General features: G+C 35.5%; 43 protein-coding genes, 1 pseudogene and 1 riboswitch. Of the genes and pseudogenes, 32 read left to right on the top strand and 12 right to left on the bottom strand.

Going from position 1 to position 48,591, the window contains the following annotated elements; translation table 11 throughout:
* Positions 1 to 213 precede the first annotated feature (213 nt).
* Entirely contained in the window at positions 214 to 1,596 is a 1,383-nt protein-coding gene (locus FYJ79_RS07810) for an ROK family protein (RefSeq protein WP_195837041.1), read from the bottom strand.
* A gap of 244 nt (positions 1,597 to 1,840) precedes the next feature.
* Between FYJ79_RS07810 and FYJ79_RS07805 the strand changes: the two genes are divergently transcribed.
* Positions 1,841 to 3,160 carry an ATP-binding protein gene (locus FYJ79_RS07805; protein WP_154516450.1) on the top strand — a complete coding sequence of 440 codons (1,320 nt, stop codon included), beginning with the start codon at positions 1,841 to 1,843 and terminating at the stop codon, positions 3,158 to 3,160.
* A gap of 23 nt (positions 3,161 to 3,183) precedes the next feature.
* Here the strand turns inward: FYJ79_RS07805 and sstT are convergent, their stop codons facing one another.
* The gene (sstT, locus tag FYJ79_RS07800; RefSeq protein ID WP_154516447.1) at positions 3,184 to 4,458 is read right to left on the bottom strand and encodes a serine/threonine transporter SstT; all 1,275 of its coding nucleotides are present in this window, start codon (positions 4,456 to 4,458) and stop codon (positions 3,184 to 3,186) included.
* A gap of 350 nt (positions 4,459 to 4,808) precedes the next feature.
* Entirely contained in the window at positions 4,809 to 5,087 is a 279-nt protein-coding gene (locus FYJ79_RS07795; RefSeq protein ID WP_154516444.1) for a type II toxin-antitoxin system RelB/DinJ family antitoxin, read from the bottom strand.
* A 243-nt stretch (positions 5,088 to 5,330) separates the two neighbouring features.
* Here FYJ79_RS07795 and FYJ79_RS07790 point away from each other — a divergent pair, with 243 nt between their 5' ends.
* On the top strand, positions 5,331 to 5,915 hold the full coding sequence (locus tag FYJ79_RS07790) for a type IV toxin-antitoxin system AbiEi family antitoxin domain-containing protein (protein WP_154516441.1): 585 nt from the start codon (positions 5,331 to 5,333) through the stop codon (positions 5,913 to 5,915).
* Positions 5,912 to 6,826, top strand: a complete 915-nt coding sequence (locus FYJ79_RS07785) for a nucleotidyl transferase AbiEii/AbiGii toxin family protein (RefSeq protein ID WP_154516438.1) — start codon at positions 5,912 to 5,914, stop codon at positions 6,824 to 6,826. Before FYJ79_RS07790 ends, FYJ79_RS07785 begins: the two co-directional genes overlap by 4 nt.
* Before the next feature lie 114 nt (positions 6,827 to 6,940).
* Here FYJ79_RS07785 and FYJ79_RS07780 read toward each other — a convergent pair whose 3' ends face one another.
* The 3 genes from FYJ79_RS07780 to FYJ79_RS07770 all read right to left on the bottom strand — a co-directional run bounded on the left by FYJ79_RS07780 (position 6,941) and on the right by FYJ79_RS07770 (position 9,634).
* A complete protein-coding gene (locus FYJ79_RS07780; protein ID WP_154516435.1) occupies positions 6,941 to 7,903 on the bottom strand; it encodes a TIGR03943 family putative permease subunit in 963 nt (320 codons plus the stop codon).
* Between the two features lie 3 nt (positions 7,904 to 7,906).
* The gene (locus FYJ79_RS07775; RefSeq protein ID WP_154516432.1) at positions 7,907 to 9,058 is read right to left on the bottom strand and encodes a CobW family GTP-binding protein; all 1,152 of its coding nucleotides are present in this window, start codon (positions 9,056 to 9,058) and stop codon (positions 7,907 to 7,909) included.
* A gap of 81 nt (positions 9,059 to 9,139) precedes the next feature.
* Positions 9,140 to 9,634, bottom strand: coding sequence for a nitroreductase family protein (locus FYJ79_RS07770; RefSeq protein WP_154516429.1), 495 nt, complete (start codon positions 9,632 to 9,634; stop codon positions 9,140 to 9,142).
* 880 nt (positions 9,635 to 10,514) lie between these two features.
* Between FYJ79_RS07770 and FYJ79_RS07765 the strand changes: the two genes are divergently transcribed.
* The 11 genes from FYJ79_RS07765 to msrB all read left to right on the top strand — a co-directional run bounded on the left by FYJ79_RS07765 (position 10,515) and on the right by msrB (position 25,351).
* Positions 10,515 to 11,099, top strand: a complete 585-nt coding sequence (locus tag FYJ79_RS07765; protein WP_154516426.1) for an ATP-dependent Clp protease proteolytic subunit — start codon at positions 10,515 to 10,517, stop codon at positions 11,097 to 11,099.
* Positions 11,100 to 11,161: 62 nt separating this feature from the next.
* The gene (gene tnpA, locus FYJ79_RS07760; RefSeq protein WP_154516423.1) at positions 11,162 to 11,590 is read left to right on the top strand and encodes an IS200/IS605 family transposase; all 429 of its coding nucleotides are present in this window, start codon (positions 11,162 to 11,164) and stop codon (positions 11,588 to 11,590) included.
* A gap of 16 nt (positions 11,591 to 11,606) precedes the next feature.
* On the top strand, positions 11,607 to 12,932 hold the full coding sequence (locus FYJ79_RS07755; protein WP_154516420.1) for a transposase: 1,326 nt from the start codon (positions 11,607 to 11,609) through the stop codon (positions 12,930 to 12,932).
* Between the two features lie 274 nt (positions 12,933 to 13,206).
* Positions 13,207 to 14,481: a type IV secretory system conjugative DNA transfer family protein gene (locus tag FYJ79_RS07750; RefSeq protein WP_154516417.1), complete on the top strand. Its 1,275-nt coding sequence runs from the start codon at positions 13,207 to 13,209 to the stop codon at positions 14,479 to 14,481.
* A 307-nt stretch (positions 14,482 to 14,788) separates the two neighbouring features.
* Positions 14,789 to 16,534, top strand: a complete 1,746-nt coding sequence (locus tag FYJ79_RS07745; protein WP_195837040.1) for an N-6 DNA methylase — start codon at positions 14,789 to 14,791, stop codon at positions 16,532 to 16,534.
* A gap of 85 nt (positions 16,535 to 16,619) precedes the next feature.
* Positions 16,620 to 17,057 (top strand): hypothetical protein, encoded by a 438-nt coding sequence (locus FYJ79_RS07740; RefSeq protein WP_195837039.1) that lies wholly within the window; start codon positions 16,620 to 16,622, stop codon positions 17,055 to 17,057.
* 58 nt (positions 17,058 to 17,115) lie between these two features.
* Positions 17,116 to 18,873 carry a type I restriction-modification system subunit M gene (locus FYJ79_RS07735; protein ID WP_154516408.1) on the top strand — a complete coding sequence of 586 codons (1,758 nt, stop codon included), beginning with the start codon at positions 17,116 to 17,118 and terminating at the stop codon, positions 18,871 to 18,873.
* Entirely contained in the window at positions 18,874 to 20,202 is a 1,329-nt protein-coding gene (locus FYJ79_RS07730; protein ID WP_154516405.1) for a restriction endonuclease subunit S, read from the top strand. It abuts the gene before it with no gap.
* 4 nt (positions 20,203 to 20,206) lie between these two features.
* Positions 20,207 to 20,782 carry a hypothetical protein gene (locus tag FYJ79_RS07725; RefSeq protein WP_154516402.1) on the top strand — a complete coding sequence of 192 codons (576 nt, stop codon included), beginning with the start codon at positions 20,207 to 20,209 and terminating at the stop codon, positions 20,780 to 20,782.
* 12 nt (positions 20,783 to 20,794) lie between these two features.
* Positions 20,795 to 23,839: a type I restriction endonuclease subunit R gene (locus FYJ79_RS07720; RefSeq protein ID WP_154516399.1), complete on the top strand. Its 3,045-nt coding sequence runs from the start codon at positions 20,795 to 20,797 to the stop codon at positions 23,837 to 23,839.
* Positions 23,840 to 24,415: 576 nt separating this feature from the next.
* Complete coding sequence (gene msrB / locus FYJ79_RS07715) at positions 24,416 to 25,351, top strand: peptide-methionine (R)-S-oxide reductase MsrB (RefSeq protein WP_154516396.1); 936 nt, start codon at positions 24,416 to 24,418, stop codon at positions 25,349 to 25,351.
* Between the two features lie 405 nt (positions 25,352 to 25,756).
* On the opposite strand, the gene FYJ79_RS07710 is transcribed toward msrB, so the two are convergent.
* Entirely contained in the window at positions 25,757 to 26,947 is a 1,191-nt protein-coding gene (locus FYJ79_RS07710; RefSeq protein WP_154516393.1) for a cation:proton antiporter, read from the bottom strand.
* Between the two features lie 48 nt (positions 26,948 to 26,995).
* A riboswitch (Fluoride riboswitch) is annotated at positions 26,996 to 27,066 on the bottom strand.
* Between the two features lie 122 nt (positions 27,067 to 27,188).
* Here FYJ79_RS07710 and FYJ79_RS07705 point away from each other — a divergent pair.
* A complete protein-coding gene (locus FYJ79_RS07705; protein WP_154516390.1) occupies positions 27,189 to 28,442 on the top strand; it encodes a DUF1015 domain-containing protein in 1,254 nt (417 codons plus the stop codon).
* A gap of 104 nt (positions 28,443 to 28,546) precedes the next feature.
* Here FYJ79_RS07705 and FYJ79_RS07700 read toward each other — a convergent pair whose 3' ends face one another.
* Entirely contained in the window at positions 28,547 to 29,560 is a 1,014-nt protein-coding gene (locus FYJ79_RS07700; protein ID WP_154516387.1) for a YeiH family protein, read from the bottom strand.
* A gap of 110 nt (positions 29,561 to 29,670) precedes the next feature.
* Between FYJ79_RS07700 and FYJ79_RS07695 the strand changes: the two genes are divergently transcribed.
* Both FYJ79_RS07695 and FYJ79_RS07690 read left to right on the top strand, forming a co-directional pair.
* Positions 29,671 to 30,522 carry a LysR family transcriptional regulator gene (locus FYJ79_RS07695; protein ID WP_195837038.1) on the top strand — a complete coding sequence of 284 codons (852 nt, stop codon included), beginning with the start codon at positions 29,671 to 29,673 and terminating at the stop codon, positions 30,520 to 30,522.
* Positions 30,523 to 30,549: 27 nt separating this feature from the next.
* The gene (locus tag FYJ79_RS07690) at positions 30,550 to 30,687 is read left to right on the top strand and encodes a hypothetical protein (protein ID WP_154516381.1); all 138 of its coding nucleotides are present in this window, start codon (positions 30,550 to 30,552) and stop codon (positions 30,685 to 30,687) included.
* Positions 30,688 to 31,194: 507 nt separating this feature from the next.
* On the opposite strand, the gene FYJ79_RS07685 is transcribed toward FYJ79_RS07690, so the two are convergent.
* Positions 31,195 to 32,535, bottom strand: coding sequence for an ATP-binding protein (locus tag FYJ79_RS07685; protein ID WP_154516378.1), 1,341 nt, complete (start codon positions 32,533 to 32,535; stop codon positions 31,195 to 31,197).
* Between the two features lie 242 nt (positions 32,536 to 32,777).
* Here FYJ79_RS07685 and FYJ79_RS07680 point away from each other — a divergent pair, with 242 nt between their 5' ends.
* Positions 32,778 to 33,167 (top strand): LysR substrate-binding domain-containing protein, encoded by a 390-nt coding sequence (locus FYJ79_RS07680; protein WP_154516375.1) that lies wholly within the window; start codon positions 32,778 to 32,780, stop codon positions 33,165 to 33,167.
* Positions 33,168 to 33,202: 35 nt separating this feature from the next.
* Here FYJ79_RS07680 and FYJ79_RS07675 read toward each other — a convergent pair whose 3' ends face one another.
* The gene (locus FYJ79_RS07675) at positions 33,203 to 33,787 is read right to left on the bottom strand and encodes a hypothetical protein (protein ID WP_154516372.1); all 585 of its coding nucleotides are present in this window, start codon (positions 33,785 to 33,787) and stop codon (positions 33,203 to 33,205) included.
* A 13-nt stretch (positions 33,788 to 33,800) separates the two neighbouring features.
* On the bottom strand, positions 33,801 to 35,096 hold the full coding sequence (locus FYJ79_RS07670; protein ID WP_154516369.1) for a M48 family metallopeptidase: 1,296 nt from the start codon (positions 35,094 to 35,096) through the stop codon (positions 33,801 to 33,803).
* Between the two features lie 252 nt (positions 35,097 to 35,348).
* On the opposite strand from FYJ79_RS07670, the gene serC reads away from it, so the two are divergent.
* The 3 genes from serC (at position 35,349) to FYJ79_RS07655 (ending at position 38,056) form a co-directional block, all read left to right on the top strand.
* Positions 35,349 to 36,437 carry a 3-phosphoserine/phosphohydroxythreonine transaminase gene (serC, locus tag FYJ79_RS07665; RefSeq protein ID WP_154516366.1) on the top strand — a complete coding sequence of 363 codons (1,089 nt, stop codon included), beginning with the start codon at positions 35,349 to 35,351 and terminating at the stop codon, positions 36,435 to 36,437.
* A 2-nt stretch (positions 36,438 to 36,439) separates the two neighbouring features.
* A complete protein-coding gene (locus FYJ79_RS07660) occupies positions 36,440 to 37,606 on the top strand; it encodes a phosphoglycerate dehydrogenase (protein WP_154516363.1) in 1,167 nt (388 codons plus the stop codon).
* A 117-nt stretch (positions 37,607 to 37,723) separates the two neighbouring features.
* A complete protein-coding gene (locus tag FYJ79_RS07655; protein ID WP_154516360.1) occupies positions 37,724 to 38,056 on the top strand; it encodes a hypothetical protein in 333 nt (110 codons plus the stop codon).
* 37 nt (positions 38,057 to 38,093) lie between these two features.
* On the opposite strand, the gene FYJ79_RS07650 is transcribed toward FYJ79_RS07655, so the two are convergent.
* Complete coding sequence (locus FYJ79_RS07650) at positions 38,094 to 38,987, bottom strand: YitT family protein (protein WP_154516357.1); 894 nt, start codon at positions 38,985 to 38,987, stop codon at positions 38,094 to 38,096.
* A gap of 662 nt (positions 38,988 to 39,649) precedes the next feature.
* Between FYJ79_RS07650 and FYJ79_RS07645 the strand changes: the two genes are divergently transcribed.
* The 11 genes and pseudogenes from FYJ79_RS07645 to FYJ79_RS07595 all read left to right on the top strand — a co-directional run bounded on the left by FYJ79_RS07645 (position 39,650) and on the right by FYJ79_RS07595 (position 47,982).
* On the top strand, positions 39,650 to 39,952 hold the full coding sequence (locus FYJ79_RS07645; protein ID WP_154516354.1) for a type II toxin-antitoxin system RelB/DinJ family antitoxin: 303 nt from the start codon (positions 39,650 to 39,652) through the stop codon (positions 39,950 to 39,952).
* Between the two features lie 42 nt (positions 39,953 to 39,994).
* On the top strand, positions 39,995 to 40,195 hold the full coding sequence (locus FYJ79_RS12585; protein ID WP_229771389.1) for a hypothetical protein: 201 nt from the start codon (positions 39,995 to 39,997) through the stop codon (positions 40,193 to 40,195).
* 360 nt (positions 40,196 to 40,555) lie between these two features.
* Positions 40,556 to 41,392: a phosphate ABC transporter substrate-binding protein gene (locus FYJ79_RS07635; protein WP_154516351.1), complete on the top strand. Its 837-nt coding sequence runs from the start codon at positions 40,556 to 40,558 to the stop codon at positions 41,390 to 41,392.
* 2 nt (positions 41,393 to 41,394) lie between these two features.
* Positions 41,395 to 42,312: a phosphate ABC transporter permease subunit PstC gene (pstC, locus tag FYJ79_RS07630; RefSeq protein ID WP_154516348.1), complete on the top strand. Its 918-nt coding sequence runs from the start codon at positions 41,395 to 41,397 to the stop codon at positions 42,310 to 42,312.
* Positions 42,305 to 43,165, top strand: coding sequence for a phosphate ABC transporter permease PstA (pstA, locus tag FYJ79_RS07625; protein ID WP_154516345.1), 861 nt, complete (start codon positions 42,305 to 42,307; stop codon positions 43,163 to 43,165). Before pstC ends, pstA begins: the two co-directional genes overlap by 8 nt.
* A gap of 7 nt (positions 43,166 to 43,172) precedes the next feature.
* Complete coding sequence (gene pstB, locus FYJ79_RS07620; RefSeq protein ID WP_229771386.1) at positions 43,173 to 43,925, top strand: phosphate ABC transporter ATP-binding protein PstB; 753 nt, start codon at positions 43,173 to 43,175, stop codon at positions 43,923 to 43,925.
* A 3-nt stretch (positions 43,926 to 43,928) separates the two neighbouring features.
* Positions 43,929 to 44,579, top strand: coding sequence for a phosphate signaling complex protein PhoU (gene phoU / locus FYJ79_RS07615; RefSeq protein ID WP_154516339.1), 651 nt, complete (start codon positions 43,929 to 43,931; stop codon positions 44,577 to 44,579).
* Between the two features lie 83 nt (positions 44,580 to 44,662).
* The gene (locus FYJ79_RS07610) at positions 44,663 to 45,343 is read left to right on the top strand and encodes a response regulator transcription factor (protein WP_154516336.1); all 681 of its coding nucleotides are present in this window, start codon (positions 44,663 to 44,665) and stop codon (positions 45,341 to 45,343) included.
* Positions 45,336 to 47,024 (top strand): ATP-binding protein, encoded by a 1,689-nt coding sequence (locus tag FYJ79_RS07605; protein ID WP_154516333.1) that lies wholly within the window; start codon positions 45,336 to 45,338, stop codon positions 47,022 to 47,024. Before FYJ79_RS07610 ends, FYJ79_RS07605 begins: the two co-directional genes overlap by 8 nt.
* A 100-nt stretch (positions 47,025 to 47,124) precedes the next feature.
* The gene (locus FYJ79_RS07600; protein WP_154516330.1) at positions 47,125 to 47,415 is read left to right on the top strand and encodes a DUF6809 family protein; all 291 of its coding nucleotides are present in this window, start codon (positions 47,125 to 47,127) and stop codon (positions 47,413 to 47,415) included.
* A gap of 295 nt (positions 47,416 to 47,710) precedes the next feature.
* Positions 47,711 to 47,982 (top strand): annotated as a pseudogene (locus FYJ79_RS07595) (TnpV protein).
* Positions 47,983 to 48,591 lie beyond the last annotated feature (609 nt).

Raw genomic sequence — 48,591 nt, 5'->3', positions numbered from 1 at the left:
TGGTGGATGACCGTACAGAGGATCGCCAAAATCACAATTGCACAGTCACCCGCCAAAGCATAATTGCATTACATGCATAATTATTCTATATCATATAGGTCCACTGTGCAAATGGGGATTTTTATTTATAAATTCCATCTTTGATTGGGGAATATGAAAGTTAATGAAAAGCTATTGTAACAACTGTGGATAGAATGTGGTTAGAAAGTGCTTCTAAAGATGTTCATGGTAGTACTGAGCAGCAAGATAGAGTTCACCAAGCAACATATAGTCCTTAATATGTATCGTTTTCTCAATGACAGGCATGACATTTTTAGGTATATCAACAGTTAATGCATCAATGAGTTTCTTGGTATCTGGAATCTGTTCGCAATAATAGATAATCTTGTCAGGAGCAACCATGGCAATCAGGGCATTTAATGCACAAGCAACCATCTTGATTTCTCCCTCTTCAGTTGTATATAAGTCTTGAGGAGAACAGTTGTTATGTTTCATAACTAAAAAGGATTCACCAGAGACATGGGCATGACCGGTATGAAGTTTACCGTCGATAATATTGCCAATACCTGAGTAGATTGCTCCTCTAGGCTGGAAGAGGAAAGAGAGGTTCTCAGTTTCATCCTGGGTAAGATACTGTCCTACTGCCATGGCATTGACATCGTTGTTTAAGACAATAGGGATATCAAACTGATTCTTAAAATATTCATACACATTCTCATAATCAAAAGTATCACTTTCAGAATACGGTGTACCATTATTGATAATACCAGGCATGGCAATACCAACCATCTTTATATCATACAAAGTTAGAATCATTGTAATAATATCACGCATATCTTCTAGACGAAGATGGGATTTGATGACTTCATTCGTGAGTAAAATTTGATTATGATCATAAATACGATAAACAATACGTGTTTTATCCATGTGTCTGATATATCCCAAGACAAGGATTGTTGTTGTGTTGTGGATATCTTTTTTTATAGGTAAATCAATAGGGGAAGTGTCTCTTTTCTTGTAGGTTTCTAGACTTGAAGCGATGTGATGGAACATAGCACCATCATCATAACGGGCAAAGATAGAAGCTGGAATGTCGATAATAAGTTTATGGCGCAGGGCACTTTCTGCTTCTTTGTGTTTATAGCTGATTTGTGGGGCAAGCAGAATAACATCATAGTCACTACCTTTATGATAAAGCCGATCAAAACTCATCGCATCAAAGTGATAATCAAGAGAGATAGCCTGTGCTCCCTCATTCAATAACATCGCAAAATAACTTGTCGTAAGTCCTCCACTGCAACAAAGAAGGACATTAAGCGTATGTTTCTCTTTCGTCTGAATAAGCGCATCCTCGAATTCTTGATAGAGTGATAATGCATGGGCATTGTTGTTGTACTGGAAGTGAATATAGAATTCAGAGGTTGCATTTTTCTTATTGATGACTTCCATTTCAATAATATGATAATCGTTAAAGCTAATGATTCCAGTAGCATAACTTGATTCAAATGTAAGTTTGTTTTCATTAATCGATTTCGTAAATTCTTTGATTGTTTTATTTTCAAGTTGTTCTCTAAAAGTATGATAGTCCTCTTCCATATATGTGGCCTCCATAACACTATTTTATCAAACCTTAAGCATAACGCATGTTTTTTACATAACTTGTAAAAATATTATGTTCTACAAAACTCCCTTGAAAAAGTTGCGTGTAATCTCAAAAAGTCACTTGAAAAAGTTGTATGTAGTCTCAAAAAGTCCATTAAAAAAGTTGCATGTGACATTGAAAAGTCCCTTGAAAAATATTTTGCTTACATTATACTAGAAGTAGAGGAGGGTGATTTCTATGCTTAAGAGAAAGATTGACAGATGCTTAGAGGAATGGAAGGAAGACAAGAATCATAAACCGCTTATTATTAAGGGATGTAGACAGTGTGGGAAAACATCCTCTGTTTTAGCTTTCGCAAAGAAGCATTATCAATATGTTGTTTATTTAAATTTCTTTGAAAATCCTCGCTTTCAAAGCATTTTCCAAGATTCGTTGGAAATTGATTACCTTACAATGATAATGAGTGCCTTACTTGGTGATAAAGCTATATTTAAGCCAGGCGAAACCATTATTATTTTTGATGAGATTCAGGAGTGTCCGCAAGCACGTACTTCATTGAAATTCTTTAAGGTTGATGGACGCTATGATGTTATTGGAACAGGGTCTTTGTTGGGAATTAAAGGATATCGTGAAATGCCCTCATCAATACCTGTTGGCTATGAAACAGTGATAGAAATGTATCCTATGGATTTTGAAGAGTTCTTATGGGCTAATGGGATTACGGATAATATGATTGATATGCTTAGAATTTCTTTAAAGAATGAAACACCAGTTGTTGATGCATTACATCATAGATTCCAACAACTCTTATTACAATATACTGTAGTAGGCGGTATGCCTGATGCTGTACAGACATTTGTGTCTACAAAACAAATGGATGCAGTTCTACAGATACAACGTGATATCGTTGCATCTTATAAAGATGATATGATGAAATATGCATCGAATGGTGATAAAGCCCATATTAGGGAATGTTTTGAGTCCATTCCTAAACAATTAAGTAAAGAGAATAAAAAATTCCAATATTCTGTTATAAAAAAGGGATCGACTGCGGCAAGATATTTGGGTAGTCTTCAATGGATTGAAGATGCAGGTATTATTACAAGATGTTATAATTTGTCAATACCTGAATTACCTTTGGATGGTAATGCCATTCAGGATGTTTTTAAGGTGTATATGTGTGATACAGGATTATTTATTAGTATGTTGGAAGATGGGACGCAGTTTGATGTATTAAATGGTCATCTTTATGGATATAAGGGCGCTATTTTTGAAAATCTTATCGCTGATATATTTCATAAGATGGGTAGAAAGCTTTACTATTATCATAAAGATAGTGGGTTGGAGATTGATTTTGTCATGAGATATCATGGAGAAGCTATACTTGTCGAAGTAAAAGCAACAACAGGTAATACAAAAAGCACAAAAACTATTCTCAATCACCCTGAGAAATATCATATCCAACAAGCTATTAAATTAGGACAATATAATGTAGGAAGAGAGGGTAAGATTCTAACCCTACCTACATATATGGCTTTCTTGCTGACAGACTACTAAAAAAGAGTGAGAATGATCTCACTCTAAGCGTTGTCTGTATTGTTGAATTTTGCTTTTTCTCTTTTAGAATACATGAAGTCTGGGAGGCGTTTGCCTCTTTTTTGCCATTCTCTAAATTCTGCTGTTGCTGCAAACATAACATCACCAGATGAATTCAATGCTGTTTCAACAGAATCCTGGACAACACCTAAGATAATACCTACACCCACAACCTGCATCGCAATACTATTAGGAATATTAAAGAGAGAACATGCCATTGGAATCAACAACAATGATCCCCCAGTTACGCCCGAAGAACCACATGCCGCTAATGTAGAAAGAATAGAAAGCATCAATGCTGATACTAAATCAGGATGAATACCTAATGTATTAGCGGTAGCTAGAGTCATAACAGTAATAGTAATAGCCGCACCATCCATATTAATCGTTGCCCCTAAGGGAATAGAAATAGAATACATATCTCTATCTAAACCAAGCTTCTCACAAAAAGCCATATTAACAGGAATATTGGCAGCTGAACTTCTTGTAAAGAATGCTGTCACGCCTGATTCTTTTAAACATCTAAAGACTAATGGGTAAGGATTACGTCTTAAAACAATAAAGGCAATCAATGGATCAACAACTAATGCCACTAAAAGCATACATCCAACTAATAATCCCAGTAATGAACCATATTTCACAAAGACACCAAGTCCATTAGCTGAAACAGTCTGATAAACAAGCCCCATTACCCCAAAAGGAGCCATATTAATAATCCACTTTACAATCTTCGTAAGAGCATCTGAGATATTACCAATAAATGCTTTAGTACTTTCAGAAGCAAATGACTTTAAGGCAAAAGCAAAGATAATTGCCCAGAAGAGAATGCCAATATAGTTAGCCTGTGCTAGGGCATTAATAGGATTATCCACAAGCTTGAGGAGAAGGTTACTGATGACTTCAAAGATACCACTAGGGACACTTTCTGCCTTATAGGCTGTTCCTAGGGCGATAGTTTGTGGAAAGAGAAAACTTCCTGCAACGGCTACAAAGGCAGCTAGGAAGGTTGAAAGCATATATAAGAAGATAACGGACCCAAAACGACGATCCATCTTGCCAGAGCCATTTACTAATGCCGATGTAACTAAGGCAAAGACAAGGATAGGTGCAATACCTCTTAATGCACCAATAAAGATATTACCAATAATTTCTAACTTAAGAATCTTCGGTACAATAAGTGCTAAAAGTAAGCCGATAGCTAAACCACAAATGATTCTCGCTACAAGACTTGTTTCATTGTATTTCTTAATAATTTTCATTCATATCCCCCTTATTTTGAATGTAGCCACATACTAACATATATCATATTAACTGACTAGTTCTATTTCGCTATTTTAGACATCAATGATATAGACTTGTAAATAAGACAAATATGCATGTGAATGATTTTATACATCAGAGTCATACTACTCACTACAACTGAAAAAAACGGTTGCCTAGATATCAACAATTTAATAAATATCAATGATTTTACTAATACAAAAGAAAACACTATCTCCACTCTTTAAAGAGAAGATAGTGTTTTGTGCTTTAGAATAAATCTGTATGAGATACAGCATTCACATATTTAATATGATTACTGATTAATGCATGATAATAACATGTAAGCTTATTCAAGAGCATCATTAATCATTTCAGCAGCAGAAGAATATTTCTTTGACGGGATAAGACCATTGGCAATCGCACGAGCTTCTCTCATAGCAGATTCTGTTTCTGTGTTGTATCTCTGTTGAATAACTTCAAATGGAAGACAACCTTCTATAAGGAATACATGTAGAAAAATATTAATAGCTTCAGTAATAGACAAGCCATATTGACCATAAAGTTTTTCAAGTTCAGACATAAATTCGGAATCAATTTGAATATTGATATTTGTAGTTTTAGACATTGAGATCACCTCTATTAGTAAATGTAATGTAATTGTACGATAAATGCAATCATTGAAGCTATATAGTAAAAAGAATGCTGAAGATCAAGTCTTTTTCAATAAAGAATGGCATTTAATTAATATAAACTGAAGGAAATATTGATTTTGTTCTGATTGACGATTAATGAGTTCTTATGTATAATTTGATTGAAATACGGCAATTAAATAATATGCCGAAAATAAATAGAAAAGAGGTGTTGATTAATGGAAACAGTTGTACTTCCTGAAGACCAAAAAATTTTTTCCATGCAAGAACTTAAAGGAAGAGGTTTATCACAGTATAAGATTAGTAAGTTAGTTAATATGGGAAAATTGATTAAACTGAATAAGAGTTATTTTGAAAATGTAAATTATTGTGGTGAGGAATCTGACTTCTATTATGTGGAGGCATATGCACCTAAGGGAGTTATATGTCTGCTAAGTGCTGCATCATACTATAATCTAACGACATATATTCCAGATGCTGTTGATATTGCAATACCCAGAAAGGCGAAGATGTCCACTATTCCCGATTGGCCACCAATGAAAGTTCATTATTATACAAATGATAGGCATGATATCGGTGTTATTACGGTTAAAGAAGGAAAAAATGAATTTCAAATTTATAATATAGAAAAGACTGTGGTAGATATAGTGTATTATAGAGAAAATGTTGGAATAGAAGAAACGAAAGAAATCCTTATAACTTATCTACGAAAGAATAATCGCAATTTGAATCGCTTGATTAAGTACGCTGAACTAATGAAATGTGAAAAAGTTATGAGGCAATATCTTGAGGTGCTTGTATGATTAATGCAATGTCAGTAAAAGATAGGTTGAAGAAGCAGGCAAAAGAAAGCGGAAAAGCATTTCAAGAAATATTGATAGCATATGGATTGGAAAGGAGTATATACAGGCTATCGGTTTCAGAATATGTAGAACGATTTACACTTAAGGGAGGCATATTCCTGTATGCGCTCTTTGAAGGTGAATTTGCAAGAGCAACTAAAGATATAGACCTCCTAGCAAAAAATATACCTAATAATTTAGACTATATGAAAAAAGTGTTCGCAAATATATTCTCTATAGATTGTGATGATGCTTTAAAATATGATTTGGATACTCTCGATGTGATGAAAATTACAGAATTTAAAGAGTATCACGGAGTAAATGTTTCTATCATAGCATATTTAGATAGAACAAAGATACCAGTGTCGGTTGATGTTGGATTTGGGGATGTCATTTATCCTCATAAAATAAAAATGGAATTTCCTGTTCTTCTTGATATGGAAGAACCTTATATCTATGCATATTCAATTCCTTCGGTAATATCCGAAAAATTTGAGGCGATTGTTTCTCTAGGGAATGCTAATAGTAGGTATAAAGATTTCTATGATATTTATATTCTTGCCAATCAATATGATCTTGATGGAAAAGAATTAAAAGAAGCTATTAAGAGAACATTTGCACATAGAGGGACTGGATTTGATGATATGTTTGCATTAACAAATGATTTTTTAGTTAATGAAATTCACCAGACTAGATGGAAGATGTTTTTAAAAAAGAAGAAAGTATTGGTTAATGTGAAACTAGAAGATGTTTTAGAGATGATTAAAATGCTGTTGCTTCCTATTGTAGACAGTATAATTAATGCTACAGATTATTCTTCATATTGGGATCACGTTACCCGCTGTTGGAGAGATGTTAACGGAAAATTTTGAAATATCAAATACAATAGAAAAGCGAAGATGTCCTTAGAATATACTTCATCAAAGATCAAAAAATATTTCACTATATAACTAATAAGGGATGCCGAGGCATCCCTTTCATGTTAATTAGTCAAATGTGACATATTCATAATCAAGTGGTTTTGTGACTTCAATGTTGTCTGCATGTAAAGTAATGACAGGCATCTGTAATTCAGGATCATAATCACTTGTTGTATGACCTTCAATAATGAGCCATTCATTAGGAATGAACTGGTCAATGATTTCAGGTTCACTTTCTACAAGCATACCAATTAATGACGTATCCTGTTCACAACATACCATGGCATAACGACCTAAGATAAAGCCATTCTTTCTGACTTTATCTTTACCGATGAACTTACCTTTAATACGTACTTTCTTATTGGCATAGCGTTCTGGATGTTCCATGACATCATAGCAGAAGATACCAAAATCATGATCAGCTACATCAAATTCATCTACGTTGTAATCATATGGTAATTCATCCTGCATACTATTATCAATAGAACCATCAGACTTCTCATAGATAATCTGTGCTTGTTGGTTCATAGCTTTGATATTGTTTCTCATGAATGATTTCTTCACGCCTTCAATACGATTGAAGATGATGAGGTCTGATTGAGAACAGTGCTGGAAGAGGTAAGAACGCATATTTGTATTATTGACAAAGTATGTGAACTTACTTGCATCAATAGTTGTAAGAATCTGGACGATATCCCATCCTTTAGGGAATGGGGCATTCATGAATGTAGGAACATCCCACATACCATTATATTCTACTAAGACCTGAGTAGGCTGATATTTTGTCTTAAGATCATGCCAAAAGGCTGTATCTTTGAGTGTTTCAATATCTTCGACTTCAACATAGTCTGTATTGTGTTCTTTAAGCTGTTTAACGTCGTATTCAACTTCACCTTCTTCTGTAACGATAAGCACTGTTCTTTCGTCTTCACAGAAGTTAGTATTGACAATTGTATCATTCGCAAATGTTGTTTTGCCGCTTTCTAAGAAACCAGTAAACAAATAGATTCTTGTTTCAATATTATCCATAGACTAACCTTTCATTAAATCATAGAGCTTCTTGGCATCTAAGTTTTCACCAATAACTACTAATCTACCACCAACATCAGGTGTAGTTTCTCTAATTTCACTATCACCAGCAACATAGTCAAATTCATACCACTTATTCTCAGTACCTCTGACAATACCCTTAGCTCTTAAAATATTACCTACAGAATCATCATTTGTAAGTACATCAAGCTTTTCCTTAATTTCTTCAGGTGTGAATGTATGTGCTGTCTCTACACCGATTGACTGGAAGACTTCATCAGCATCATGAGCATCTTCTTCATTGTAATAGAGTTTTGTATCGCCATCATCTGTATGTGGATGTGCTTCGCCATCATGGTGATGGTGGTGATGATGATGTTCATGCTCATGTTCATCGTGGTCATGATGATGTTCATGATCGTGTTCATCATGATGATGACATTCACAATGTTCATCTTCACATTCGTGATCATGATCATGATGGTGGTGGTGATGATGATGATGTCCTTCTACTGAATGTTCATGTTCTTTAGCAGCTGCAACTAAAGCTTTTTCAAGGGCTTCTTTATTGTTGGCAGCTTCAAGAATCTGATCACCAGTAATTTCATCCCATGGTGTAGTAATAACAGGTGCATGTTCATTTAATTCTCTAATGATATCAAGATCAGTTGCTAATTTAGCTTCATCAACATCCTGTGTTCTACTTAATACAACAATAGATGCAGAAGCAATCTGGTTATTAAAGAATTCACCAAAATTCTTATGATACATCTTACATTTCTTAGCATCAACAACAGCCAAGAAACTATTCAATTCAAGTCTTTCATCATTAACCTTTTCCACAGCATCAATAATATCAGATAACTTACCAACCCCACTAGGTTCAATAACAATACGATCAGGATTATACTGATCCAATACCTGCTTTAATGATGCTTCAAAATCACCCACCAAAGAACAACAAATACATCCCTGTGATAATTCATTAACCTGAATTCCTGCATTTCTCATGAAACCACCATCAATAGAGATTTCACCAAATTCATTTTCAATTAAAACAACTTTTTCATTACCTAAAGATTCTTTAACTAACTTTTTAATTAATGTTGTTTTTCCAGCTCCTAAGAAACCAGAAATAATATCTACTTTTGCCATAAAATTCACTCCTTTAAGTTTTGCACTCTTAATAGATCAGTGCTAATTATAAATCTTTATAATTAATATGCAAGTCTTCTACTACTTATACCAAGTGATTCTCTCTTCATCATATTTATCATTTGAATCAAGTGTCATATCACTGTAACCAAATGGAATAATAGCGAAAGCATGCTTGTTTTCTAGATGCAAGATCTTCTCAACTTTCTCCATCCTTTCCTCTTCTGGTGCAATCCCTAGCCATACACCACCTAGTCCTAGATCAGTAATAGCCAACAAGATATTCTCTGCAGCTATCGCACTATCAATTTGTGCATAGCTTGGAAATCTTAAGCCATCAGTTCGATAAACTACAACAATAGCAACTGGTGCATGCGCAACACATTTGGCATAGGGTGATGAGTTGGAAAGCTCTTCAAGCATTGCCTGATCTTCCACAACAACAAACTCCCATGGCATTTGATTGCCAGCACTAGGGGCATTCATCGCAGCTTTGAGAATGGTTTTAATCTTCTCTTCTTCAACAGATTGATTAAGCCATTTTCTAACACTGCGTCTTTTTAATATTGTATCCATTTCTATTCCTCACTTACGCTTCTATTTTAAAGGAAATAGCTAAAAATGCAAATGATTTGCATATTAATCAATAGAATAGTGCCCAATATATCCACCACTTCACTACTCCCCGTAAAAAGTTTATAAACCAAAATCGAAGTGCTATAATAGAATTCCCGAACGAAAAAACTATCTCTCCAACACTTATAAAGTAGTCCTATCTAATTTTCTCCTCTCATGGTTCCTCAATTATTGATTAAGATTTATAATAGTTTGTTACATTAACGTACAGATAGTCTCATGAGGTGAACATGTATATATAATATAAGGATAAAGAGTTTTCTTCTCATGGTTAAGCAATAATTTGTTGAGTGTTATGATAGCATGAAATTTTAAATGTTTTCAGTTAATAAGGAGGGTGGCTCATGCATTTTTCTTCTGACGGTTAAGCAAGAAGCGAACTTGGGTTATGATGAATATCCAAGGTTCATGTGTTTGCCCTTAAAGAAGTAGGTTTGAATCAGAATTTTCTTCTCACGGTTAAGCAAGAAGCGAACTTGGGTTATGATGAATATCCAAAGTTCAGGTGTTTGTCCTTGAAGAAGTAGGTCTGAAATTAGAATTTCCTTCTCACGGTTAAGCAAGAAGCGAACTTGGGTTATGATGAATATCCAAAGTTCAGGTGTTTGCCTTAAAGAAGTAGGTCTGAAATCAGAATTTCCTTCTGACGGTTAAGCAAGAAGCGAACTTAGGTTATGATGAATATCCAAGGTTCAGGTGTTTGTCCTTGAAGAAAGAAGTCTGAAATCAGAATTTCCTTCTCACGGTTAAGCAAGAATTGAACTTGGGTTATGATGAAACAGTAGTTATTAGTAAGTAGAAAAGAAAGGAAGAGTACATTATGAATTCACAAACAAATCAAGTGTTCGTTTCACAGAGTGTAAACGGACCATTCGCAATCGATGCAAAGGCTTATCTTACTTCTAAGATGAGAAAAGTCACTTTGAGTGATGAGATTACATCGGAATCTATTGAATCCCTTATCACTATTTGCGAGCTTTTTATTCAAGAAAGCGAAAGTAGTCCAATTACTCTTTATTTCAATACGCCAGGTGGTAGTGTAAATGCTGCTTATCATCTTATTGATTTCATTGAAGGAGCACCAGTGAAGTTCTTTGGTGTTGTCAGTGAAATCTGTGCAAGTGCAGGATCTCTTGTATTTGCATCCCTACCTGAAGGTCATCGCTTCATCATGCCTCATGGTAAAGTTATGATTCATCAGCCTGCTATCACACCTTATTCAATGATTAATTCAACAAGCATCAAGAGTCTCTCGGAGATGATAGGTGACAGTGAACGTATGATTTATCAAGATCTTGCGAAATGGACAAAGCATACGGTTACTGAAATAGAACAAGACTGTGAAAAAGAAACATGGTTGAAAGGACAAGAAGCTATTGACGATTTTGCTGCCGCACGCTCGTGACTTTAGTCATGAGCGTGCGGCATTTCCTTGAAATTTTAGTGCACATATGTTGTAATATTTATATGGATAAAGTTACTATATTTTCAATACCTAAAGATGTTACTCATGGCAGAGGTTATGCATATTCCCTGCAATATCATATCGTATGGGCTACAAAGTACAGGAAGTCCATATTCATAGGTGAAATAGAGACGGACATTAGAAATTATCTCCTCGAAACACTTAAGTCTTTATACATGAATATCATTGCCGTTGAAATTATGCCTGTCCATATACACCTGCTTGTGGATTGTAAATCGCAACTTCGGCTATCGGATGCCGTTAAAGTGCTTAAAGGCAATACAGCAAGGTGGTTATTTTTAAACCAGCCTGAAATCAAGAAAAAGCTTTGGGGCGATCATTTATGGAATCCATCATACTTTGTTGCTGCAGTGAGTGATAGAAGTCTAAAACAGGTTACAGACTACATCAATTCTCAGAAGATCAAATAGGAAGGAGGTCTGCGGCATGCGGATATACACAACCTACAGCGTTAAGATCAAGCATTACAGCCATATATTCAAAGATACTGTTGCTATATACAGGCGTGTCGTAGATTATCTTATTGCTGTCTGTATTGATAAATGGGATACCGTTGTTACTTTCAAAGGACAGAGCAGACTTACGTATATCGAAAGTCTTGTTCATGCCACGAAGGATAATCCAAGTCCTGAATACGATTTTGATTTAAGATTCTATAAAATGCCAAGTTATATGCGCCGTGGTGCAATTAACGAAGCCATCGGAAAAGTATCCTCTTATAAAAGCAATATGGCTAATTGGAAGGGAAAACCTTCTGGCAAGGAGCCGTCATATCCAAGAGCAGGATATGTATTTCCATCAATGTACCGAACTGTAATGTACAACCAGACAGATGACTATGCTGCACAGATTAAAGTCTATGTCCGTAATACATGGGACTGGATTACTGTAGACCTTCGTAAAACAGACATGGATTATATATACAGATATTGCAAAAACAGGAGACAGTGCGCTCCTACTCTCCAAAGACGTGGCAAGGAGTGGTTTTTGGATTTCCCATTTGAAGAAAGCACTACGCTTAAAGAAGCATCCATATATGACAAGACCATTGTTTCCGTAGACCTAGGCATAAATACAGCCGCTACTATTTCTGTAATGCGTTCGGATGGCACTATTCTCGGGAGACATTTTTGTAAGCTCCCTAAAGAAACAGACTCTCTGATGCATAGCATCAATCGTATCAAAAAGGCACAGCAGCATGGAAACTACAAAACACCGAGATTATGGGCTAAAGCAAAAGGTATTAACCACGGCATTGCATCAAGGACCGCTAATTATATTATGGATATAGCAGTTCTCTATAATGCAGATACCATAGTATTTGAACACCTGGACAAAAATGGCAGAGTCCGTGGCTCCAAGAAACAGAAGCTCAAAATGTGGCGAAGTCAGGAAGTTCAATCCATTGTTACAAATAAAGCCCACAGATTAGGAATGAGAATCAGTCATATCTGTGCATGGGGAACAAGTAAATATGCATATGATGGAAGCGGCATGGTTCTTCGTGGAAAGGCTGGTGGATTTAATACCTATGAACTTTGTAAGTTCCAAAGCGGTAAAATCTACAACAGTGACTTATCTGCATCCTATAATATCGGAGCAAGATATTTTATACGTGAAATATTAAAATCCCTGGATGAGAGTTCAAGGTTGGCAATTGAGGCAAAAGTTCCTCAGTCTGCCAAGAGAAGCACCTGCACATTCTCTACTTTAATTAGCTTGAATGCGGAGCTTATGTCTTTAGCGGCATAAGTATCTGAGTTTTAGCTGTATGGTAGAAATGCAGTCCATCTGCTTAAAGCAGATGCAGCCTTAAGGCTGCTATAGGAAGCACGCGACTTTAGTCGTGTGGGGCTTCACTACGGTATTGCAGATTATCTCTTTAGCCATCGTGCATTAAACGAAGCGATTTCTTTTGAAGAAGACATCATGTTCTAGGAGGAAAAGAGAATATGGAAAAGATGAGAGTTGGTAAGGATGCTTATATGGGTTTACCTGACAATTTTGGTGGTGTAAATCATAGATAGTGGGAGCACCAGGTTCTGGCAATACAAGATACTTGTTGGAACCAATGCTTCTTCAAATGAATACATGTAGTCATTTGATTGTTGATATCAAGGGCTCACTCTATCCAAGACTTCATAAGTCACTTGAGGACATGGGCTATGAGACTGAAATCTATGACTTCATTCATATGACAGGTAGTCACTATAACCCGCTAGAATTCATCAATAGTGAAGAGGATGCTCTTGAACTAGCCATGGCAATCATTGGCCGACCAACAAATCGTGAAGATCCTTTCTGGAAACAGAATGCCATCAGCTTAATTACAGGTATGATAGGTTATGGTGTTTACTTTAAACGCCATAAATCCATCTATCTTGACAATGAAGATGCACTTTACAGAAATAGCTATAAGTCTGTTGCGAATCGCAGTATGCTACTTCCAGTATTAAAGAGCACTTCCAACAACAATACACTGAATTTAGGATTTCTTCTTGATATGCTTGCAGAAGCACCTGTTGATTCTGAAAACAGCATTAATCAAACATTCATTGAAAGATTCGAACTCCTCAACAAAGAATTCGGCGGTAACTGGTGGCCTTACAAGCGCATTGTTTCATCAATCGGAGGAGGCATGTCAGGAAGAACAGCATCATTCATTGTTGTCACATTGATGAGTGCGACGAATGCATATAGATCTGAGGGAATTAAAAAAATCATGAAGAAAAATGATTTTCATCCTGAAGAACTTGGCTATAAAAAGAAAGCACTCTTCATCCAACTCAAAGACTATGATGCTAGCTTACATGCTGTTGCAGCCTTAATGATTAATCAAGCTGTCAATCGACTTATTGAAGAAGCTGGTACTGGTCATCTTGACATTCCTGTACAGATTTGGATGGATGATTGCGGTAGCTATGTCATTCCAAGCTTAACACGGTATATGAGCTGTTGTAGAAGCAGGGGAATTGGCTTTAGCTTGCTTTGTCAATCCGAACATCAGCTAAGACAGGCATATGGTGATTCTGAAGCAGAAACCATCATTCAGTGCTGCCATGCCTATTTCTATCTCGGTGGAGAAGACCGAAATAGCTCTTTACGCATCTCAACACGTGCTAATGTAATGCAGTCTGACGTACTATCGATGAATAGCACTTCCATGTATCTCATCCAACAAGGTCATAAAGCAAGACGTATCGCTAAGTTCAATGAGGACGAAAAGAATGCCTATGAACGTAACCTTGTTGCCATGCATACCATTCCTAAACAACAAAAAGTTATTCTAAGCAACCCATAGAAACATTAAAATATTCCTAGGTATCATACTGAATGACACCTAGGAATATTTTTATTGGAATAATGATCTTGAGTTTCCTCTCTCTTGATCAATCAATGAATATTTTAAAAGACGTCACATATAATTAGCTGACGTTATTTTATATAAAGGTTCTTATAATTGGCATTTGGTATTCTAAATTTAATTATATACAAATAAAACGGATATTAATATCCAAAAATATTATTATTGACATTCTTTGAATGAGTTGTATAATTAAATTGCAAGAAACGGATATCGAAATCCAAAATGTATGGAGGTAACAAAGATGTTAACTGATAAAAAAACAATAGAGCTTGAATGGAGAATAACAGATATATCAAGAGGTAATGTTAGACCTGAACAGATTAAGACATTTGTTATTGTTACTGCATATATGCTTAAAGTGAATAATAAAATTTCAATTGGTAATAAAAAGGCTTCATATACAGAGACTCTTGATGCGATTGATAATGTTGATAAGAATATTAGAAATAAAGCTATGGAATTCTATAATCAGGTGCTTTGGGATAATGTTATAAAAATTGATGCAGATGATCAGGTATTGAATGATTTAATACTCAATGAAAGTGAAGAGTTTGATAGAAGCAGGGTTGAGTCATCTACACCATCATCTATTGCAAAGCTTGCATCTAAGTTGCTTGAGACAAAAGATGGCTGTATTGCTGATCTTTGCTCTGGACAAATTAATTTCTTCAAAGAATATATCTTGAATAATAGAAATTCAAAATCAAATAAATACTATGGATATGAGCTTAATGCTTCTGTTTATGTCATTTCTAAGATAAAAGCTATTGTATTAAATGAACTATATAGTGTGGATATTAATTTGACGTTGACAAATGTACTTGATGATGATTTTGCTTCAAATACAGAATCATTAAAATTCGATAGATTATTTATGGACCCGCCAGCAGGTCAGAGAATTTCAAGACTTAATATAGATTCATCTTTATACAGTGCTTATGGGCTAAAAAGACCTGATTTAGCTTCTTGGCTTTATGCCTTTGTTGGATTTTCTAAGCTAGGCGAAAGTGGAGAGATGGCTATAGTTATGGAAGATGCTTCAGCATATAACATGATGAGTAGAACTGCAAGAATGAGTATTGTTGATTCAAGAAACGTGAAAGCAGTTATTGATTTACCAGGTTCACTCTATCAGACAACGTTTATTCCTTTTACAATGTACATACTCACAAAGAAATCATGTGATCAGGTTAAGATGATTGATGCGACATCTCTTTATAAAAAAGGAAGAAGAATCAATATTATATCGGATGCAAATGTAGAAAAGATTTTGAGCTTTATGCATAAAGATGTAACAGGTTATGCAAAAACAGTTACATCGGAAGAAATAAAAAACAATGATTATAATTTAAGCCCATCAGCATATGTATCTCCAATTGAACTCCCAGTATTTGATAATGAAATCAGACTGGCGGAAATTGTAGATATCGTAAGAGGTGCAAACTTGCATGCAAATAAGCTTGATGCTATTACGACAGAAAAAGAAACTAACATACAGTTCCTTATGCTTTCAGATATAAAAGACGGAGTCATTGATAACAAACTTGCTTATCTAAAAAATACCGAACCCGTTGATTTGCGTTGCCAAGTAGAGAATCATGATTTGATCATTTCAAAGAATGGATTACCTATTAAGACAGCAGTTGCTGAAATAGAAAAAGGCAAAACAGTCATAGCAAATGGTAATCTCTATATTCTTAAAATCAAGGATGGGAAGGCAAATCCTTATTACCTCCAGTCTTTCCTAGCAAGTAGATATGGACAGGTAGTTCTTGGTAGAATATCAAAAGGATCAGTTATTAAGAATATTTCACTCAAAGATCTCAGAGAAATCAAGGTTCCTCTGCCTGATATGAAGGTACAAGATAAAATTGGACAAAAATACAAAGCACTTCTAGATGAAACCATTATTTATGAAATGAAAAAGAAAGAAGCAACTGAAAAATCTGTTCGTTTGTTCGAAGAGGAGATGAAGAAGGATGCTTAATCAATACGAATTAATGGATCTGGAAACAGTATTGAGATCGGTATTTAATGATAATCTTACAAACATTCTTACGAGACTTAATAGTATGGATAGATTAGGTGAATTTCTAGATATGATTGGGCTTGGTGATCTATTACCTGGTAAGAAGGTCTATGAGTCGTTTAAGAATGGGAAGATTCTTATTATAGGATATACCTCTATAAAGCCAAAAGAGATTGAAGGAGTTGTTAAGGCAGTAGGCATTGACAAAAGAAGAATCGAATTATGCATTGATTACAAAGAAGCTGAGAAGTATGACATAAAGAAAAAGCTTCAGTACAATACGGACTACAGCCTTGTACTTGCAGGACCTATGGGACATTCAGGAAAAGGCAAAGGTGAATATAGCAGCAAGATTACTGCTATGGAAAAAGAAGATGGATATCCACGTGTTATCAGACTAGGCTGCAATGAGTTGAAAATAACTAAAGATGGAATCAAGAAAAGCTTGAAGGAAGCACTAGCTAAAGGGTGGATTATTTAATATAAGAGATGGTTATATATTTACATAAACAATCTAAATCAAAGGGGATTATTAAAATATGGATTTAAACCAGCAGACAACAGCAAATATCAGCAGACTTTCTAGCACGTTCTGGAATGTAGCTGACCTTATTAGAGATATCTATAAGAGACATGAGTACGGTAATGTTATTTTACCCATGACTGTAATCAAGAGATTCAATGATGTGCTTGCGCCAACCAAGGAAAAAGTGCTTGAAACATATGAGAATGTAAAGAATCTTGAGGTTCATGACGCATTCTTAAGAAAGGCATCAGGATATTCATTCTATAATGTCAGTAAATTTGATTTCGATAAGCTTTTAGCAGATGCAGACCATATTGAACAGAATTTCAGGGACTATTTGAATGGATTCTCAGATAATGTGCAGGATATCTTCAATAACTTCAGATTTTGGCAAGAAATTAGTGTACTGGCTGATCACAATGCCTTGTATGAAGTCATAAAAGAATTCAACAAGCCTGAAGCTTATCTCGGAGCTGACAAGGTGACAACTGCAGATATGGGATATGTTTTTGAAGACCTTGTAAGACAGTTCTCAGAAAGCACGAACGAGGAAGCCGGAGCACACTTCACAAGCCGAGATATTGTTTATTTAATGTGTGATTTGCTTGTGGCTGAGGATGCAGATGTCCTCAAAAGCAACGGTGTCGTGAAGACGGTCTATGACCAGACAATGGGAACTTCACAGATGCTAACATGTTGTGAAGAACGTCTTCAAATGTTAGACAAAGATGCAAAGGTAAAGTTATTTGGTCAGGAACTCAACTCACAAACTTATGCAATCGCAAAGGCTGATGCTCTAATCAGAGGAGCAGATGCCAACAACATGCAGCTAGGTGATACACTTTCTGATGACAAGTTCAAGGGATATAAGTTTGACTACTGCATTTCGAACCCGCCTTTTGGCGTCAACTACAAGATAGAGAAGGACGCCGTAGACAAGGAAGCCAAACAATCTGACGGACGTTTTACAGTCGGAACACCTAGAGTTTCTGATGGACAGATGCTCTTCGACTTGAACGGATTGTCAAAGCTGAAGGAAGACGGACGCATGGTCATAGTACATAACGGATCATCGCTGTTCACTGGTGCGGCTGGACAGGGAGAATCGGAAATCAGACGCTATATCATTGAAAACGACTGGCTTGAAGCAATCATCCAGCTTCCAGAATCAGTCTTCTATAATACAGGCATCACAACTTATTTATGGGTTATGTCTAAAAACAAGTCAGAATTAAGACGGGGAAAGGTTCAGCTGATTGATGCATCAGGCATGAAGGTGTCAAGACGCAAGAATATCGGCAACAAGCGCTATGACCTGACTCCTGAAGTGCGTGATGTCATCACGAAGATGTACGGCAATTTCAAGGAGGATGAATACAGCAGCAACAGCCTTCACTGCGAGTCAAAGATCTTCGATAACGATTACTTTGGATACACAAGAATCACAGTTGAATCCCCACTTAAGGATGAAGATGGAAACATAATTACCGATAAAAAAGGTAAACCAAAAGCTGACTCTAAGAAACGTGATTATGAAAATGTGCCTCTTAACGAAGATATTCATGAATATTTCAATCGTGAAGTAAAGCCTTATAACTCTGACGCCTGGATTGATGAAAAGAAGTCAGTCGTAGGGTATGAGATCCCATTTACGCGAGTTTTCTATAAGTTCGTTGAGCCTGAAAGCACAGAAGATATCGCAAAAGAGATCAAAGCAGCTGAAAAGGACATCATGGAATCGCTGAATAAGCTGTTTGGCGAGGTGAAGTAAATGGCAAGAGAAATGAAAGATACCGGAACTTGGGCTCATAAAATACCTTTAAAGTGGAAAACAATGAATTTTTCTTTAGCTACTCAAAAAATCACAACTGGATTGAATCCAAGAAATAACTTTAAATTAAATGAATGTTCAGCTAAAAACTATTATGTAACAATTCGTAATTTTAAAAATGGTAAATTATTTTTAGACGACAACTGTGACAAAATTACTGATGATGCATTATATTTGATTCAAAAGCGATCTAATTTAAAAAAGAATGATATTTTATTTGCATCTATTTCGAAGGAAGGACAAGCCTATCTGATTTCAAATAATCCTCAAAATTGGAATATTAATGAATCTGTTTTCTCGATTAGAGTAAATGAGACATTCTTTTGTGCTAAATATTTCTATTATCAAATTACCAATCCAGCGTATTATGAGAGCTTAAAGACTGATGCTACAGGCTCTACATTCAAGAGCATAAAACAAGAAAAACTAAAACAATCAACTGTAGTTAGACCTCCTCTTTCTGAGCAACAGAAGATTGCCGACTTTCTAGATGAAAAGGTAAAGGAAATTGACAATGCTATTGAAAAGACAAAGGAAACGATAGAGCTGTATAAAAAATATAAACAGGCAATTATTACTGAAGCGGTGACAAAAGGATTGGATTCTAATACAGAGTTGAATGTCATAAACGTCAAAGGAATAAATAAAATTCCTAAAACGTGGTCGGTTGCTGATTTTACAAAAATAAACTATATTAGGGGAAGGCTAGGATGGAAAGGACTTAAGGCTGATGAGTACGTTGACCAAGGGTACCCATTTCTGTCCGCTTTCAATATTATAAACGACAAACTAAGTTGGAATAACTTGAATTTTATAACAAAGGAAAGATACGATGAATCACCAGAGATTAAATTGAAAGAAAATGATTTACTTCTCGTGAAAGACGGAAACGGTATTGGCAAGTGTGCTTTTATTGATTCTTTACCATTAGGTGAGGCGACAGTTAATAGTTCGCTTGCTGTTATTACACCAATAGACTTAGTTCATTATAAATATGAGTATTACTTTTTTCTTAGTACTATTTTTCAAAATGTTATTTGGCACTTGAAAAATGGCATGGGAGTTCCACATTTGACTCAAGAATCGATGAAAAATATAAAAATGCCATTACCACCAATTAAGGAACAAATTGAAATTGCATTATATTTAGATAATAAATGTAATTACATTGATAAAGTAATTAGTAAAGAAGAATCAATAATCCTTATGCTTGAAAATTATAAAAAATCTCTTATTTACGAATGTGTAACAGGAAAGAGGCGTTGTTAGCGTTATGATGTCAGCAGTATTTGGCTTAATTGGAGCTGTTATGGGTGCAGCAATATCAGTGATGGGGCAATTTGTTCCATATTTACTTAACAGAAAAGGTAAAGTAATGATTTTTATGAGATTTGTATATTTTGAGGCAAATGGTAAACCATGGGGAATACAAAAGAATGAAGAACACAATACACTTAGTTTTCGAGTTCCACTCTGGATAGAAATCATAAATACCAAAGGAATACCAAAAATTATTAGAAACGTAAGCTTATATGCATATTATAAAGGAAAGCTAGTTACTGAATTTACGCAAGTACAAAGAGTAAACTCAGATACTAATGGAAACGGGATCAAAGGAAACAATGAAAAATACACTTTTGTTATATCAGCTTATAATTCGGAAAGGTATAGATTGTTGTATTCTGCAAGTCAAGAAAAGCTAGAAAGCAAAGCAATAGATGAAATTCGTGTTTCTTATTATGATGATAAAAACAAACTTCATGAAAATCATCTTGTAAATGTTCCACAACCATTTGAATGGAAGGTAAAAGATTTGAATAAACCAGACGGATGGATTGAGATAAAGTAAGAGGTGAAGTAGATGGATAAGAAAGAAAAACGCTTTGAAGAAGACATAGAGTCTGCTCTTCTTAAGTCAGGTTACGAAAAAGGTGATTTGAAGACATATAACCGTGAAAGAGCCATTGACATGCCTAAGCTTGTAGCTTTCATTGAAAAGACTCAACCTAAGCAATGGATAAGATATAAGAAAATTTATGGTGAAAATTCAGAAGAAAAGCTCTATCGTCGTTTTCAGGATTCGGTTGAAATGCATGGCTTGTTATATGTATTAAGACATGGATTTAAAGATAGAGGTGTTTCACTTAAGGTGTGTGCATTTAAGCCTAATAGCACGCTTTCTGATAAGGTCATGTTTGATTATGATGCTAACATCCTTACTGAGACAAGACAGTTTAGATATTCAAATGAAAATGAGAACTCCATTGATATTGTACTTTCACTTAACGGCATTCCTATCGTTGCACTTGAACTTAAGGATCAGCTGACAGGACAGAGTGTTGTCAATGCGATGCGCCAGTGGGAAGAGGATCGCAATCCAAAGGAATTTTGTTTCCATCGTGATACACGCTTTTTGGTCTACTTTGCTGTTGATCTTTATGAAGTGAAAATGGCAACGGAACTGAAGGGAAAGGATACATACTTCCTTCCATTCAATCAAGGATCAAATGGAGCAGGAAAAGTTGGTGGTGCTGGTAATCCTGAGAATCCTAATGGATATGCAACATCATATCTTTGGGAGCATGTTCTTCAAAAAGACACGCTGATGACAATCATTCAAAAGTACATGCTGCATGAATGCAAGGAAACAATAGATAAGAACGGTAAGAAATGTTTTAAAGAACGTATGATATTCCCACGATATCACCAGCTTGATGCTGTATCGAAGATGCTTGCTGATGCCAAGGAAAACGGTGCAGGAAAGAACTATCTTATTCAACATTCAGCCGGATCAGGAAAGTCAAATTCCATTGCATGGTTGGCATATGGTCTATCTAATCTGTTTGATAGATACGATGAGCCAATTTTCCGTAGTGTAATTGTCGTTACTGACCGTCGCGTGCTTGATTCACAGCTACAGGATACGATATACCAATTTGATCATGTCAAAGGAACAGTTGTTAAGATTGATAAAAACAAAACCTCAAAAGATCTTCGTGATGCCATTAATGCTGGCTCTAAGATTATCATTACAACACTTCAGAAGTTCCCTGTTATTTTTGATCAGGTGGAAGGTACGGAAGGAAAGAACTTTGCCGTAATCGTAGATGAAGCACATTCTTCACAGACCGGTAATTCTGCTAAAAAGTTAAAGGCGGCATTGGCTGACAAGGAAGCATCATTGCGAGAATTTGCTGAAATGGAAGCAAAAAGCGAAGAGGAAATTAAGGATGAGGAAGATATCATTGTTGAACAGATGCTTGCTCATGGCCAGCATAAGAATTTAAGCTTCTTTGCATTTACAGCTACTCCTAAGCGACAGACGTTAGAAACTTTTGGCGAAAAGGATACTGAAGGGCATTTCCATCCATATCATATTTACAGTATGAAACAAGCAATTGATGAGGGCTTTATCCTAAATGTCCTCGACCATTACATGACATACCAAGACTGCTACAAGCTTGTTAATGAAACGCCAGAAAATCCAGAAGTACCTGTATCAAAGGCTGTTCAAGTCATCAAGAAGTATGAAACACTTCATCCATATGTGTTAACCCAAAAGGTTGCTATTATCGTTGAAACATACAGATCTATCACTGCTCATAAGATTAATGGACGTGCTAAGGCGATGGTTGTCACAGCATCACGGCTTCATGCTGTTAGATACTATCAGGAAATAAAGAAATACATAGAAGATAAAAATTACAATGATATTAATATCCTTGTGGCGTTTTCAGGAGAGGTAGAAGTCAAAGGGGAGAAACCGTATACTGAAACAGGCATGAATGAACGCAAGGATGGAACACATATCAAGGAAAACCAGCTACCTAAGGAGTTTGCTGGTGATGAATACCAAATACTTGTTGTGGCTGAAAAATATCAAACTGGATTCGATGAGCCTTTACTTCATACAATGTTCGTAGATAAGAAACTAAAAGGCGTAAAGGCGGTGCAGACACTTTCTCGCCTCAACAGAACATGTCCTGGCAAGAATGATACACTGATTATTGATTTTGCTAATACAAGTGAAGAAATAAAAAATGCATTCCAGCCTTACTATGAAGAGACAACACTTGATAAGAGTGTTAATGTTAATCTTATTTATGAGACTCAGGCTAAGCTTAGAAAATATATGCTTTATGATGATGAAATGGTTCAGAAATTCATTGAAGTTTATAAGAAGAGCAGCTCCAAGCAGTCTGATAAAGATTTAGGTATTATCACTGGTATACTAAAGCCTGTCATAAGTGCATATGAGGATTTTAATGACGATAAACGCTTCATGTTTAAGAAGACTGTAAGAAACTTCTGTAAATGGTATAGCTATATTACTACTATTACTCGTATGTTCGATAGAGAGCTTGAAGAAGAATATATTTTCTGTCAGTTCCTCGACAAGCTACTTCCAGGCATTCATGATCCGGACATGAAAGATATTGAAGACAAACTCAAGTTGGATTACTTTAAACTTAAAGATACCTTTGATGGTGAAATCAAGCTGGAGGAATCTTCAAAAGATAGCGAACTTAAAAATTCAAAAAATGTAGATATGGGCAGACGTGTTGATAACTATGAAGAACTGAATGAAATCCTAAAAGAAATCAATGATCAATTCAACGGTGTCTTAACTGAATCAGATCGAGTTATGATGACTACACTTGTCGTAAAAACTATGTCAGAAGATGAACTCAAAGAATATGCACGAAAGAATGATCGACAGGTCTATGTACGCTCTATCTTCCCTGAATTCTTTGAAAAAATTGCCATGGACTGCTATTTGAGTCAAATGGATGCTTTTAAGAAACTTTATGAAAATAAGGATCTTTATAATGTTATCATGAATACAATTGCGAATGAATCATTCAAAGATTTCAATAGAAGTATCAGTGGCACAAATGTAGGATAAGCTAATGTGATAAATCTTTGTACTGATATTGGTGTTCAGATGATCTTTATGAATAAGTCAAATGAAAACATCATTATTCACTTTTCTCAATGGTATTAGGATTAAGCACTGATAAAAAATACAATAACAATTAGTTTTAAAGAATATTAGACTTAAAAATAGCAACATCAGATGAATTATGAAAGATGTTGCTATTTTTACATGAGGATATACCTGTGACAAAATCTAAATTATCAATAACAATCCAAGATAATAAATAAAACAGTTGATTAAAGAACTTTCATATCTTTGAAAAAAGCCAGATTAGAGTGGCCATTAGGAAACATGGAGTGTTGTTCACTTTTTATTGTATTGTAATTATAAATTTAGTGGTCAAGTGGATTTATGAATAATATCTAGTAGAACAGTGAAAATAATCATATAGGATTTTTCGTAATAGATTGCGATTTCTTTTTGATAGTACTTTATTTTGGAAAAGTTTCTGGTGACTGGAGAAAGCATTTTCGTTCATTTCTTTATTTTTAGGTGATATGATTTCTAAAGGAGACACAAACAATGTTGAAAGAGGTGAATACAATGAAGACAATTTATCTTGCTGGAGGATGCTTTTGGGGCGTACAAAAATACTTTGCTCAATTTGATGGCGTTATGTCAACTGAAGTAGGTTATGCGAATGGTCCAGAAAAGGCTCCAAGCTATGAAGAAGTATGCCAAAGTAGTGGACATGCTGAGACGGTAAAGGTTGAATATGATGAAACGAAGATTACATTGACTGAGCTTTTGAAATACTATTTCTTAGTCATTGATCCAACTTCGGTTAATAAGCAGGGCAATGATGTAGGCGTTCAATACCGTACAGGAATCTACTATACGACTGAGGACCAGCTTTTAGAAGCGCAAAAAGCATATGCAGCAGAAGAACAAAAGGTTGGCCAAAAACTCAAAGTAGAGCTTGAACCACTTAGAAATTTCTATTCAGCAGAGCAATATCATCAAAAATATCTAGAAAAGAATCCATCCGGCTATTGCCATATTCCTCAAAAAATGTTTAATCTAGAAAAAAACAACAGTAAGTCTAAAAAGGAATCACCAGAAGAATTAGAAGAAAGAATTGGCAAGCTTGCCTATGAAGTCACACAACATTCAGCAACCGAAAGAGCGTTTACAGGAAAATATGATCATTTCTTTGAAAAGGGATTATATGTTGATGTAGTAAGTGGAGAACCTCTTTTTACATCTTTAGATAAATATGATTCTGGTTGTGGCTGGCCAGCTTTTACCAAGCCTATTAAAGAAGATGCTTTAAAAAACAAGATGGATTATTCCCATCACATGAAGCGCATTGAAGTAAGAAGTGCACATGCAGATTCTCATCTTGGACATGTGTTCAATGATGGTCCAAAAGATAAAGGTGGACTTAGATACTGCATTAATTCAGCAGCACTTCGCTTCATCCCCTATGATGATTTAGAAAAAGAAGGTTATGGGGAATACAAGAAATACATAGATTAAAACAAATATCACACATAGACGGTCACCGTACCGTCTTTTTTAGTCGTTCATGCTATTTTATAAAAGTGGTTAAATGACCGTTTTCCTAAAATAGAGTGTCAGTTGAAAAGAAATTGCGCATGAATTGATATTTTGGTAGGAAATCAAAAAAGTACGAAATAAAAATAATGTTTGAAGATACGAAAAATATTGATTATATCGATATTTTTCACTCTTGTTGTTTTGGCAACTGTAAAATACATTGGTTTGCTTTCATAAGATATAAAATCATCGTGAATGCAAAAAAGTACGAAATAGAAATAATGTTTAAAAAGACGAAATGTATTGATTATATCAACATATTTCGTCTTTATGATCTTTAAAACTGTAAAATGTGAATGAGTTATTGAAGAAAGAAGTCATCAATTAAGCATGTTCTAAATCTCTTGTCAGTAATTTCTTATAACTTGCATCAATAGCCTTTGCGCCTAGTGGGGCGGTAATTAAAATGGCGATGACGGAGAAAGAAAGCACAAGTTTACCACATGGTAAGCCCATGGAAAGTGGAACACCACCAATGGCTGCCTGAACAGTGGCTTTTGGAAGTTCGGCAAGCAAGCAGAATAAGCGTTCTTTCTTTGTAAGTGTTGTGCCGAGAATACTGATATAGACACCAAGCATTCTAAATGCCAAGCCAATAAATAACATCACAATCATCATAATACCTGCTTGTGAAGCATACTTGATATCAACACTTGCACCAACAAGGACGAAGAGGAAGATTTCAGCAGCTACCCATAAGCGTGAGAATTTGCCTGTTAGTCTTTTGGCGACTTCTGCATTACGATTATTGATGGTAAGCCCCATAGCCATGACGGCTAATAAACCAGATATCGCAATCATACCTGTCAGAATACCTTCTAAATAATAAAGTGCCATACCAATAGCCATGATAATTGTTACTTTTAAGGAATCACGAATATGGAAAGTCTTAAAATACCAGCTTAAGACAAGTCCAATCAATGCGCCAAGTAGTGCTCCAAGAATAATGGATTCAGGTACTTTTAAGAAATTTATTAGGGAAATATGACCACCTTTCTCCATTCCTATAAGCATCGTAAAGATAACAATATTATAGACATCATCAGCACTCGCACCAGCTAGAATCATTTGGGGAATACCTTTCTTTGTGCCCCAATGTTCTTCAATAAGATAGGACAATCTTGGCACAACAATCGCTGGCGAGACAGCGCCCATGACAGCACCTAAAATACCTGCTTCAACTAAGCTTAAACCTAGTAGTTTTGGGGCAAAAATCAAGAAACCAAGGATCTCAAAGGAAGCAGGGACAAAACAAAGAAGTACAGCCGGACGTCCTATACGTTTTAAATCACCAATATCCAAAGAAAGACCGGCTTTGGCTAGAATAATGATTAAAGCAATCTTTCTAAGATCACTGGAAATAGCTAAGATGGACTGATCCAATACGTTTAGTCCATGTGGCCCTAAGACAATACCAGCGACCAACATACCAACAATGGCCGGCAATCTGATCTTATTCGATAGATAACCTAGAATAAGACCGGCAAAAATAATAATAGATAAACTCAACAACATAAATATTTCCTCCGTTCATGGGGCAAGAAAAAAGCTAATGCCCCTATCAATAAGATAGAAGTCATCAGCTTAATAGCGGTTTCGATTACTCGCGGGAGACATTCATTCCCTTGGGCATATTTATATCATATATGATATGATAAGGCAATGAGAATGATAAGATTTTAATAATGAATATAATGTTGTACATATCATAAAATATCAGTATAATATTTGTCAAAAGAACGAAAGAAGGATGATTATGGCAATAGTAAAACCATTTAAAGCATTAAGACCGGCTGTACAGTATGCAAAGGATGTAGCAGCACTCCCTTATGATGTATATGATCGTGAAGAGGCAAAAGCATATGTAAAGGATAAGCCTTTATCCTTCTTGAATATTGATCGACCTGAAACACAGTTTGATGATGATCATGATATGTATGGGGATGATGTTTATGATAAGGCTAATGAGATGCTTATTGAAGAAGAAAAGAAAGGTATCTTTGTTCAGGATGATCAGCCTTATTATTATCTCTATGAACTGACAATGGGTGAGCATACACAGACGGGTATTGTGGCCTTAAGTGCTGTTGATGATTATCTGAATGATGTATGTAAGAAGCATGAATTAACTGTAGCGAAGAAAGAAGCTGATCGTATTCATCATGTGGATACAACATCAGCACAAACAGGACCTATTTTTTTGACATATCGTAGTCAGAAGAGCATTAAAGAAGTTGTCAATAAAGTCAAAACAAATACACCGCTCTATGACTTTGTCAGTGATGATGGCATTCATAATCGTGTATGGATTGTCAGTGATGAAAAAGATATAAAAATGTTGGAAAATGATTTCAATCAAGTTCCTTGTACTTATATAGCCGATGGTCATCATCGTGCTGCAAGTGCTGTTAAAGTTGCTTTAAAGCGAAGAGAAGAGCATCCAGACTATCATGGTGATGAAGAATTCAATTATTTCTTATCCGTTCTCTTCCCTGATGATGAACTTGCGATTCTTGATTATAACCGTGTAGTCAAAGACTTAAATGGACTGACTGATGAAGCATTCTTACGTAAAGTAGGTGAGAAGTTTGAAATCAAGTCATTACCTGCAAAAGATAAACCAAAGAAAAAGGGCGAAATGACAATGTATCTAGATGAAGTCTGGTACAAGCTTAAGGTTAAGAAAGAGGTCTTAAAAGCCAAAGCTGCTTCTCCTGTCGATTCACTTGATGTAGCTATCTTGCAAGATGAACTCTTAGCGCCAATACTTGGCATTGGTGACCCAAGAACTGATCAGCGTATTAAGTTTGTAGGAGGAATAAGAGGCATTGATGAACTTGTCAAAGATGTTGAAAAGATAAATAATACCGGTGTAGCTTTTGCGATGTATCCAACATCGATTACAGAATTGCTGGAGGTAGCTGATGCACATTTACTTATGCCACCTAAGTCAACTTGGTTTGAACCTAAGTTAAGAAGCGGTTTATTTATTCATAAAATTGAACGCTAATATGAAGTGACTTATATTCTTGAAATATAAGTCTTTTTCTTGTAGCGAGATGACGTGATTCGATTGCTTGCTACAAAAGAAAAAACATCCCCAAAAGAGATGTTTTACCAGATAGCTAAAAGATGCTGAAGAATAAGACTGACAGTAGTAATACCAGCCCAGCAGCATGCCCCAAGTAAGATTGGCTTACCACCTGTCTTAATAAGCTGAATAATATTGCTTTTAAGACCAATTGCAGCCATAGCCATGACAATAAAGAATTTACTGAGTTCTTTTAAGAAGGCAAAGAGGCTTGCACCAATCCCAAAATGTAAGGCAATAGTACTGATAATGGCAGCTAAAATAAAGTAAAGAATGAATGTAGGAAAGGCTTGTTTTAATGAAAACTGCCCTTTGTTTTTATTCTTTTTCATCTGCATCAAAGCTAAAACAAGTGTGATAGGAATAATCGCAAGTGTTCTTGTGAGCTTGACTGTAACAGCCTGATCCAGGGTGCTTGTACCTAAATGCCACATGCTATCCCAAGTAGAAGCAGTGGCTGTAACAGATGATGTATCATTGACGGCTGTACCGGCAAATAAGCCAAAAGCATGTCCTGATGTTGTACTCATGCCAATAAGTTTACCCAACATTGGAAAGAGTAATGCGGCAAGAACATTAAAGAAGAAGATAATGGAAATGGCCTGAGCAACTTCATTATCATCAGCATCAATAACAGGTGCCGTAGCAGCAATAGCTGAACCACCACAAATAGAAGAACCTACGCCGACGAGCGTGGCTATGCGTGTTGGTATATGCATTACTTTTGCGAGTATCGCTGAAATAATAAGTGAAGTTGAAATTGTACAAATAATGATCGGTAATGATTCCATTCCAGTTTGTACAATTACCCCTAAATTCATTCCAAAACCAAGTAAGACAACAGCAAGCTGTAAGATATATTTTGAAGTGAATGTCACACCGGCATTTGTTTCCTCATTATGATGGAATAATGTAATAATCATCCCCATAATAATCGCAATCACAGCTCCACCAATAATAGGAAACTGTTTTCCCAAAAACCAAGAAACAATAGATATCACCAAACAAAGAATGATACCTTTAATATTTTTTTCCATAATATGATAATCCCCCTTTAGTATTCTCGTTGAGTATAGAACAGTATTATGATAATATCCAATTATTAATTAATATGGGATGATAAGTATCTATTATGGAGGTGGGAAACATGATTGACACTCGACTAAGAACATTTCTTATGCTTTGTGAGATACGAAATTATCGTAAGACAGCAGAGGCACTGCACATGACTCAGCCAGCCGTCACACAACATATTCATTATCTCGAACGAGCCTATAACTGCAAACTCTTTCACTATGAAAATCGTGTTCTTACACTTACCAAGCAAGGAGAAATATTGCAGACATATGCTCAAAACATGTGTTATCAAGAAAAACGAATCCAGATCAAACTTCAAGAACATGAAGGGAGAACACTACATATAGGTGTGACGAAGACTGTTGGTGGGTATGAGATGGATGAAAAGATAACTAACTATTTAAAAGTAAAAGGCAATAATATTTGTGTTGTGATGGATAATACAGATCGTTTATTACAGCTCTTATCTAAAGGAGAACTAGATTTTGCGTTAATAGAAGGGACTTTTGATCGCAACAAGTATGCCAGCAGGATGTATAAGAAAGAGGAGTTTGTCGGCGTGTGTGCTAAGGATCACCCTTTCGCTAATAAAACAGTACTTCCTAAAGATATGTTTAAAGAGCACTTGTTTCTGCGTGAGGAAGGCTCAGGAACAAGACATATTTTTGAAAACATACTCAAAGAATATAATCATGATTTAAATGAATTCAGCACAGTAACGACAATAAGTGACTTTGGCCTGATGATGCATCTTATTAAAGAACTTAAAGGCATTACCTTTGCCTATAAATCTGTTCTTAAGCATGATCATGATCTTTGTGGTTTTCATATCAAAGATCATATCATTTATCATCAATTCAATTATGTTTATCTCAATAATCCTGTTTCTCTTGAAGCAGTTGATTATTTTGATCAATTCTAAGATTAATAGTATGTTTTAGGAGGCAATGTGCCTCCTTTTTCATACAGTGATTATTATAAGAATGGTCTTTGTAAGGATGTTTCTAGATTCAAATATATTGAGAAATCAGCCTGTGATGCTTATTTTAAGTTTATGAATAGTGAAAATAAGAGATTAAATTATTAAGGCTGACTTTTATACGTATTCTATCTTTATATAGAGAGCATAATGCAAATCCCCGTTCATTTATCTTTTTATAAAAGATAATATGAAATGACCTCCTATAGTTTATGTGCACTTAGCGATGCAACAGGTGAGATTCTAGCCGAAACCAAAATCACTGCTGATCCTGGTTTGATTGCCAAGTTTATTGAAAATGAAAGGATCTGTCTGGTAATCCTGAAGCACAGATCAAGACTGGCTATGATATATATGATGGAAAGGTTTCTTGATCGTTTAGCTAATTCCTGATACCGTGAGAACTTATTATAAAAGGTGGAATGCTTTTAACGGTAATGATTGGGAGTGCACATAGATCAACAATAGTTATTTATACTACAATTAAAAATTAATAAGTTTGATAATGAAATAAGCGCACAACTCATCAAAATAAAATTGAATTTGAGCTATTACAATAAAATTGAGTTATTATCATTATGTGGTTTAACACTTTTGACATCAGTCATGAGGAACTCACAAAAATGGCACCATATATACAGGAATATAGTTAATACCGTTCTCTCGCTTGTAATCTTTTGTATGAACAACGTATTTTTCACCTATACGGCTACTAAATTTTTCACAAAAAATATCCAAAGACTTGTGTCCTCTGTAATTTCCGGATTTCACCTCAATAGGACATATCTTGTTTCCTACGGATGTCAGAAAGTCTATCTCATATAAATGATTAGAGGAGTCACTCGCCATTGTGTAATAGAATAGGTTGTTTCCCTTTGCAACTAACATCTGGGCAACGACATTTTCATATACATAACCTAAATTGGCTTCCAGTTTATCTGAAAGCAACTTATTATATATCGTGTTCTCAGTATAATTCTTATCCTTAAATGCTAGCGTAACAAATAAACCGACATCGGATGTAAATAATTTATATCTGCCCATATCTTTTTCCAGTGCCATTCCAACTCCAGGATTATTGGCATGATATGCTATATTAACCGTATAGGAAGAAAGCATTTCTGGTAACAAATTCCGAATCTGTTCTGAACGCATACCTTCTCTTGCGTTTGATAATACATACCTTGATGCATTACCACTTAGACTTGCAGGTATTGCGTCATATATTTCAGCAGTCAATCCAGAAGCATCAATCTTAGTAAAATCCTCTTCATAAAGATCTACTATGTCTCTTTTTGTCTCATCTACAGCTTGTAGATTATTCTGCTCTAAATATGTTTCTATAGCCTGAGGCATTCCTCCAATCAACATATACAGCCTAAACTTTCGCATAAGATTCCTGTGGATTGCATTTCCTGCTGGCTGCTTTTTTTTTATAAGCATTTTTATCGTTTCAGCAGAAATCCTGTCACCAATTGCCCACAGAAACTCCTCGAAATCCATAGGATACATAGATATTTTATGTTCTTCACTTGGAATTAAAATATCTTTAGTGTTCTTCCTAATCGATATAAGCGACCCTGTTTCAATATACTTATACCTACCATCAGCAACAAGGTATTTAATCGCTTGCCTTGCTTTAGGAAGTAATTGAACTTCATCAAAAATAATCACTGACTCGTGCTCATATAATTTGGTTCCAGTTAGCTGCTGCAACTGTAAAAAGAAAAAATCTAGATCGTAAGTGTCATCAAATAAATCTTTGATTGCTTTGCTGGTGTGTGCAAAGTCAATCATGATAAACGATTTAAATTCTCTTTTTGCGAAATCTTCTGCTATTGTCGATTTACCGACTCGTCTTGCTCCTCTTATCAACAAAGCATATTTATCACTTCTATTTTTTTTCCATTCAAGAATTTCATTATAGATTTTTCTTTTAAATACAGGATTTTTCATGCTTAATTCCACCTTTCTATAGAAAGTATAACGCAAATCCCCGTTCATATAAATGCTTTTCTTACGCAAATCCCCGTTCGTTTAATCTTATATTCTACGCAAATCCCCGTTCATTTATCTAAATTAGCTATTTTAAAAAAGAGATTTTCACTAATTCCCCATACAAATATTTCTTCTTTAATAATATATGTGCTTACACATAATATGATGTTATAAAGTGCTGTTATAAGTATGCCAGCAGGATGTATAAGAAAGAGGAGTTTGTCGGCGTGTGTGCTAAGGATCACCCTTTCGCTAATAAAACAGTACTTCCTAAAGATGTGTTTAAAGAGCACTTGTTTCTGCGTGAGGAAGGCTCAGGGACAAGACATGTCTTTGAAAACATCCTGAAAGAATATAATCACGATTTAAATGAATTCAGCACAGTAACGACAATAAGTGACTTTGGCCTGATGATGCATCTTATTAAAGAACTTAAAGGTATTACCTTTGCCTATAAATCCGTATTAAAGCATGATCATGATCTTTGTAGTTTTCATATTCAAGATCATATCATTTATCATCAATTCAATTATGTTTATCTCAATAATCCTGTTTCTCTTAAAGCAGTTGATTATTTTGATCAGTTCTAAGCTATGAAAAAGGGTATTCTTAAAGGATACCCTTTTTAGTCCTTACATGTCACTTTGAGATTTTTAAAAAAACCATCTGTCCCAATATCAACATAGAGTCCAACAGCTCCTCTCGCATCAGCTCCATGCTTAAAGCCATTAACTTCTAAAACCTTTTTTTGATCAACAAAGAAAGTGCCTTTGTCATCATCAATTTCTGCTTTAATATGGGCCCATTTTTCAAGGGCAATCGTATCAACTGCATTTTCATACTCGTTTATATCGAATTCACGAAAATAGGCAAAAGTATAGCCAGGATATGAAAAATATTGACAGCCATGCGACTTTCTCACTGGATCTATACAATGCATGCCATTTGTAGGTCGAATATAGAATGATTCAAATTCACTATCATTTTCATTGGCTCGAAAGACAATGCCTATAAATCCTCTGGCATACTCAGGAGCATCCTTAGTCAGCTTGCTTTTTACATCGACTTCAATAGTGCCATTATGAAAATCATATAAGGTACTCTTGAGATAAGTATTTTCATCGGGAGCAGTCTTGCCTTTTTTAATCACTTCAATACAATCGTCATGATAGATGACATTTGTATGAATAGGTAAGTATGTGTTTTTCATTTCTTTCTCCTTTTTATTGCTGAGATAAACTGTGCATTTTTTGGTGAATATGATGAATGCGGTTATACATGCCAGGATGATCAAATTCTAAGAATTCAATAATAGGTGCAGGATTGACATCAACAAGCTCATCAGAACTCAATGTCTTAAAGGTACGAATAAGTGCTTCACCATAACCTTCCTTAACGGTATTATCATCCGCTTCATATTCTTCTATTCTTGAGACATAGTTAGTGAAGATGCTTATAAGAAGCATGATAGGTTTAAGAAGTATAGCGATGACTTCGCCAACAAGCAAGATGTTGAGGGTTTGGATGTTGAAGGATTCTAGGATGTAATGATAGAGGGTGTTGAAGAAAGGCAAGTGTGTTAATATGGCAATTAAGATGATGAAAAGAAGAATGATGAAGAGATAGTTAAGATAGTTATAAACAGTCTTCTTATGTTTAAGATGACCAATTTCATGACTTAAGACAGCTAAGAGTTCATCTTCGTCATTTCCTGTGATAAAGTTATCGGCAATACCAAATTCTCTATACCACAACATCTTTAAAAGAAAAGCATTCTTGCCAGTAGATTTCTTAGATTCATTATAGACTTTGATATGTTTGACTTTCTTCTTAGAATCACGCATGAGATAATTGATTTTATCTTTGAGTTCACCATCCTCTAAGTCAGTGAATTTATATTGGATGTTGAGGACAAGATAGGATAATCCCATAGCCAACAACATAACAACACCAATCCCTAAAGCGAGAATAAGGGTGAAGATGATGCTGTTGGTAAGTGTGAAGGAAGTGAGTGTTGTATGATGGATGAGATGGAGAACGAGTGCGGTAATAGGTAAAATAATAACTGACATGATGACAAGATTAGAAACAAGACCTAAGCATTCATCTTTAAAGAAGACGAGAGGGGTCTTTTTATTTTTGTCATATTTTTCTTCTATGACGAATGTTGAATAATAATCAAAGGGTAGACTTATTACTTCTTCAATAAGGGTTGTACAAAGCAATGTCACGATAAAGATGAGATAGATATTATGTTTTCCTAGAATCTCCATCAGATGATAGAAAGGAGAAACAATGATAATAATATTGATTGTCAGGGAAAGAAGATTTTGAATAATACTTGGGATCAAATAATCTTTCTTATAAGACTTGAATTTCTGAAAACGTTCTGGACTATAGATATCAGCGACTTCTTCAGGCAAAGGAAGCTCACGATGCTTGATGGCGATATATTGTAGGATGAAATCAAAGAATGTATGAATAACCATGATGGCTATGAGAATTGTTTTTAATAACATAGGGACCTCCAACTTCAATATTATAACTAAAATTGTATAAAATAACTATCAATAAGCAGTGATTGAAATAATAATTGTTTATTACTGTGATTGTTATATTAGGAATATCATGAGATAAGTAAGGAATATACTAAAGAATTGTATACAATATAATAAAATATATAAAATATTTGTGAAAAATTATAATTAAGCTAGACAAATTTATGAAAAACATATAGTATACACTTAAATTATAAAAGGAGGAGTCAATCAATGACTGATCAAAAGAGAGTTTATAACTTTGCGGCAGGTCCTTCAACACTTCCATTAGAAGTCCTAAAGACTGCCCAAGAACAAATGCTGAACTATAAAGGCTCAGGCATGAGCGTAATGGAGATGAGTCATCGCTCGTCCACATACCAGGAAATTTTTGATGAAACAAAAGCAACATTAAAAAGATTATTAAAGATTCCTGATAACTATAAAATCTTACTCTTACATGGTGGTGCTACTCAGCAATTTAGTGCTATTGCCTTAAACTTAATGCAGACAGGAAAGGCTGATTATATTGTCACAGGTAGTTTCTCAGGCAAGGCGGCTAAAGAAGCAGCTAAATTTGGTGATGTTCATATTGCTTATGATGGCAAAGCTAACAACTATACACATATTCCAACACAGGATGAACTCGATATTAGAGAAGGTGTGGATTATGTTCACTTATGTGAAAATAATACAATCTATGGTACAGAATGGAATTATGTTCCTGATACGAAAGGGGCACCACTTGTAGCGGACATGAGTTCGGATATTTTGTCACGTCCTATTGATGTCTCTCAATATGGTGTTATTTATGCCGGTGCTCAGAAGAATATGGGTATTGCTGGTTTGGGGGTTGTGATTATTCGCGAAGATCTCATCAAGCCACATAAAGCCAATATTCCTGTCTTAGCCGAATATGATACTATGGCTGCCAAAGATTCTATGTACAATACACCACCTGCTTATGCCATCTATATGGCTGGCTTAGTCGCTAAGTGGGTTGAAGATCAGGGCGGTCTTGAAGAAATGGCAAGACGTAATGAAAAGAAAGCGAAACTCTTACAGGATTATTTGGATCAATCGGATTTCTATAACTATCCTACAGAAGTAGGAAGTCGTTCAAGAATGAATGTTGCTTTCACAACACCATCTAAAGAATTAGATGCGAAATTTGTGAAAGAAAGTATTGCAGCTGGTATGACAAATCTTAAAGGACATCGTTTAGTGGGAGGTATTCGTGCTTCTATCTATAATGCGATGACTTATGAAGGTGTGGAATACTTGGTGAACTTTATGAAGAAATTCGAAGAGGAGAATAAGTAGTCATGTATAAAATAAAAACAATGAATAAGATTTCTAATGAAGGTTTGAAGCTTTTTGGAGATCTTTATAAAGTCGATGATCAGTTTGAAGATGAGGATGCGATTATTGTCAGAAGTGCAAAGCTTCATGACTATGATCCACCACATAATTTAAAGGCTATCGCTAGAGCAGGTGCTGGCGTCAACAATATTCCTGTTGATGCATGCACACAGAAGGGTATTGTTGTATTCAATACACCAGGGGCTAATGCCAATGCCGTGAAAGAGTTAGTATTATGTGGACTCTTCTTGTCTTCAAGAAAGGTTGTTGAAGGTATTGAATGGGCTAAGACAATCAATGATGATGACTTTGGTAAGGCTGTTGAAGCTGGCAAGAAACAGTTTGTTGGGCCAGAAATTGATGGCAAGACATTAGGGGTTATTGGCTTAGGCGCAATAGGTGTCGCTGTAGCCAATGCAGCTATTAAGCTTGGTATGCATGTTGTTGGCTATGATCCCTATATTTCTGTAAAGGCTGCTTGGGGCTTATCAAAGTGGGTCAAACATGCCACAACACCTGAAGAAGTCTATCGTGAAGCAGATTATCTGACAATTCATGTTCCTGCCAACGAAGAAACAAAGAATATGATCAACAAGAAAACCATTGCGTTAATGAAACGTGATGTACGTATATTGAATTTCGCAAGAGATGCTTTAGTTAATACAGAAGATATGATTGCTGCTCTTAAGAAAGAACAAGTAGCGAAATATGTTACTGATTTTGGTAACAAGGATTTGGTGAATACACCAAATGTCATTGTCATCCCACACTTAGGTGCCTCAACACCAGAATCAGAAGAGAATTGTGCAAGAATGGCAGTAGCTGAATTAAAAGATTTCTTAGAGAATGGTAATATTCAGAATTCTGTTAATATGCCTACTGTTGTGGAAGCCCGTGCAACAAATTATCGTGTCTGCATTATCCACAAGAATATTCCTAATATGCTGGCAGTGTTCGCGAATGCCTTTGCGAAAAAAGGTATGAACATTGAAAATATGGTCAATAAGGCTCGTGATGATATTGCTTATACAATTATTGATACAGATGATTTAAGTGAAGATATCACGAAAGTTATTGAAAAGCATGATGGTGTTATTCGTGCACGCGTCATTGCCAAAGCGGTTTTCTAATTTCCGAAAACTTCCCAAAATCCTTTGAAAAAAGTTCCCACATAGCGGTAAAGGGAGCTTTTTTCATTATAAGTGTGTTATAATAACACTAGAAATAACATGAAAGAAGGGTTGCTTATGTTGAATGATCATGCGAAATTAGTCACTACACTCAATAAGGAAGTTGAATGCTTTGATGCCAAGAATAAGAAATACAAGTTGTTGATTACTGTTGTATTCGAAGATTTTGATCCTATACAGTTCTCTTATTCATTACTTGATCAATGGATCAAGAAAACGATTGACCGTAAAGCTATTTTCCCAGAAGAAGTTGCTAAAATGGTTTATGAAAAAATGTATGTTTTGACTAAAGAAGAAGGACATGACTGTTCTTATACTGTCACAACAACGACTGTGAAACATGCTGAAAATTTGAATGTTAAAGTTTCTATGACACATACACCAAAATAAAAAATCCCTCAGCTATTATTTGTGCTGAGGGATATTTTTAGTCTAAAGGCTTTTGATAGAATTTGCCTTTGACAGATGTTGATCTAAGGACATTGATAAAGGCATGGGGGTCATGCATATGCACAATGTCAGCAACAGTGTTGACTTCATCGGCTGAGACAACAGTGTAAAGCATAGCGCGTGGTGCTTTGTCATAAACACCTTCGCCTACAAACTTCGTAATGCCATGATGGGTAGTGTTCAGGATATCGTCTTCAATGGCATCAGCGTGGTTTGTAATGATCAACATTGTAACTTTCTGATTGCTTTTATGGAACGTAGAGATTGTCTGGGTAGAGACAAACTGGAATATAATAGAATAGAGAGAAGCTTTAAAGCCAAATAACATTCCACTTGTGAGCAGGATTGCGGAATTGAAAATGAGAATAATATTCCAGGAAGAAATATTAAAACGGCGATTAAGGTACACGGCTATGAAATCTGTACCACCACTGCTTGCATTTCCATATAGCGCTATGACAATCGCAATACCATTCAACAAGCCACCAAATAAAGCAACCAATAAGGGGTCACTGGTGATTGTATATGCCGGGATAACATCGACTAAGAGAGAGTTCATAACAATCATAAGTACTGAATAGAACGTAAAACGTTTTGATATCATCTTGAACCCAATTATTGCAGGTATTGCATTCAAGATAATATTAATTAAAGAATAGGGTAAAGTTAAATTAAAGAAACGAATAAAGATACGTTGTACCAGTAATGATAGTCCAGTAATACCACCAGGAAGTAATCCTCCTGAATGTACAAAGGTCTTAATATTGATAGACATGATTAGGGAAGCTATCGTTACTAAAACAATTGTACGTATGGTTTTTACTTTTTTATTAGTGGATTGATCGATTGTTTTTAAGATGTTGTCACGCATATAAACCACCCAAATGAGCATTCTACTATTGTACAAAAGAAAATACAATTCTTTTTTTCTCTTTTTATACGAAAAATGAATATTTACTGAATATTCACGTTAAAAAGCCACTTTCTCCTTCTCTACTAAGATATTAACATGAAAAAATGTATAATCCTAGAGTATGTTTACTTTCATTTTTCTTTAACTAATTCCTTCAAGCTATAAGTGAGTTTTATTGATATATGGAAGAAACTAGTAGGATTGTCACAATAAAAACATTTTGATAAGAAACAAGTTTCAAGAATATTGAAAAGCCCTCATTTATCAAGATCTAATAAGCATATAACCGAGAGAAGTTCACCGTCATAAAAAGGACATCAAGATACAGGAAAGTGCAGCCCTGAAACCAACGACATGACTAGAAATACTAGTATCTATGCATGAAAATCTTATGTACGAGAAGAACTTCATTAGAAAATTGGAAAAAGGTTATGACGATATAGTTGCAGAAAGTGCAGAATGCTGGAGAGTTTTTTTGAAAAGTCATTTAAATACTGGTAGTCTCTTATAATTATGTATGTGAATCTATAGAATTCCAAACAATGAAGAGAAAACGAAAAAACTCATTGAGATGTAATGACAAATGCGTTACAATTTAATAAAAGAAGAGGTGCGAAAATATGGAAAAAACAGCAACATTAAATTTAAGAGTTAATCCAAAGGTTAAGGAACAAGCAGAAAAAGTTTTATCACAATTAGGTATTCCTATGTCAACAGCTATCAATATATATTTAAATCAGATATCTCTTACTGGTGGAATTCCGTTTCCTATTTCTTTACCAAATGCACCAGCACCTATTAATGCTGATCTTATGACATCAGAAGAATTACACCAAAAATTGGAAAAAGGTTATGACGATATAGCTGCAGGAAGAGTACAGAATGCAGCGGAAGCATTTACTAAATTTAGGGAAAATCATTAATATGAAACACTATGCGGTAGAGATTACAAATGAAGCGATGATATGGAGAAACTATACAATTTTATTGCTTATGTTCTTCAAGAATCTGAAAAAGCAATGAACCAGTATAACCGTATCGCAAATGCTATTTTGACTTTGGATAGAATGGCAGAGAGAATTCATGTTATGGAATCAGAACCTGAACATAGCAAAAAGATAAGAAGATTTTTAGTAGATCATTATTCTGTATTCTTTATTATTTAAGAGAATCAAGTTATTGTAACAGATGTTTTATATAGTGCTTCTGATTTTAAAAACAAATTGAAGGGCTAAATATGTGAATCAAACACGATAATTTATAGGACGGGATTATGTTTGTGATGGATGTAATCCTGTTTTTATTTTACTCAAAATTTATAAGTAAAAGTGTATTTTGCTTATTTCATGCAGTTGAAAGTGATGATTCTCACTCTTCTTCCCATATTTAACACTTACTTTACATTCATTCTTTCTTCTTAACAATCTTTAGAGAACCTTTATTGAATCAATACATAAATAGGATTTTTCCATAATTGTTCATATCCTAAGATATACGTGTCTAAAAGAGACAAGGAGGAATATTCAATGAAAAAGGTCGTCTCTATATTTGTGGCAATGCTTATGGCATTCACGCTTGCAGGATGTGGTGGAGGAAGCACATCTACAAAATCTAATGAAGGTGATTTAAGTGGTAAGATCTCATTAAATGGATCTACTTCTATGCAGAAGTTTGTAACAGCACTTGGTGAAAGCTTCAAGGAAAAATATCCAAATGTCAATGTAGAAGCACAGTTCACTGGTTCTTCAGCTGGTATTGCCGCTCTTCAAAAAGGTACTTGTGATATCGCTGATAGTTCAAGAGCTTTATCTGATGATGAAAAGAATAGTGGCTTAATTGAAAATGTTGTTGCTATTGATGGTATTGCAGTTTCTATTAACAAAGCGAACAAAGTTAAATCTCTTACAAAACAGCAATTAGCTGATATCTATACAGGCAAGATCACAAACTGGAAAGATGTTGGTGGTGCTGATGAACAGATCGTTGTTATTGGTCGTGAAGCTGCTTCAGGTACACGTAGTGCCTTCGAAGAATTATTAAAGATTGAAAACCAATGTAAATATGCTCAGGAACTTGATAACACAGGTGCTGTTGTTGCTAAATGTGCAGCTACAACAGGAGCAATCGGTTATGTCTCACTTGATGCAGTAGATAACTCTATTAATACAATGGAACTTGATGGCGTTAAAGCTACAGTAGCAAATATCAAAGCAGGTAAATACCCATTACAGCGTCCATTCGTTATGGCTACTAAAGGTAAAATCTCAAAACAGAATAAAAAAGTTCAGGCATTATTCGATTACATTAATAGTGATGCAGGCCAGGCCATCATTAAAAAAGTTGGTTTAATCTCAGCAAAATAAATATGAAATATTCAATTGTCGGTAGTAATAAAACAACGACAAGGGAAGAGAAAGCAGCGGCATACATCTTCATTGCGTGTGCCGCTCTTTCTATCATTGCTGTTGTTTCCATTACTGCTTATATGATTATCTCCGGTACACCAGCTATCTTTAAGGTTGGTTTAGTTGATATTCTTTTTTCAACTACCTGGCAGCCAACTGCTGGTAAGTTCGGGATACTCTATATTATTCTTACATCTATTATTGGTACATTGTTTGCAGTTTTATTAGCCGTGCCTATTGGCCTGCTGACAGCTGTTGCCTTAAGTGAACTTGTCAATGAAAAACTCAAGAAAGTGCTTAAGAGCGCTATTGAGATGCTAGCAGGTATTCCATCCGTTGTCTATGGACTGCTTGGTATCCTTATTATCAACCCCGCGATGTATGCTTTGGAGAAATCCATCTATGCCGGCAATCCACATCATCAGATGACAGGTGGCGCCAATCTTATTGCTGCCATTCTCGTCCTGGTGATTATGATTTTACCAACACTAGTCAATGTCTCAGAAACAGCGCTAGAAACAGTACCTCAGCATTTACGCTTATCTTCCTTAGCACTTGGGGCAACAAAAATTCAGACAATTTTCAAAGTTGTCATTCCCGCTGCTAAGAATGGGATCTTCTCAGCTATCGTTTTAGGTGTTGGTCGTGCAATTGGTGAAGCAATGGCGATCTTGCTTGTTGCTGGTAATGCCGTTAAAGCCCCTTGGCCATTCAACTCTGTTCGTTTCTTAACAACCGCAATCGTCAGTGAAATGGGCTATTCACAAGGCTTGCATCGACAAGTACTCTTTACGATTGGCTTAGTACTCTTTGTATTTATTATGGTTATCAATATTATCTTGTCACGTATATTGAAGAAAGGAGAAGAAGATGACTAGTATTACTGCAAAAAAGACACGTATTTCAGACAATATCTTGCTTGCTCTTATTGGCATATGTACATTCTTCTCAGCAGCCTTGATTGTTGTCATTATTGTCTATGTCTTCTCTAAAGGTATTCCTTTCTTCAAATTTAAAGATCTCATTTCCCCTCAATCAGCACTTACGAATCCAAATGGCTTATTAGGGAATATTATCAATACGCTCTATATTATCTTAGGTACATTGCTTCTTGCTTGTCCAATTGGTATTGGTGGAGCTATTTATTTGAATGAGTATGCTAAGAATAAGAAGTTCGTTGAAGCTGTTAGCTTTGCGACGGAAGTCTTATCCGGTATTCCATCGATTATCTTTGGTTTGTTTGGGATGATCTTCTTTGGTGAATTACTTGGCTTCAAGTATTCCATTTTAACAGGTTGTTTTACACTGACATTGTTGATACTTCCTATTATTATTAGAAGCACACAGACAGCATTGGCTTCAGTACCTGAAAGCTATCGTGAAGCGGCAAGAGGACTTGGGGCAACAAAGTGGTATATGATTCATACGGTTATTCTCCCAAGCTGTTTACCAGGTATCTTAACTGGTGTCATTCTGGCAATGGGACGTATTATTGCCGAATCAGCTGCATTGCTCTTTACTGCCGGTTCTGCCTATTTAATGCCAAGAGATTTCTTCTCGCATTTCTTAGAAAGTGGTGGCACATTAACAATTCAGCTCTATATCGCTATGACAAATGCCCAATATGGCCAGGCTTTCGTCATTGGGATGATCTTGATTATTTTAATCTTCCTGATGAATGCTTTAGCGAAATGGATTACTAAGCATTTCGATGTCAATACAAAGGAGTAGTTTTAATATGAGTAAAATATCAATACAGCATTTGAATCTCTGGTATGGAGAGAAGCATGCTTTAAAAGATACCAACCTGGAAATAGAAGAAAACAAAATAACAGCCTTCATTGGTCCTTCAGGTTGTGGTAAGTCAACATTCTTAAAGACCCTCAATAGAATGCAGGATTATGTCAAAGGGGTAAGAATTGAAGGACTTGTTTCACTTGATGGTGAAGATATCTTTGGCAAGGGTGTTGATCCAACACTATTAAGAAAAAAGGTTGGAATGGTTTTCCAGCAGCCTAACCCATTCCCTATGAGTGTCTATGACAATGTAGCCTATGGACCAAGAATTCATGGCATTAAGAATAAAAAGAAGCTTGATGAGATTGTCGAAAAAAGCTTAAAGAGTGCAGCACTCTATGATGAAATCAAAGACCGTCTTCATTCATCAGCTCTTGGCTTATCCGGAGGACAGCAGCAACGTCTTTGTATTGCCCGTACGCTTGCCGTTGAACCAGAAGTTATTCTTCTTGATGAACCAACAAGTGCTCTTGATCCAATTTCAACAAGCAAGATTGAAGACCTGCTTATGGAATTAAAGAATAAGTATACGATTGTTATTGTTACACACAATATGCAGCAGGCAAGTCGTATTGCTGATAAGACAGCATTCTTCTTACATGGGGAAATTATTGAATATGGTGATACAGAAAAGATCTTCTCATTCCCAGAAGATAAACGTACGGAAGACTATATTACAGGAAGGTTCGGATAAACTATGCGTGTACAATATAATGAAGATTTAAAGAAATTAAATGATATGCTTGTAGATATGGGTAATCTTGTAGAAATCTCTCTTGAAAAAAGCAAGAAGGCCTTCAAAGAGCAGGATAAGACATTGGCTGAAGATATTGTCAGAGGCGATCAAAGCATCAACAATCTTGAACATGATATTGAAGCATTATGTTTTAAGCTGATGTTAAGACAACAGCCTGTAGCTACTGACTTGAGAGTCATTGCGACAGCATTAAAGGTTGTAACTGATCTAGAGAGAATTGGTGATCAGGCAGCTGATATTAGTGAAATGTCTTTATCTTTTAATGGCAAATATCCTTATAAGACAGTTGAACATATCCCAACAATGATGAAAGTATGTCGTGAAATGGTTCATGAAGCAATCCGTGCCTATGTTACAAAAGATCTTGAAAGAGGCAAGCGAGCTGATGCAATGGATGATCAGGTTGATGTTCTCTTTAGTGAAGTGAAGGCTGAGATTGTTGCAATATTAAAAGAAGGTAAAGAGAATATTGATGATTGCCTGAATTATTTAATTATTGCGAAATACTTAGAACGTATTGGTGATCATGCGACAAATATTTACGAATGGTTAGAATTCTTAATGACAGGTGAAATTGAGGATACACAGTAGGAAAGAATTGTTAATTTCTTAACCTGTTCTTAACATATATCCTCAACATTAGTGCTAAAATAGTCCTCAAGGAGGCAGTAATTATGAATGAACGTATATATGTGGTAGAAGATGATGAGAATATCCAGGAAATTATCAAATTAGCTTTAGAAAGCAATGGCTATGAAATAAGACAGTTTGATAATGCGATTGATGCCATTGTGGCTATTCATGATGACACGCCTGACATGGCTATTTTCGACATAATGTTACCAGAACTTGATGGCATTTCTGCCATTAAGAAGATTAGAGAAACAAATACAACCCTACCTATTATGGTCTTATCAGCTAAAGATCGTGAAATCGATAAAGTCAAAGGCCTAGATAGTGGTTGTGATGACTATATGACAAAACCTTTCGGGGTTCTTGAACTCTCAGCAAGAGTACGTTCACTGCTAAGACGTACGAAGAAAGAAGAAAAGCTGATTAAAACAGCTGATCTTTCAGTTGATAAATCAAAACATATTATTAAAAAGAATGATGAACAGCTTGAATTAACACATAAAGAATATCAATTACTTGTCTATTTAATTGATAACAGAGAAAGAGTTGTGGAAAGAGAAGAACTTCTCAATAGTATCTGGGGCTATGATTTTATGGGCGAGAGTAGGGCGTTGGATGTCCATATTCGTTCATTAAGAAGTAAGCTTGGTGATGATGGCAGTCATTATATTAAGACGATTCGTTCTGTTGGCTATCGTTTTGTAGGGGACCAAAATGTATAAAAGCATATTGCGTTATTTCATTACGGTTACACTTATCAGTATGGTCATTACGCTTGGCTTAAGCTTTGCGCTTATTTCAAACTCAATGCTCAGCAATACGGAAAAGGAAATGGGCTATTCAGTACGTTTGATTTCTCATTCAATTGATTATAAGGGAAATTTGATAAGTCAGATTGAAGAACTTGCGCCATTTGCTTATTCAGATCAGACACGTATATCCATTATTGACAAGAATGGAACGGTTTTAGCTGACACTTACAAGAGTATTATTTCTGAAAACCATTTGCATCGTGAAGAAGTACAGGAAGCACTTCATCAAAAAGATCATTATGGTTATGCTATTAGAAAGAGTGATACAACAAGAGAAAGAATGCTCTATGTTGCTTATTTTAATGGAACTCGGATTATTAGGCTTTCAATGCCTTATCACTCCATCTTTGAATATGCATCCGTTATTGCCCCGGCAATACTCTTCTCAGCAATCATATCCTTTGCCATCTCATTCATCATGTCACGTAAGCTTGCGAGACATGTTACTAAACCATTGGATGAACTTGTTGATGCATTAAATAATATGACCGATGATTTCCGTTTTGAATTAAAAGAATATGACTATGAAGAAGTAGAAACAATCACAAGTACTCTTGAAAACTTAACACACCGCTTACGTAAGTCCATGCGTGAAACGGCATTCGAACGTGATAAACAGGATGAAATTATTAGTCAGATGCGTGAAGGTTTTATTCTTCTTGATGAGAATGGCTGTATTCTGACAATTAATAAGGCAGCACGTAAAATATTGGGCAATCTAGAAGAAAAGCAGTCCTTTATTGAACATGTTACTCATCCTGAACTCTTAGAGGCTTTAAGGAGCGAAGAAAAGCATCTTCATATTGAAATGCCAATAGGTGATTATTATTATCGTTGTTATATTTCAAACTTACCATTTGGGGAAGCGCTCTTCTTTGTCGATATCACAATGGCACATAATGCCACAAAGATGCGAGAAGACTTCTTTTCTTCTGTATCACATGAGCTTAAGACGCCTATTACATCTATTAGAGGCTATACTGAACTCTTGTCAGCAGGCGTAATTACGGATGAAGTAAAACAAAAAGAAGTTCTCACCAAAATCCTAGACCAAGTAAGAAACATGAGCAATCTCATCAATGATATTCTCATGCTTTCAAGACTTGATAGCCGTGATTTACTTGTAGAAGAAGTACCACTCCATATTAAAACAACAGTGGAAAATGTCCTAGAAAACTATGATGCAAGTATAATCAAAAAGAATATTCATGTGCATACGGATTTGGAGGATGTTATCTATATTGGTAATGACCAACAAATTCAGACCCTCATCTCCAATCTTGTCAGCAATGCTGTGAAATATAATAAAGAAAATGGTGATCTCAATATCAGTCTCCATGAAGCAAATGATCATATGATTATTGTTGTTGCAGATACTGGTATTGGTATTCCAAGTGGTGATCAATCACGTGTCTTTGAACGCTTCTATCGTGTTGATAAAGGACGTTCAAGAGCACTTGGTGGGACAGGACTAGGACTTGCGATTGTTAAACATATTGTTTCCTATTATGATGGCACAATTCAGTTACGCTCACAGCTAGATGTTGGCACACAAATTACAATTTCCTTACCAATGAAGAAAGCATCCTAAGGGAGAAACTTCGTAACGAAGTTGTCTCCCTTTGACTTTTGTAATTAGCCAGAATGATTGTATTGTAAGGATGATTCAATTCATAACGGAGGATTACACAATGGCAAACTTTATTGAAGAATTTTTCTACGGAAATCTTGATCCACAGGCACGCAGAACAAGGCAAAACAAGGCTGTTCAGAAGCAGATGGAAATTTTGATGAACAACGAGGAAAAGCTGACGGCGGCATTGGATGAAGAAAACAAGAAGCTATTTCTTGATTTTGCAAACGCTTGGAGTGTTGTAAACGGCGAATCAACATTAGACAGTTTAATAATAGGTTTCGGTTGGGTGCGAAATTTACATACGACACCTTTATCGGAACGGATGATCCACTCAAGGATCTCTTGAAGGAGTGATGATAATAAAAAGTATTACATAGTATTTGACGAATACGAAAGAGGCATTATCATCGACGCTCTTAATGACAAACGGAACGATCTCATTAAAGAGGGGCGATATACCGATGCAGTTGACGAAGTCCTGCTGAAAGTCATTAACGCAAAACAAAAGAGATTTAAGATTAGATATACGGAAGACTAAGATTATGAAAAAGACTATATTTGAGCAAATGGGCGGTACATACACGAAGGTTGGCGATTATTACTTGCCTAATCCTTTGCCTGCTGAATAATAAGAACATCCTATTGGTGTATGGGGACAACGACATTTACGGTACATCAAGCAACACCACAAGGTGCGATACACTAATCTTCTGACAAGCGGTAAGTTAAACGGCTACCTTTCTGACATTGACAAGCAGGCCGAGTATATTTTTTTTGGCTCGTAAAACAGATGGCAGAGCGTGAAGGCGTGACTGAACAACTCAAAGCAGTCAATCAAATGGAGTGTGTTGCTCGGATGAATAACATCCGCAGCAGAGCCACAGAAATTGTAATTAATAACCTGTCTCTATAATGTCAAAAAAGGTGCAACGAGATTCAATCTCGTTACACCTTTTTTCTTTGAGCTTCTTTTGTGTTAATAACCGCAAAAATTACACCAACAATTGATACTCCCACATTAAGTATTTCTTGAATCCAACATATAACAGTTTCAGTGAAAACATTAAAAGAAATAAGGGCAATCATTATAATAGATATAACATCTATGGGAAAAAGCATCTTTGTCTCGAATTTCATTTCATCAAACTTTCTAATGTTGTTCCTTGCGTATTCTAAATACTGCTTTCGTTCAGCGCTATTGTCGCTTTTGTTTTCAGACATCGTGGGGATGATTTGCACAAATGTTTATATTCCAATGATAAGCAAAATGCTTATATGTTGAGTTTTAATGAAAAATGCTTTTAGTTTTTCGTGGCGCTCCCAAAAGCTTTCAAAATATACATTATCATTAATCAGGAATATTGACAACAGCGTATATCCTGATTCAAATAAGAATGTGAGTCAAACATGATATTGTCTTTATGTACCAAGAAAGAAAGTGTCCTGAATGATAGATCTGAAAAAAGCATGTTACAATAATCTCCTAACTATTCTATAAGACTTGGAGGTATTGCATGAGAAA

Origin of the sequence: Sharpea porci, from assembly GCF_009695655.1 — a bacterium.
GTDB lineage: Bacteria > Bacillota_I > Bacilli_A > Erysipelotrichales > Coprobacillaceae > Sharpea > Sharpea porci.
This window is presented reverse-complemented; position numbering and strand designations above follow the sequence as displayed.

What these genes read in the sequence shown, in the direction of transcription:
- FYJ79_RS07695 (WP_195837038.1), top strand. Translation starts at nt 29,671, where the DNA reads ATGATTGACACTCGACTAAGAACATTTCTTATGCTTTGTGAGATACGA.
- FYJ79_RS07730 (WP_154516405.1), top strand. Translation starts at nt 18,874, where the DNA reads ATGGCAAGAGAAATGAAAGATACCGGAACTTGGGCTCATAAAATACCT.
- FYJ79_RS07770 (WP_154516429.1), bottom strand. Translation starts at nt 9,634, where the DNA reads ATGGATACAATATTAAAAAGACGCAGTGTTAGAAAATGGCTTAATCAA.
- FYJ79_RS07680 (WP_154516375.1), top strand. Translation starts at nt 32,778, where the DNA reads ATGTATAAGAAAGAGGAGTTTGTCGGCGTGTGTGCTAAGGATCACCCT.
- FYJ79_RS07795 (WP_154516444.1), bottom strand. Translation starts at nt 5,087, where the DNA reads ATGTCTAAAACTACAAATATCAATATTCAAATTGATTCCGAATTTATG.
- FYJ79_RS07600 (WP_154516330.1), top strand. Translation starts at nt 47,125, where the DNA reads ATGGCAAACTTTATTGAAGAATTTTTCTACGGAAATCTTGATCCACAG.
- FYJ79_RS07660 (WP_154516363.1), top strand. Translation starts at nt 36,440, where the DNA reads ATGTATAAAATAAAAACAATGAATAAGATTTCTAATGAAGGTTTGAAG.
- FYJ79_RS07610 (WP_154516336.1), top strand. Translation starts at nt 44,663, where the DNA reads ATGAATGAACGTATATATGTGGTAGAAGATGATGAGAATATCCAGGAA.
- FYJ79_RS12585 (WP_229771389.1), top strand. Translation starts at nt 39,995, where the DNA reads ATGGAGAAACTATACAATTTTATTGCTTATGTTCTTCAAGAATCTGAA.
- FYJ79_RS07755 (WP_154516420.1), top strand. Translation starts at nt 11,607, where the DNA reads ATGCGGATATACACAACCTACAGCGTTAAGATCAAGCATTACAGCCAT.
- FYJ79_RS07810 (WP_195837041.1), bottom strand. Translation starts at nt 1,596, where the DNA reads ATGGAAGAGGACTATCATACTTTTAGAGAACAACTTGAAAATAAAACA.
- FYJ79_RS07700 (WP_154516387.1), bottom strand. Translation starts at nt 29,560, where the DNA reads ATGGAAAAAAATATTAAAGGTATCATTCTTTGTTTGGTGATATCTATT.
- FYJ79_RS07720 (WP_154516399.1), top strand. Translation starts at nt 20,795, where the DNA reads ATGGATAAGAAAGAAAAACGCTTTGAAGAAGACATAGAGTCTGCTCTT.
- FYJ79_RS07655 (WP_154516360.1), top strand. Translation starts at nt 37,724, where the DNA reads ATGTTGAATGATCATGCGAAATTAGTCACTACACTCAATAAGGAAGTT.
- FYJ79_RS07650 (WP_154516357.1), bottom strand. Translation starts at nt 38,987, where the DNA reads ATGCGTGACAACATCTTAAAAACAATCGATCAATCCACTAATAAAAAA.
- FYJ79_RS07645 (WP_154516354.1), top strand. Translation starts at nt 39,650, where the DNA reads ATGGAAAAAACAGCAACATTAAATTTAAGAGTTAATCCAAAGGTTAAG.
- FYJ79_RS07790 (WP_154516441.1), top strand. Translation starts at nt 5,331, where the DNA reads ATGGAAACAGTTGTACTTCCTGAAGACCAAAAAATTTTTTCCATGCAA.
- FYJ79_RS07705 (WP_154516390.1), top strand. Translation starts at nt 27,189, where the DNA reads ATGGCAATAGTAAAACCATTTAAAGCATTAAGACCGGCTGTACAGTAT.
- serC (WP_154516366.1), top strand. Translation starts at nt 35,349, where the DNA reads ATGACTGATCAAAAGAGAGTTTATAACTTTGCGGCAGGTCCTTCAACA.
- FYJ79_RS07780 (WP_154516435.1), bottom strand. Translation starts at nt 7,903, where the DNA reads ATGGATAATATTGAAACAAGAATCTATTTGTTTACTGGTTTCTTAGAA.
- FYJ79_RS07785 (WP_154516438.1), top strand. Translation starts at nt 5,912, where the DNA reads ATGATTAATGCAATGTCAGTAAAAGATAGGTTGAAGAAGCAGGCAAAA.
- FYJ79_RS07735 (WP_154516408.1), top strand. Translation starts at nt 17,116, where the DNA reads ATGGATTTAAACCAGCAGACAACAGCAAATATCAGCAGACTTTCTAGC.
- tnpA (WP_154516423.1), top strand. Translation starts at nt 11,162, where the DNA reads ATGGATAAAGTTACTATATTTTCAATACCTAAAGATGTTACTCATGGC.
- FYJ79_RS07745 (WP_195837040.1), top strand. Translation starts at nt 14,789, where the DNA reads ATGTTAACTGATAAAAAAACAATAGAGCTTGAATGGAGAATAACAGAT.
- pstB (WP_229771386.1), top strand. Translation starts at nt 43,173, where the DNA reads ATGAGTAAAATATCAATACAGCATTTGAATCTCTGGTATGGAGAGAAG.
- FYJ79_RS07635 (WP_154516351.1), top strand. Translation starts at nt 40,556, where the DNA reads ATGAAAAAGGTCGTCTCTATATTTGTGGCAATGCTTATGGCATTCACG.
- phoU (WP_154516339.1), top strand. Translation starts at nt 43,929, where the DNA reads ATGCGTGTACAATATAATGAAGATTTAAAGAAATTAAATGATATGCTT.
- FYJ79_RS07710 (WP_154516393.1), bottom strand. Translation starts at nt 26,947, where the DNA reads ATGTTGTTGAGTTTATCTATTATTATTTTTGCCGGTCTTATTCTAGGT.
- pstC (WP_154516348.1), top strand. Translation starts at nt 41,395, where the DNA reads ATGAAATATTCAATTGTCGGTAGTAATAAAACAACGACAAGGGAAGAG.
- pstA (WP_154516345.1), top strand. Translation starts at nt 42,305, where the DNA reads ATGACTAGTATTACTGCAAAAAAGACACGTATTTCAGACAATATCTTG.
- FYJ79_RS07670 (WP_154516369.1), bottom strand. Translation starts at nt 35,096, where the DNA reads ATGTTATTAAAAACAATTCTCATAGCCATCATGGTTATTCATACATTC.
- FYJ79_RS07740 (WP_195837039.1), top strand. Translation starts at nt 16,620, where the DNA reads ATGGATAGATTAGGTGAATTTCTAGATATGATTGGGCTTGGTGATCTA.
- FYJ79_RS07675 (WP_154516372.1), bottom strand. Translation starts at nt 33,787, where the DNA reads ATGAAAAACACATACTTACCTATTCATACAAATGTCATCTATCATGAC.
- FYJ79_RS07765 (WP_154516426.1), top strand. Translation starts at nt 10,515, where the DNA reads ATGAATTCACAAACAAATCAAGTGTTCGTTTCACAGAGTGTAAACGGA.
- sstT (WP_154516447.1), bottom strand. Translation starts at nt 4,458, where the DNA reads ATGAAAATTATTAAGAAATACAATGAAACAAGTCTTGTAGCGAGAATC.
- FYJ79_RS07775 (WP_154516432.1), bottom strand. Translation starts at nt 9,058, where the DNA reads ATGGCAAAAGTAGATATTATTTCTGGTTTCTTAGGAGCTGGAAAAACA.
- FYJ79_RS07725 (WP_154516402.1), top strand. Translation starts at nt 20,207, where the DNA reads ATGATGTCAGCAGTATTTGGCTTAATTGGAGCTGTTATGGGTGCAGCA.
- msrB (WP_154516396.1), top strand. Translation starts at nt 24,416, where the DNA reads ATGAAGACAATTTATCTTGCTGGAGGATGCTTTTGGGGCGTACAAAAA.
- FYJ79_RS07685 (WP_154516378.1), bottom strand. Translation starts at nt 32,535, where the DNA reads ATGAAAAATCCTGTATTTAAAAGAAAAATCTATAATGAAATTCTTGAA.
- FYJ79_RS07605 (WP_154516333.1), top strand. Translation starts at nt 45,336, where the DNA reads ATGTATAAAAGCATATTGCGTTATTTCATTACGGTTACACTTATCAGT.
- FYJ79_RS07805 (WP_154516450.1), top strand. Translation starts at nt 1,841, where the DNA reads ATGCTTAAGAGAAAGATTGACAGATGCTTAGAGGAATGGAAGGAAGAC.